Source organism: Streptomyces sp. RK62 (assembly GCF_018070255.1).
Lineage (GTDB): Bacteria > Actinomycetota > Actinomycetes > Streptomycetales > Streptomycetaceae > Streptomyces > Streptomyces nigra.
Window position 1 is genome coordinate 391422 of the sequence record NZ_JAGPYD010000003.1, and the last position, 57671, is coordinate 449092.

Annotated in this window: 44 protein-coding genes (2 of these 44 cut by a window edge); 12 read left to right on the forward strand and 32 right to left on the reverse strand. The window is 72.7% G+C overall.

The annotated features are described in order from the left end of the window. Positions 1-63 carry the 5' end (the start) of a hypothetical protein gene (locus KBY32_RS08155; protein WP_210979414.1) on the reverse strand. It extends 636 nt beyond the left edge of the window, so 63 of the gene's 699 nt are visible here — the first part of the coding sequence; it begins with the start codon at positions 61-63; its stop codon lies off the left edge, out of view. A gap of 315 nt (positions 64-378) precedes the next feature. Between KBY32_RS08155 and KBY32_RS08160 the strand changes: the two genes are divergently transcribed. Then, positions 379-1437, forward strand: a complete 1059-nt coding sequence (locus KBY32_RS08160; protein WP_308293672.1) for an acyltransferase family protein — start codon at positions 379-381, stop codon at positions 1435-1437. Here KBY32_RS08160 and KBY32_RS08165 read toward each other — a convergent pair. The 3 genes from KBY32_RS08165 to KBY32_RS08175 form a co-directional block, all read right to left on the reverse strand. Further along, the gene (locus KBY32_RS08165) at positions 1434-2030 is read right to left on the reverse strand and encodes a TetR/AcrR family transcriptional regulator (RefSeq protein WP_210979416.1); all 597 of its coding nucleotides are present in this window, start codon (positions 2028-2030) and stop codon (positions 1434-1436) included. The genes KBY32_RS08160 and KBY32_RS08165 overlap by 4 nt on opposite strands. 19 nt (positions 2031-2049) lie before the next feature. Continuing rightward, positions 2050-4113: a discoidin domain-containing protein gene (locus tag KBY32_RS08170; protein ID WP_308293673.1), complete on the reverse strand. Its 2064-nt coding sequence runs from the start codon at positions 4111-4113 to the stop codon at positions 2050-2052. A 135-nt stretch (positions 4114-4248) separates the two neighbouring features. After that, positions 4249-5025 (reverse strand): class I SAM-dependent methyltransferase, encoded by a 777-nt coding sequence (locus tag KBY32_RS08175; protein WP_210979418.1) that lies wholly within the window; start codon positions 5023-5025, stop codon positions 4249-4251. 267 nt (positions 5026-5292) lie between these two features. Between KBY32_RS08175 and KBY32_RS08180 the strand changes: the two genes are divergently transcribed. After that, on the forward strand, positions 5293-7167 hold the full coding sequence (locus KBY32_RS08180) for a glycoside hydrolase family 5 protein (protein ID WP_210979529.1): 1875 nt from the start codon (positions 5293-5295) through the stop codon (positions 7165-7167). On the opposite strand, the gene lpdA is transcribed toward KBY32_RS08180, so the two are convergent. The 4 genes from lpdA to KBY32_RS08200 all read right to left on the reverse strand — a co-directional run bounded on the left by lpdA (position 7164) and on the right by KBY32_RS08200 (position 11588). Next, entirely contained in the window at positions 7164-8576 is a 1413-nt protein-coding gene (gene lpdA, locus KBY32_RS08185; protein WP_210979419.1) for a dihydrolipoyl dehydrogenase, read from the reverse strand. The genes KBY32_RS08180 and lpdA overlap by 4 nt on opposite strands. A 150-nt stretch (positions 8577-8726) precedes the next feature. Beyond that, the gene (locus tag KBY32_RS08190) at positions 8727-9581 is read right to left on the reverse strand and encodes a hypothetical protein (RefSeq protein WP_210979420.1); all 855 of its coding nucleotides are present in this window, start codon (positions 9579-9581) and stop codon (positions 8727-8729) included. A gap of 184 nt (positions 9582-9765) precedes the next feature. After that, a complete protein-coding gene (locus tag KBY32_RS08195) occupies positions 9766-11244 on the reverse strand; it encodes a glutamate-cysteine ligase family protein (protein WP_210979421.1) in 1479 nt (492 codons plus the stop codon). Positions 11245-11378: 134 nt separating this feature from the next. Continuing rightward, the gene (locus tag KBY32_RS08200) at positions 11379-11588 is read right to left on the reverse strand and encodes an MbtH family protein (protein WP_210979422.1); all 210 of its coding nucleotides are present in this window, start codon (positions 11586-11588) and stop codon (positions 11379-11381) included. Positions 11589-11714: 126 nt separating this feature from the next. Between KBY32_RS08200 and KBY32_RS08205 the strand changes: the two genes are divergently transcribed. Further along, positions 11715-12815 (forward strand): alpha/beta hydrolase-fold protein, encoded by a 1101-nt coding sequence (locus KBY32_RS08205; RefSeq protein WP_210979423.1) that lies wholly within the window; start codon positions 11715-11717, stop codon positions 12813-12815. Between the two features lie 16 nt (positions 12816-12831). Here the strand turns inward: KBY32_RS08205 and KBY32_RS08210 are convergent, their stop codons facing one another. The 8 genes from KBY32_RS08210 to KBY32_RS08245 form a co-directional block, all read right to left on the reverse strand. Beyond that, positions 12832-14529, reverse strand: a complete 1698-nt coding sequence (locus KBY32_RS08210) for an ABC transporter ATP-binding protein (RefSeq protein ID WP_210979424.1) — start codon at positions 14527-14529, stop codon at positions 12832-12834. Next, a complete protein-coding gene (locus KBY32_RS08215; RefSeq protein WP_210979425.1) occupies positions 14516-25420 on the reverse strand; it encodes a non-ribosomal peptide synthetase in 10905 nt (3634 codons plus the stop codon). The genes KBY32_RS08210 and KBY32_RS08215 overlap by 14 nt, the downstream gene beginning before the upstream one ends. A 7-nt stretch (positions 25421-25427) precedes the next feature. Further along, on the reverse strand, positions 25428-27260 hold the full coding sequence (locus KBY32_RS08220) for an ABC transporter ATP-binding protein (RefSeq protein WP_210979426.1): 1833 nt from the start codon (positions 27258-27260) through the stop codon (positions 25428-25430). A gap of 43 nt (positions 27261-27303) precedes the next feature. Next, the gene (locus tag KBY32_RS08225; protein ID WP_210979427.1) at positions 27304-28362 is read right to left on the reverse strand and encodes an iron-siderophore ABC transporter substrate-binding protein; all 1059 of its coding nucleotides are present in this window, start codon (positions 28360-28362) and stop codon (positions 27304-27306) included. A 108-nt stretch (positions 28363-28470) separates the two neighbouring features. After that, positions 28471-29307, reverse strand: coding sequence for an ABC transporter ATP-binding protein (locus KBY32_RS08230; RefSeq protein ID WP_115505944.1), 837 nt, complete (start codon positions 29305-29307; stop codon positions 28471-28473). A gap of 23 nt (positions 29308-29330) precedes the next feature. After that, the gene (locus KBY32_RS08235; RefSeq protein ID WP_308293674.1) at positions 29331-30434 is read right to left on the reverse strand and encodes an iron chelate uptake ABC transporter family permease subunit; all 1104 of its coding nucleotides are present in this window, start codon (positions 30432-30434) and stop codon (positions 29331-29333) included. Beyond that, positions 30431-31486, reverse strand: a complete 1056-nt coding sequence (locus tag KBY32_RS08240; RefSeq protein WP_374224915.1) for a FecCD family ABC transporter permease — start codon at positions 31484-31486, stop codon at positions 30431-30433. The genes KBY32_RS08235 and KBY32_RS08240 overlap by 4 nt, the downstream gene beginning before the upstream one ends. A gap of 47 nt (positions 31487-31533) precedes the next feature. Further along, positions 31534-32889, reverse strand: a complete 1356-nt coding sequence (locus tag KBY32_RS08245) for a lysine N(6)-hydroxylase/L-ornithine N(5)-oxygenase family protein (RefSeq protein WP_210979430.1) — start codon at positions 32887-32889, stop codon at positions 31534-31536. A 253-nt stretch (positions 32890-33142) separates the two neighbouring features. Between KBY32_RS08245 and KBY32_RS08250 the strand changes: the two genes are divergently transcribed. From KBY32_RS08250 to KBY32_RS08260, 3 genes are all read left to right on the forward strand, one after another. Then, complete coding sequence (locus KBY32_RS08250; RefSeq protein WP_210979431.1) at positions 33143-34090, forward strand: methionyl-tRNA formyltransferase; 948 nt, start codon at positions 33143-33145, stop codon at positions 34088-34090. A 107-nt stretch (positions 34091-34197) separates the two neighbouring features. Then, positions 34198-35379, forward strand: a complete 1182-nt coding sequence (locus KBY32_RS08255) for an MFS transporter (protein WP_308293680.1) — start codon at positions 34198-34200, stop codon at positions 35377-35379. Between the two features lie 48 nt (positions 35380-35427). Then, complete coding sequence (locus KBY32_RS08260; protein ID WP_210979433.1) at positions 35428-35712, forward strand: DUF6332 family protein; 285 nt, start codon at positions 35428-35430, stop codon at positions 35710-35712. On the opposite strand, the gene KBY32_RS08265 is transcribed toward KBY32_RS08260, so the two are convergent. The 3 genes from KBY32_RS08265 to KBY32_RS08275 form a co-directional block, all read right to left on the reverse strand. Beyond that, entirely contained in the window at positions 35673-36338 is a 666-nt protein-coding gene (locus KBY32_RS08265; protein WP_210979434.1) for a response regulator transcription factor, read from the reverse strand. The genes KBY32_RS08260 and KBY32_RS08265 overlap by 40 nt on opposite strands. Then, positions 36335-37600 (reverse strand): sensor histidine kinase, encoded by a 1266-nt coding sequence (locus KBY32_RS08270; RefSeq protein WP_210979435.1) that lies wholly within the window; start codon positions 37598-37600, stop codon positions 36335-36337. Before KBY32_RS08270 ends, KBY32_RS08265 begins: the two co-directional genes overlap by 4 nt. Positions 37601-37760: 160 nt before the next feature. After that, entirely contained in the window at positions 37761-38453 is a 693-nt protein-coding gene (locus KBY32_RS08275; protein WP_210979436.1) for a TetR/AcrR family transcriptional regulator, read from the reverse strand. A 155-nt stretch (positions 38454-38608) separates the two neighbouring features. Between KBY32_RS08275 and KBY32_RS08280 the strand changes: the two genes are divergently transcribed. After that, positions 38609-39061, forward strand: a complete 453-nt coding sequence (locus tag KBY32_RS08280) for a nitroreductase/quinone reductase family protein (RefSeq protein ID WP_210979437.1) — start codon at positions 38609-38611, stop codon at positions 39059-39061. Positions 39062-39092: 31 nt separating this feature from the next. Here the strand turns inward: KBY32_RS08280 and KBY32_RS08285 are convergent, their stop codons facing one another. Beyond that, positions 39093-40331, reverse strand: coding sequence for a geranylgeranyl reductase family protein (locus tag KBY32_RS08285; protein ID WP_210979438.1), 1239 nt, complete (start codon positions 40329-40331; stop codon positions 39093-39095). Positions 40332-40464: 133 nt separating this feature from the next. On the opposite strand from KBY32_RS08285, the gene KBY32_RS08290 reads away from it, so the two are divergent. Then, positions 40465-41820 carry a dipeptidase gene (locus KBY32_RS08290; protein ID WP_210979439.1) on the forward strand — a complete coding sequence of 452 codons (1356 nt, stop codon included), beginning with the start codon at positions 40465-40467 and terminating at the stop codon, positions 41818-41820. Positions 41821-41856: 36 nt separating this feature from the next. Here KBY32_RS08290 and KBY32_RS08295 read toward each other — a convergent pair whose 3' ends face one another. The 4 genes from KBY32_RS08295 to KBY32_RS08310 all read right to left on the reverse strand — a co-directional run bounded on the left by KBY32_RS08295 (position 41857) and on the right by KBY32_RS08310 (position 45972). Further along, positions 41857-42900 carry an NUDIX domain-containing protein gene (locus tag KBY32_RS08295; protein ID WP_210979440.1) on the reverse strand — a complete coding sequence of 348 codons (1044 nt, stop codon included), beginning with the start codon at positions 42898-42900 and terminating at the stop codon, positions 41857-41859. Positions 42901-43046: 146 nt separating this feature from the next. Further along, the gene (locus KBY32_RS08300) at positions 43047-43382 is read right to left on the reverse strand and encodes a hypothetical protein (protein WP_210979441.1); all 336 of its coding nucleotides are present in this window, start codon (positions 43380-43382) and stop codon (positions 43047-43049) included. 539 nt (positions 43383-43921) lie between these two features. Further along, positions 43922-44914, reverse strand: coding sequence for a TIGR01777 family oxidoreductase (locus tag KBY32_RS08305; protein WP_210979442.1), 993 nt, complete (start codon positions 44912-44914; stop codon positions 43922-43924). Between the two features lie 104 nt (positions 44915-45018). Next, a complete protein-coding gene (locus tag KBY32_RS08310) occupies positions 45019-45972 on the reverse strand; it encodes an ROK family protein (RefSeq protein ID WP_055622214.1) in 954 nt (317 codons plus the stop codon). A 216-nt stretch (positions 45973-46188) separates the two neighbouring features. On the opposite strand from KBY32_RS08310, the gene KBY32_RS08315 reads away from it, so the two are divergent. Together KBY32_RS08315 and KBY32_RS08320 are read left to right on the forward strand one after the other, a co-directional pair. Then, complete coding sequence (locus KBY32_RS08315) at positions 46189-47238, forward strand: LacI family DNA-binding transcriptional regulator (protein WP_055622467.1); 1050 nt, start codon at positions 46189-46191, stop codon at positions 47236-47238. Positions 47239-47244: 6 nt separating this feature from the next. After that, a complete protein-coding gene (locus tag KBY32_RS08320) occupies positions 47245-48027 on the forward strand; it encodes a hypothetical protein (protein WP_210979443.1) in 783 nt (260 codons plus the stop codon). A 34-nt stretch (positions 48028-48061) separates the two neighbouring features. On the opposite strand, the gene KBY32_RS08325 is transcribed toward KBY32_RS08320, so the two are convergent. The 6 genes from KBY32_RS08325 to KBY32_RS08350 form a co-directional block, all read right to left on the reverse strand. After that, the gene (locus KBY32_RS08325) at positions 48062-49888 is read right to left on the reverse strand and encodes a serine/threonine-protein kinase (RefSeq protein WP_210979444.1); all 1827 of its coding nucleotides are present in this window, start codon (positions 49886-49888) and stop codon (positions 48062-48064) included. A 558-nt stretch (positions 49889-50446) separates the two neighbouring features. Further along, positions 50447-51745, reverse strand: coding sequence for an aldolase/citrate lyase family protein (locus tag KBY32_RS08330; protein WP_210979445.1), 1299 nt, complete (start codon positions 51743-51745; stop codon positions 50447-50449). A 189-nt stretch (positions 51746-51934) separates the two neighbouring features. Further along, a complete protein-coding gene (locus KBY32_RS08335; RefSeq protein ID WP_055622218.1) occupies positions 51935-52897 on the reverse strand; it encodes an electron transfer flavoprotein subunit alpha/FixB family protein in 963 nt (320 codons plus the stop codon). A 51-nt stretch (positions 52898-52948) separates the two neighbouring features. Beyond that, positions 52949-53737, reverse strand: a complete 789-nt coding sequence (locus tag KBY32_RS08340; RefSeq protein WP_055622219.1) for an electron transfer flavoprotein subunit beta/FixA family protein — start codon at positions 53735-53737, stop codon at positions 52949-52951. 242 nt (positions 53738-53979) lie between these two features. After that, a complete protein-coding gene (locus tag KBY32_RS08345; RefSeq protein ID WP_210979446.1) occupies positions 53980-54489 on the reverse strand; it encodes a flavin reductase family protein in 510 nt (169 codons plus the stop codon). Between the two features lie 209 nt (positions 54490-54698). After that, positions 54699-55112, reverse strand: coding sequence for a thioredoxin family protein (locus KBY32_RS08350; protein WP_055622221.1), 414 nt, complete (start codon positions 55110-55112; stop codon positions 54699-54701). 76 nt (positions 55113-55188) lie between these two features. Here KBY32_RS08350 and KBY32_RS08355 point away from each other — a divergent pair, with 76 nt between their 5' ends. Both KBY32_RS08355 and KBY32_RS08360 read left to right on the forward strand, forming a co-directional pair. Next, entirely contained in the window at positions 55189-55605 is a 417-nt protein-coding gene (locus KBY32_RS08355; protein ID WP_210979447.1) for a DUF4395 domain-containing protein, read from the forward strand. A gap of 187 nt (positions 55606-55792) precedes the next feature. Next, positions 55793-56527 (forward strand): 1-acyl-sn-glycerol-3-phosphate acyltransferase, encoded by a 735-nt coding sequence (locus KBY32_RS08360; protein ID WP_055622223.1) that lies wholly within the window; start codon positions 55793-55795, stop codon positions 56525-56527. Between the two features lie 95 nt (positions 56528-56622). Here KBY32_RS08360 and KBY32_RS08365 read toward each other — a convergent pair whose 3' ends face one another. Both KBY32_RS08365 and KBY32_RS08370 read right to left on the reverse strand, forming a co-directional pair. Beyond that, the gene (locus tag KBY32_RS08365; RefSeq protein ID WP_247689134.1) at positions 56623-57006 is read right to left on the reverse strand and encodes a VOC family protein; all 384 of its coding nucleotides are present in this window, start codon (positions 57004-57006) and stop codon (positions 56623-56625) included. A 105-nt stretch (positions 57007-57111) separates the two neighbouring features. Further along, positions 57112-57671, reverse strand: partial view of a low specificity L-threonine aldolase gene (locus KBY32_RS08370; RefSeq protein ID WP_055622225.1) — the 3' portion only. The gene runs 511 nt beyond the window's last position; 560 of the gene's 1071 nt are visible here — the last part of the coding sequence; its start codon lies off the right edge, out of view; its stop codon occupies positions 57112-57114.

Consider the following 57671-nt stretch of genomic DNA (forward strand, 5'->3'; position numbering starts at 1 on the left):
GGGTGCGATCGCCAGCGCGGCCGTGGCCGTCGCGGTGGCGAGCAGCATGCGAACAGAGCGCATAGGTGAGTCCTCCCGTCACGGCCTGGGCGGCTGACGCTTCATCACCACTGGAGCCAGGCCTTGACGTGATCCACCGTCAGCCATGTCCACCGGGGGCACCATTCGAAGCGATCACATGGGTTACGCGCACACCCTGACGGCCGTATGAACGGGTGTCCCTACCCCTATGACCAGCGGCATCCCCTCCCCCGGGTTTGGATCACCCGTAAGTGGTGAGACGCGGGGGATGCCGAAGCCCAGACTCCGTCCCGCCCTGCCCCCGAGAGCCGCCGGCCCCTGCCCTGGGCTCGTGCGCGGTGCCCGGGAGGCGGTGTGGTGAGTCCGGCCGCACAGACCGCTCCGGAGCGTGCCGCACCGCCGCGACCTGCGGCTTCCGGTCAGCGGGACGCGTTCTTCGACAATGCCAAGTACGCGGCGATCGTGCTCGTCGCGGTGGGGCACGCGTGGGAGCCGCTGCGGGACGGCAGCCGGGCCGTCAGCGCGCTGTACATGCTCGTGTACGCCTTCCACATGCCGGCCTTCATCATCATTTCGGGCTACTTCTCGCGAAGCTTCGAGGCACGTCCGGAGCAGCTGAAACGGCTGGTCACCGGGCTGCTCGTGCCGTATGTGATCTTCGAGACGGCCTACACGTTCTTCACCCGGTGGACGGACGGGGAACCAGGCCGGCCGATCAGCCTTCTGGACCCCCTGTATCTGACGTGGTTCCTGGCGGCGCTGTTCGTGTGGCGGCTCACGGCTCCGCTGTGGCGGCGGCTGCGCTACGCCGTCGGGGTGGCGCTGGCCGTGGCGATGCTGGCCACGCTGTCGCCGATCGGCAACGACCTGGATCTGCAGCGTGTCCTGCAGTTCCTGCCGTACTTCGTGGTGGGGCTGATGCTGCGGCCCGAGCACTTCCGGTGGGTGCGGCGCCGTGCGGTGCGGATCGCCGCGGTGCCCGTGTTCGCGGGCGCGCTCGCGGTGGCGTACTGGGCGCAGCCGCGGATGACGGGCGGCTGGTTCTACCACCGGGACAGCGCCGGGGAGCTGGGGGCGCCGCCGTGGGCGGGGCTGGTGATGACACCGGTGCTGTTCGTCTGCTCCCTGGTGCTGGTGGCCTGTTTCCTGTCCTGGGTGCCGGGGCGGCGGATGTGGTGCACGGTGCTGGGCACGGGCACGCTGTTCGGCTATCTGCTGCACGGGTTCGTGACGCAGGCGGCCGGGCGTTTCGACTGGTACGACCGGGCGTGGGTCCACACGCCGGGTGGCGCGCTGGTCGTGACCGCCGTCGCCGCGACCGTCGTGACACTGCTGTGCACCCCGCCCGTCCGGCACGCCCTGCGCTGGGTGGTCGAGCCCCGGATGCCGTGGCTGTTCCGGCGGGAGCCGGTCTAGGACTCGCGCACGAGCGAGGCCACGTGGGCGGTGACCGTTTCGAGGATGCCGGTCCAGGCGGCGTCGTCGCCGAGGACGAGGTAGTTGAGGGTGAGGCCGTCGGTCATGGCGGCCAGGTAGCGGGCGAGGACCGGGACGGGGACCCGTAGGCGCAGGCCCATCGTGGCGCTGAGCTGGTCGATCAGCTCGGTGTAGACGGCGGCGTACAGCTCGTACTGGTGCCGGGCCAGATGGTCGAAGCCGGGCTGGCGCAGGGCGTACTGGGTCAGCTCGTAGGTGAGCATGTGCTCGTCCGGGTGGGCGCGGACGTGGTCCCAGTACGCCTGGAAGCCCGCGCGGACGGTGTCCTCGAGGGTCGTCCGGGGGCGCAGGGCCTCCTTCACCACGCCCGCGTAGTGGTCGGTGATGGTGGTGATGACGGACTCGATCAGCTCCTGCTTGGAGTCGAAGCAGTAGTGGAACACGCTCAGCGAGACACCCGCCTCGGCGGCGATGGACCGGGTCGTCGTCCGTGGGACGCCGTCCCGGGCCATCGCTCTGATCGCCGCCTCGGTGAGCTGTCGCCGCCGCTCGGCGGACGGCAGTCGTGCCATGGAGCCCCTCTCGTGGGTGTCAGCTGCTGTGGACGCCCAGCTCGTGGAGGGAGTAGCCCCAGTCGGTGCCCCGGTCCAGACCCTGGACGCGCACATAGCGGGCCGGGGTGCCGGTGAATCTGGCCGTGTCCAGGCCGCCGTCGCCCGCCGAGGTGGACCAGGCGGTCCGCCAGGTGGTGCCGTCGGTGGACAGGTCGATCCGGTACGCCTTGCCGTAGGCGCGCTCCCAGTCGAGGGTGACCCTGCCGACCAGGTGGGTGGCGCCGAGGTCGACCGTGAGCCACTGGTCGTCGTTCCAGTCGCTGGCCCAGCGGGTGCTCTGGTCGCCGTCGACGGCCCGGCCGGGCTGGTAGCTGGTGAACAGGCTCCACTCGGAGGAACTGGCCGTCGCGGCGGCGCCGCGCGCGAGGTTGGTGCCGGCCGCGTGGCGCTCGGAGGCGGCCCAGGTGTCGAGGTAGGACTCGGCGCCCCGGAACAGGTCGTCCACGGTGTCCTGGCCGCCGACGCGGCGGATGTCCTCGATCCAGTCGGGGACGAGGCCGTAGTGGGAGGCGCCGTCGGTGTTGATGTCCCAGGTGCGTTCGCCGGTGGTCTGGCGGTCGAGCACGGAGCCGCCGTCGACGCTGCGGAAGGGGTAGGTGACCTTGTTCGGGGCGTCGGCGCCGCGTGGGGCCGGCCAGCCGCCGACGCCGTTCATGTCGGTGCCGTAGCCGTAGCCGACGCCGTACTTGTCGCGCAGCGCCTCGGTGCGCTTCGCCTCGGCGACGAAGTGCTCCGAGCCGTTCATGTACTGGGCGGTGAAGCCGCCGAGGCCGTAGACGCGCTCGGTCCACTCGCGGTCCATCCAGCTGTGCGAGGACAGGACACCGGCGTAGGACGCGGACTCGAAGATGTCGAGGACGCGGCCGGTTGCCTTGACGCTCATATGGTCGACCTCGAGCATCATCTTGCGTTTCATCATGCCCCGGACGGCGTATTCGCCGAGCGAGGTGAGCCCGCGGACGTTGCACTGGGCTTCGGCGCTGTACGAGGGCACGTCGGTGCCGGCCGGGAGCTTCTTCTCGGCCTCGGCGGCCGTGGCGTTGCCGATCGGGTTGTCGGCTTGCGGGCCGGTGCACTTCTCGGTCTTCCAGAAGGTGCCGGTGGACAGGAACTGGCCGACGTTGATGGCGGTGCCGAGGGTGCCGGAGTCGAAGCGGACGCCGCACAGGGCGTTGTCGAACTTGTGGCACAGGAACATGCTGCGCACGCCCAGCGCGCGGAGTTCGTCGAGGCCCTTGTCGATGTCCTCCTTGCTGCACTGCGCGATGTCGAGGATCTGCTTGCAGCCGAAGGGCTCGGAGGTCTCGACGCCGAGGACGACCGCCAGCTTGCCCTGCTGGATGACCTGGCGGGCCTGCGCGCTGTCGGTGACGATCCGGAACCAGCCCTTTCCGGGGCCGCCGTACATCCGGTCGATGTACGCCTGGAGGTCGTACGTCAGCTTGGCCTGGAGCCGGATGGACGTCATCTCGTCGCAGGAGCGGTCCTTGAAGAAGTACACGGAGCAGATCACGCCGTTGGTGACGAGGTCGTTGACCAGGACGCGCTGGCCGCCACGCCAGGCCCGCTCGATCCAGGCGTAGTAGTTCTGCTGGTGGGTCAGCGAGTCGTGGGCCGGCCAGTCCTTGAAGGTGGGCCAGCCGACGGGGTCGTGCCGGCCGTCGCCGCCCTTGGTGATGAAGTCGAAGACGGCGAGCGAACCGTCGGGGTAGTGCTCGGGGCAGTCCTTCAGAGCGTCCGCCACACCCTTGTCGGAGAAGGGCTTGCCGCAGATCAGGCGCCCGCCGAAGGCCTCGTTGGCGAAGATGTGGTCGTGGGCGTCGACGAAGCCGCGCACCTCGCCGCGGGCGTCGGTGCCGGTGAAGGGCTCGCCGGTCACCCCGATGCCGGAGTCCGGTGCGGGCCGGGCCGTGGGCGTCCACCAGTCGGATCCGGCCGAGGCGCTCGGGGCGGGGCCGAGCGCCAGGGACAGCACGAGCAGGAGGAGCGACACCACGGTCACGTTCTTGCGTCTGCGGTACGGGCGTCCGGCACTGGTCACGGCCCACGTCCCTCGGTCGGCGACGGTGCGAGGCCGTGTTGTCATGACCTCGCTCAATGTGCGACGAGGATCGCGAGTACCGCCGAACGAGTCAATAGTCCGGGACGGATGACCTACTGACGGGATGTGGGGTGCTCACGCAGGATGGCTGACCCGGATCTTGGACTGCCCGTGCGGGAGCCGTTCCCAGTCCGCCATGAAGCGGGCCCGCAGCCCGTGCTTCTGGGCCAGTGCCAGCAGCGTCTCGGTGCGGTAGTAGAAGTCCTCCCGCAGGACCTGGTGCTCCTCGCCTTCCGTGCGGTCGAACGTGAAGTCGAACCAGCCTCCGGGTGTCAGCACCCGCCCCACATGGGCCAGGCACTGGTCGATGACGGGCAGCGGCGAGTGCGAGAAGACGCTGTGGGCGTGCACGACGTCGAAGTGGGCGTCGGGCAGGAACGCCAGGCTGAGGTCGCGCACGGGGGTGAGGGTGGGCAGCCGGTTCTGCAGGCCCATCTCCACGACGGTGTCCTGGGCGGCGAACAGGATGTCGGGCGAGATGTCGATGCCGTAGTAGTGGCCGGGCTCCAAATGGCGGATGAACCGCCAGCCGGCGCGCAGATTGCCGCAGCCGATCTCCAGCATCCGGTGTTCGGGGCGCAGACCGTGCCCGATCAGGTAGTCGAACTGCATCGCGCCGAGCGCCAGCCACCGCTCGCGGTTCGCGCTGCCGACGGCCGCGTCCGGGTCGGCGCGGGTGTCGGAGCGCATCACGGCGCGGTAGTAGGAGACGTGGTCCCGGTGGCGGCGGCGCAGCCACAGGTCCCGGGCCGTGCGGGCCAGGTGGCGGGGGACGCGCTCGGGGTGGTGCAGGGCGTAGCGCAGGCGGTGGCCGAGGGCGGCGCGGTTGGCGGTGAGGTTCTTGGCCGGCATGGGGTTCGTGCCTTCCTGGGGACGCGTTACCACCGAGGATGCGCACAGCGGCGGCCACGCGCCACACGGGCGATGTCGGAGGCCGACGGGGAAAGCCCTCCGAGGAGTGTGCTCACGGCGCGAACTCCTCGGTGCTGTACGGCCGTTGGTGCATTACCGTGGTGGGCGTCGGCCGTCGTGACACAGTCATGACAATAGGGCGGGAGGGTGGCCGTGCGCGGTTCCTTGGTGAGGGCGGCCCTGGCCGCCGCGCTCCTCGTGGCTCCGATGACCTCGCTCCCCCAGGCCCAGGCGGCCCCGGCGCCCGCCGCCGGGGTGTCCGCGTCCTCCCCGGCGCCCGTGGCGGAGGACTGGACGCCGCCGCTGAGCACCCGGGGCCGCTGGATCGTCGACGCGGACGGCGACCGGTTCAAGCTGCGCTCCGGCAACTGGCACGGCGCCAGCGGCACATGGAACGGCTCCGGCGACATGAAGGACGACGCGAACCACCACGCCGGTGAGAACTCCGGCCGGATCCCGCTCGGCCTCGACCGCGCGCCGATGGCCGAGATCATCGCGGGCTTCCAGGAGATCGGCATCAACAGCGTCCGGCTGCCCTTCTCCAACGAGATGGTCCACGACACCCGCCCCGTGACGGACGACGCCGTCGCCGCCAACCCGGCCCTGCGGGGCAGGACCCCCCTCCAGGTGTACGACGCGGTGGTGCGCGCCCTCACCGGCGCGGGGCTCGCGGTCATCCTCAACAACCACACCAATACGACCCGGTGGTGCTGCGGCGTCGACGGCAACGAGCGCTGGAACGCGAGCCGTTCGACCGCCGAGTGGGAGGAGGACTGGCTGTTCATGGCCCGCCGGTACCAGGACAACCCCCGGGTGGTCGGCGCCGACCTCTACAACGAGGTGCGCCGCTCGGTGTGGGACGACCCCAACTGGGGCCTCGGTGACGACCACGACTGGTTCGCCGCCTCCCAGCGGGTCGGCGACCGCATCCTCCTGGAGGCCAACCCGGACCTGCTCATCGTGGTCGAGGGCATCAACTGGACCGGCATCCCCGTCGACGGCCTGCCGCACGAACGCCCCACCCTGGAGCCCGCCCGCCGGCTCTCGCACACCCTCGTCGACTCCGGCAAGCTCGTGTACTCGGCCCACTTCTACGACTACACGGGCCCCCGGCACAGCGGCGCCACCGGCATCGGCGAGACCAGCGACCCCCGCTACCGCGATCTGAGCCCGGACGAACTCGTCGCCGTGCTGAACCGGCAGGCGTTCTTCGTCGCCGCCGAGCAGGACCGGCACTTCACCGCACCCGTCTGGATCAGCGAGTTCGGCGTCGGGGGCCGCGCCGAGACCGCGGCGAAGCCGCGCGCCTGGTTCGAGAACTTCGTGGACCATCTCGTGCGCACCGACGCCGACTTCGCCTTCTGGCCGCTCGTCGGCTGGCACGAGAACCGCGGCGGCAACGGCTGGGCGCTGCTGCACTGGGACGCCGCCGGGCACCGGATGGGCGTGTACGACGGCGACGACTGGCGCGCCCCGGCGTGGCGGCGGCTCGTCGAGGCCCCCGGACGCACCGGACCGGTGCCCAAGGCCGCCGAGTGGTCCCAGCTCAGCCCCGACCACGGCGACTTCGTGGCGTCACGCCGGATGCGGGCGCTGCCCGACTTCGATTCCGGCGCCCGCAAGGCCGTCTGCCCCGACGGTCAGCGGCTGCTCGGGCTCGCGCACACCGGGAACCGCGGGCTGTGCTCGGACGTGACCGCCGCGAACCTGGGCGGCCCGGCCCTCGGGCACGAGGTGGTCCGCGACGAGCGGCACGTCCGCCCCGGCGGCGACTGGGCGTCCGGGTACACCAAACTCCAGTGCGCCGACGGGCAGTTCCTCGCCGGGTACAGCGTGCGCGGGGCGGCGGTCTCGGCCGCCCTGTGCGTCACCGCGCGGCCCGGCGCGCTCGGCACCGGCGGCCGTACGGTCTGGTTCGACCGGGGGGACGCGCGCGGGACGGCGCCCAAGGGCGGCGACTTCGCGTACGGCCGGTACAAGGGGCAGTGCGGCGACGGCGAGTACGCGGCCGGGATCGCCTACACCGGCCGGATCGGCTCGGCCCGGACCCCGGACGCGCTGTACTGCCGTCCGCTCGCCTAGAGGTTGATCATGTGGCCGGAGAGGCCGTGGATCGCTTCCTGGAGGGCCTCGCCGAGGGTCGGGTGGGCGTGGACGTTGCGGGCGACCTCGTGGACGGTGAGGTCCCACTGCTGGGCCAGCGTCAGCTCGGGCAGCAGCTCGGTGACGTCCGGGCCGATGAGGTGGCCGCCGAGGAGTTCGCCGTACTTGGCGTCGCTGATCAGCTTGACGAAGCCGGTCGCGTCGCCGAGGCCGTGCGCCTTGGCGTTGGCGGTGAACGGGAACTTCGCCACCTTCACGTCGTAGCCCTGCTCGCGGGCCTGGGCCTCGGTCCAGCCGAAGCTGGCGATCTGCGGCTGGCAGTAGGTGGCGCGCGCGATCATCGTATAGTCGAGCTCCATCGTCTCCGCGTCCGCGATGGTCTCGGCGGCGATGACGCCCATGGCCTCGGCGGCGTGCGCGAGCATCAGCTTCGCCGTCACGTCCCCGATGGCGAACAGGTGCGGGACGGACGTACGGCAGCGGCCGTCGACGTCGATGGCGCCGCGCTCGGTGACCCGTACACCGGTGTTCTCCAGGCCGTAGCCGCCGATGTTGGGGGCGAAGCCGATGGCCTGGAGCACCTTGCCGGCCTCCAGGACCTGCTGGGCGCCGTCCTTCCCGGTGACGGTCACGCGCACCTGCTCGCCGGACTCGTCGACGGAGTCCACCCGGGTCGAGGTCAGCACGTCGATGCCCAGCCGGCGGTACTGCTTGGCGAGTTCGGCGGAGACCTCGGCGTCCTCCAGCGGGGCCATCCGGTCGAGGAACTCGACGATGGTGACCTTCACACCGTAGTTGTGCAGCACATAGGCGAACTCCACACCGATCGCGCCGGCGCCGGCGATGACGATCGACCGGGGCAGCTCGTCGGTGAGGATCTGCTCCTCGTAGGTCACGACGCGGTCGGTGCGCCGGGTGCCGGGCAGCAGCTTGGGCGTGGCACCCGTGGCGATGACGCAGTGGTCGAAGCGGACGGTGCGGGTGGTGCCGTCGGAGCCGGCCACCTGGAGGGTGTGCGGGTCGAGGAAGGTGCCGCGGCCGTCGATCTCCGTGATCTTGTTCTTCTTCATCAGGTAGTGGACGCCCTTGACCCGGCCGTCGGCGACCTTGCGGCTGCGCCGGAACGCCTCGCCGTAGTCGAAGGTGATCGGCCCCTCCGCCTGGATGCCGAACGTCTTCGCCTCACGGGTGACGATGTGGGCGAGTTCGGCGTTGCGCAGCAGCGCCTTGGTGGGGATGCACCCCACGTTCAGGCAGACGCCGCCCCAGTACTTCTCCTCCACGACCGCGACGCGCTTGCCCAGCTGCGCGGCGCGGACGGCGGCCACATAGCCGCCCGGTCCGGCGCCGAGGACCACGACGTCGAAGCGCTCGTCCTGCTCGACCATGGGGAGTTCCCTCCTGAGTGCCACATCCTGCTTCTGCGGTGCCGGGCGCGCCGGGGCGGCGGCCGGCTCCTTCCAGCATGGACGCAGACGCAGGGTTTCGCGGCGTCACCGGAGCGTGACGGTGATCTCAGGAGGGGCGTGGGGCGGGGGTCAGCCGAGGCAGAGCAGGTTGAGCACGCAGAGTTGTGCGGGCGAGGTGTCCTGCGGTGCCTGGGGGTTGTCGGGTGCTGGGGTGGCGCCACTGCCCGTGTCGTCCGAGGGGGCCGGCTCCGCCGTCTGCTGCTGTCCGCCGGTCTGGGCGCCGCCACCGGTGCCCGGTGTCGTGGCGGCGGACGGCGGGGAGGACGGCTGGGTCCGGGGCGCCTGCGGAGCGGCCGTAGTGGGGCTGGAGGGGGCGTCCGGGCGGGTGACCCGGCGGGTGGTGTGCGAGGAGGACACGGGCTCGCGCGCCACATCGGTGGCCGACGGCTTCGGGGACGAGGTGTCGCCGCGCCGGGCCTCGGAGCCGTCGGGGGCGCTCTCCGCCGGGCCGCCGGGCTCGATGTGCCGCTGCCGGGACAGCTCGGTGTGCGGCTGTTCGGGGGCGGTTGCGGCCTGGGCGCGGTCGCCGGACTGGCGGTCCAGGGAGGTGAGGGTGAGGCCGCCGCCGACGAGGGCGACGGCGGTGGCGACGACGGCTCGGCGCTGGTTCTTCTTCCAGCGGGCCCGCTGGCGTCGCCGGGCCGCCCGGCCCTGGGACGCGCCGGTCACGCCCTCGGCGCCCTCCACGTCCTCGGGCAGAGCGGAGAAGTCATCGTCCGGGGCGGCGGCGTGCGCGGTGCCGTCGTGGAAGGAGGCCTCGAACCACGGGCCGTGGTCCGGCTGCCTCCCGGTCGCGGCCGGGCCCGGCGTCGCGGACCGGGCGGGACCCGCCACGGAGGGAGCGATGTCCGGGGCGTAGGCGCCGCACCCGGGGCACACGAGCGCCCCGTTGAGGTGCCGGCGGCACGAGGAGCAGTAGTCCATCGGTGGTCTTCCTGGGTTGACTGCGCCATCGGGCCTGCTCGGCCGCGGCCTGGTCGTGTCCGTGCCGGAGGCCGGACGGCCAGAACGGTAACGAGACCATGGACGGGCTGTGTGCAGCCTGAGTGATACTCCTGCGCAGATCCGGCGGGAAGTGTGGGGGCACCGGGGTCCGGCCCGGGGCCCGTCAGTCCACGGGCCAGGTGTGCGCGGCCGCGTTGAGATGCATGTAGTCCATGTACGACCTGGTCATCCGGCGCAGGGCCTCCCGCCGGTCGGTGGACGAGCCCTTCTCCAGCTGGTGCACGGTCTCCGCCTGCCACAGGGCGCCGTTGCGCCCCGTGACGCACCGCTGCTCGATGATGCCCAGCAGCGGCTCCCGCCACGCCGTGTCCATCCCGGCCAGCTCCAGGCCCCGGTGGGCCAGCGGCAGCAGTCGCCGCAGGACGAGTTCGGTGACGGGGACCTCGCCCACGCCCGGCCAGTACAGACGGGCGTCGATGCCGTCGCGGGCGGCGGTGTGCAGGTTCTCCTCGGCCGCCGCGAACGACATCCGCGACCAGACGGGCCGGTCCTCGTCGACCAGGGCGCGGGTGAGGCCGTAGTAGAAGGCGCCGTTGGCGAGGGTGTCGGAGACGGTGGGGCCCGCGGGCAGGACGCGGTTCTCGATGCGCAGATGCGGTCCGCTGTCGGTGACGGCGTAGACGGGCCGGTTCCAGCGGTAGATGGTGCCGTTGTGCAGGGTCAGCTCACCCAGTTCGGGGACCCGGCCGTCTTCGTGCAGCAGGCGCGGGTTCTCGTCGTCGCACAGCGGCAGCAGCGCCGGGAAGTAGCGCACGTTCTCCTCGAACAGGTCGAAGACGCTGGTGATCCAGCGTTCGCCGAACCACACCCGCGGCCGTACGCCCTGTGCCTTGATCTCCACCGGGCGGGTGTCCGTGGCCTGCTCGAACAGCGGGATACGGGTCTCCCGCCACAGTTCACGGCCGAAGAGGTACGGGGAGTTCGCGGCCAGGGCGATCTGCACTCCGGCGATGGCCTGGGCGGCGTTCCAGTAGTCCGCGAACTCCTTCGGCGAGACCTGGAGGTGGAACTGCGTGCTGGTGCAGGCGGCCTCGGGGGTGATCGTGTCCGCGTACGTGGACAGGCGCTCCTCCCCATCCACGGCGATCCGCAGGTCCTCGCCGCGGGCCGCGAAGATCTGCTCGTTGAGCAGCCGGTAGCGCGGGTCGCCGGACAGCGCGGCCTCGCCGACGTCGTCCTCGCCGAGGGTCGGCAGGATGCCGATCATGATCAGATGGGCGCCGACGGCCGAGGCGCGGTCCTCGGCGTGGTTGAGGGCGTCGCGGATCGCCTGCTCCCAGGCGCCGGGGCCACCGGTCGTCAGCTCCCGGGGCGGGATGTTGATCTCCAGGTTGAAGCGGCCCAGCTCGCTGTCCCAGGCGGGGTCGGCGATGGCCTGGAGCACCTCGGTGTTCCGCATCGCCGGCAGTCCGTCGTCGTCGACGAGATTGAGTTCGATCTCGAGCCCGACGCGCGGGCGCTCGCTCTCGAACGTCGACTCGCGCAGCATCTGCGCCAGCACGTCGAGACAGGTGTGCATCTTCTCCCGGTAGCGGCGGCGGTCCTCCCGCGTGAACACCAGGGCCGGCACATCGCGTCCCATGGGGCCCTCCCGAGTTCCCTCGGCGGTCACCTTTCCGGTCCCAGAGTCCCACCTCGGAGGCGACCCGGACAGCCGACGGCGTGGAAGCCGCCCCGCAGAGGACCCGGAGCCCTTTTGTGCCGCCGAGGAACAAACTAATCCTGGGTCCGCGCGAGGGACCGGGGCCGCAGATCGGTCCAGTGCGCGTCGACGTAGTCCAGGCACGCCTGCCGGGAGTCCTCCCCGAACGCGACCGCCCATCCTCCGGGCACCTCGGCGAAGGACGGCCACAGCGAGTGCTGGCCCTCGTCGTTCACCAGGACCAGGAAGCGGCCCTCGTCGTCGTCGAAGGGGTTGGTGCTCATGCTCGGCGCCTCCTCGGGTCCCGACCGGACCACTGACAGACCGTCAACCTTAGGTTAGCCTTGCCTAATTGGCAGGCTAGTGTGTCCCTCCCCGTCCCACAAGGTCCCCTGGATCGAAGGAGACGTATGCGCCGCGCGCCCGACGCCGAGCACCCCTTAGCCCCGTACGGTCTGCCGGACGTGCCCGGCACCGACGCCTTCTGGTCCCGCGCGGGGGCGCCCGCCTCGGTCCCCGACGGCGAGGGCTGGCGGACCCTCTTCCTGTGGCGGGGCTCGCCGGCGAGCGTGCTCTTCGAGAGCCGTCCGGAGCGGGTGCCGTTGCGCCGCTGGGCGGACACGGACTGCTGGTACGCCGAGGTCGCCCTGCCCACGCGCCTGCGCGCGACGTACTGGTTCCTCTCCGGCGGCCAGGCGTACGCGGACCCCCTGAACCCCGCCGGGGTGGGCGGGGACCGGTCCGTCGCCGCCACGCCGGACTGCCCGCCGCAGCCGTACTGGCCGCCGGTGGGTCCCGACGACGTCCTGCCGCTGCCGCGCACCCGGATCCGCTGGACGGGCGGCCGGCTCGGCGGGCGGCGCACCGTGCGGGTGCAGCCGGTCGGGGGCGGCGGGCCGGTCGTCCTGCTGCTCGACGGCGACGACTGGCTCCATCTGCATCCGGCGACGACCGCGTTCGAGGCGGCCTTCGCCGCCGGAGCGATGCCACCGGTCACGCTCGTGTTCCTGCCCGCCGGGGACCGGGAGGCGGAGTTCGCCTGCCGTCCCGAGCTGTGGGAGGCGGTCCGCGACGAGTTGCTGCCGCTGGTGAAGGAGGCGGGCGTGCCGGCGGACCCGGACCGGCTCGTGGTCGCCGGGCAGAGCCTCGGCGGGTTGAGCGCCCTGTACGCCGCGCTGCGCTTTCCCGAGCTGGTCACACGGGTCGCCTGCCAGTCGGGGTCCTTCTGGTGGGTGCCCGGCGCCGCGGATGGGCCGGACCCGCTGGGCGGTGAGGTGGGCGGGACCGTCGCCGCGCTGCTGCGGGAGGGCGCCGATCTGTCCGGGCTGCGGATCGCGTTCGACGTCGGCGAGCACGAGCGCCGGATGCTCCCCCACTGCGCCCTGGTGGAGGAGCTGTGCGGAAAGGCAGGCGCGGCCGTACGGGTGTCCCGGTCGCCCTCCGGCCATGACCGGGCGGGGTGGCGGCACGCCCTGCTCCGGGACGTGGCCTGGGCGCTGGAGGCCACCTGAGCGTCCACCGCGCCCCTCACCGGGCGACCGCCCTGCCGTAGTCCGCGTCGCGGGCCAGGAGGTTGCGGTGGGTGTCCTCGGCCGTGACGACGCCGTCGTCGAGGACGAGGACCCGGTCGGCGGCGTCCAGCAGGGCCGGACTCGCGGTGATGACGAGGGTGGTGCGGCCCCGGCGCACCTGGGCGATGTTGCGGGCGATCAACTGCTCGGTGACGGCGTCTACGGCGGTCGTCGGGTCGTGCAGGACCAGGATGTCGGTGCCGGCGAACAGGGCGCGGGCCAGGGACAGCCGTTGCCGCTGGCCGCCGGAGAGGTTGGCGCCCCGGTCGCGGACGGCGTGGTCGAGTCCGTCACGGTGCAGGGCCACGACATCGGTGAGCAGGGACGCCTCGACGGCCTCGCGGACCGGGCGGCCGGTGCCCGACGGGTCGATGTTGGAGCGCAGGGTGCCCGCGAAGATCTCCCCGTCGTACGGGTTCACCAGCAGATGCTCGCGGACCGCCGCCACGGACAGCTCCGCCAGCGGCCGCCCGCCGACCCGGACCTCGCCCTCGTAGGCGTCCGGCGGGACGTTCACGGCCAGCACCGCCGCCAGGTCGGCCGCCGCGCGCGGCTGGTAGGCGGCGATCGCGACGAACTCCCCCGCCTCGACCTGGAACTTCAGTCCGCGCAGCGCCCCGTGACGGACGCCGTCCACCTCCAGGCCACGAGCCGGCGCGGGGCGCCCGTCGCCGGGTGTCATGACCGGCGGGGCGCTCAGGACGAGGGCCATGCGGTCGGCCGAGGCCCGCGCGATCATCACGTACTTCGGCATCTCGGAGAACATCTTCAGCGGTTCGATGATGAACTGCGCGAGCCCCACCGCCATGACGAGTTCCCCGACGCCGATCCGGCCCTCGAACGCCAGCCAGCCCGCCAGCACGGTGACGGCGGCGGCGAGGACGGCGTTCAGGGCCAGTGCGGTGCCCGCGTACACGCCGTTCACCTTGGCGACGGTGACCGCCTGGCGTCTGGCCTCCGTGCTCACCGTCCGGTACGAGCGGAACGCGGCGTGGTTCCCGCCGAAGCCGTGCAGCGGGCGCAGTCCGGTGATGAGGTCGGCGACCTTCGCGCCCGCCCGCGCCACCCTCGCCTGCTGCTCGCGCGTGCTCGCCCCGATCCGCCGGGACAGCACGCTGAGCACCGTCAGGATCGCCACGGTGCCCACGATGACCAGCAGCCCGAGCCGGAGGTCGGCGAGGCCGAGCGCGACCGCCGCGACCAGCACCGCCACCAGGGAGCTGATGAGCAGCGGCACCACCTCGATGATGTCGGCCGTCTGGTCGGCGTCCTCGGTGGCGATGGTGAGGATCTCGCCGGACTTCAGATCGACGTCCCGGGCCACCGGCCGCAGCCCGTGGGAGGCGACCCGCACCCGCCAGCGATGCGCCTCCGTCGTGTTGGCCTTCTGCAGGACGCGCATCCCGAACCGCCACGACAGGGACACCGTCGTGATGATCACCGCCAGCGCGGCGACGGACAGCGCGAGGGCCTGGGGGGCGCGGTCGCGCAGCGCGTGCTCCACGATCAGGCCGAGCGCGATCGGGAAGGCGGTCTCCCCCGCCTGGTACAGGCCCATGAGGAGGGTGCCGCTCGCCATGGCGCCGACGTTGCGCCGCAGGGCGGTGCGCAGGATCTCGGCCCCGGTGCGGGGCCCGTGGTCAGGCGCGCTCATCGAGGTGCCGGGCGATCGCTTCGGGCGTGCGGAGCGTGAACAGGTCGCGCAGGGTGAGCACGGGACCGAACTCGCGGCGGAGCAGTCCGACCAGCCGTACCGCCAGCATGGAGTGGCCTCCCAGGGCCACGAAGTCGCCCACCGCGCTCACCTCGTCGTCGTCCAGGTCCAGTGCCTCGGCGAAGGCCTCGCACACCGCGGTCTCCGTCGTGGTCTTCGGCCCCCGCTCCCCCGCCGTGGTGAGCGCGCCGAGCGGGCGTGCCTCCGGCAGCGCCTCGGTGTCGGCCTTCCCGTTCACCGTCAGTGGGACGGCGTCGACGGCGGCGTAGTGCGTGGGCCGCAGGAAGTCGGGCAGCGCGGCGCCCGCCTCGCTGGCGACGGCGGCCAGGTCGGCGCCGTCCGCCAGGACCAGATAGGCGGCGAGCCGGTACGCGCCGTCGACCTGGGGGTCGGGCTGGGCGACGGCGGCGGCCTGCCGTACCGCCGGGTGGGCCGCGAACGCGGCCTCCACCTCGCCCGGTTCGACGCGGTGGCCGCGGATCTTGACCTGCCGGTCGATGCGGCCGAGATACGTCAGATGCCCGTCGGGCCGCCGTGCCACCAGGTCCCCGGTGCGGTACATACGCTCGCCGGGCGTGCCGAACGGGCAGGCCACGAAACGGTGCGCGGTCCCGGCGGGCTGCCCGAGATAGCCGCGGGCGATCCCGACGCCCGACACGTACAGCTCGCCGGGGACGCCGTCCGGGACGGGCCGCAGCCAGGGGTCGAGGACGTACACGTCGGTGTTGTCGATGGGGACGCCCACCACCGGGTCGGCGCAGTCGAACGTGCCGGCGCCGAGGGTGTTGATCGTGTACTCGGTCGGCCCGTACAGGTTGTAGCCGACCGTCCCCTCGGTGTCGGCGAGCCGCCGCCACAGGGCCGGGGTGACGGCCTCGCCGCCCAGCAGCACCAGCGGGGGCCGCCGGCTCGGGTCGTCGAGCAGGCCCTCGGCGAGCAACTGCCCGGCGTAGGTGGGGGTCACGTTGACGACGTCGACGGCGTGCTCCAGGCAGTACGCGACGAGACGGGGTGCGTCCCGGCGCAACTCCTCGTCGCAGATGTGCACTTCGTGGCCGTCGGCGAGCCAGAGCAGCTCCTCCCACGACATGTCGAAGGCGAACGACACGGTGTGCGCGACGCGGAAGACACGGTGGCCGTGCTCGGCCAGGACGGGGTCGAAGACGCGGCGCCGGTGGTTGACGAGCATGTTGGTGAGTCCGGCGTACTCGGTCACCACACCCTTGGGCCGTCCCGTCGACCCGGACGTGTAGATCGTGTACGCCGGGTGCCGCAGCCGGTCGGGGTCGTCCGGCGCGAACGTCGTGAACGGCTCCGCGTCCGGCAGGGGCGCGTCCAGCTCGATCAGCTCGCCGGTGAGCCGGGGTGCGACGGACCGCACGGTGAGGATCACCTCGGGCCGGGCGTCCGCGAGGATCGCGGCGATGCGCTCGTCGGGGTGGTCCAGCTCCAGCGGCACATAGGCCGCGCCCACACGCAGTACGGCGAACAGGGCCACGATCGAGTCCAGGGAGCGCGGGATCGCGAGGCCGACGGTGGTCTCGGGGCCGATGCCGCGCCGGGCGAGCACACCCGCGACCTCCCGGCTACGGTCGCGCAGTTGGGCGAAGGTCAGGGTCGCTCCGGCGGCGACCAGGGCGGTCCGCCCGGGGTGCCGGTCCGCCGCCCGGTCGAACCGGTCCACGACGGTGTCCGTGCCGATCGGCGTGCGCTCGCCCGGGACGGGCCGGGCAGCAAGGCCGGGCAGGGCGCCCAGCGGGCCGGCCGTCCGGGCCAGTCCGTCGAGCGTCCGCAGATAGTCGTCGAGCAGACGCCGGGCGCTCGCGGTGTCGCCGTGCCGGTGCTCCAGCTTGACCGTCAGCCGGTCGCCGGGGGTGACGACCCAGGTGAACGGGTAGTGCGTGGAGTCGTCGGCCCGGACGGCGGTGATGCCGTGCCGGGTGTTCATCGCGGCGAAGGCGTCCAGGTCCAGGAAGTTCTGCAGCACGTACAGGTTGTCGAAGAGCGTGTCGTGACCGGCCGCCCGCTGGATCTCGCCGAGCCCCAGATGCTCGTGCTCCATCGCCCCGACCCGCGCCTCCTGCACGGCCGTCAGATAGGCGCGCACGGTGTCGTGGGGCCGTGGCCGCGTCCACAGGGGGACGGTGTTGAGCAGGACGCCGACCATGTCCGCCAGGCCGTCGCCGTCCCGCCCTGACACGGTCACCCCGAACACGGCGTCGCCCCGTCCGGTGCGCGCCCCGAGAAACAGGCCGAACGCAGCGGTCAGCAGGGTGTTCAGGGTGACGCCGTGGGCCTTGGCGGCGTCCTTCAGCAGGTCGGAGGACTCGGCGGACAGCGTGTGTACGAGGGTGCCGGGCAGGTCGTCGGAGAGGTCCGGCGCGGGTCCTGCGAGCAGGGTCGGGCCGGGCAGCCCGGCCAGATGCCCGGCCCAGAACCGTTCGGCGTCGGCGGGGTCCCGGGCGTCGAGGGCCCTCGCGTGCTCCTCGAACGAGGGGACGGCCGGGGTGGGATCGAGGGTCTCGCCCGCGAGGAGGCCACGGTAGGCCCCGAACAGCTCGCGCAGCACGATCTCCCGGGACCAGCCGTCCCACAGCAGCAAGTGGTAGCTGAACAGCAGCCCGTCGTGCCCGCCGGGGAGACGGACCACGGTCAGCCGGATCAGCGGGGGCGCGTCGAGGTCGAAGCCGGTGGCCCGGTCCCGTGCGCGCAGTGCGTCGACCTCGGTGTCCGAGACTTCGAGTATGCGGACTTCGGCCCGGCGGCCCGGCGCGAGCGTCTGGACGGGATTGCCGTCGGCGTCGGTGGTGAACCCGGCGCCGACACCCGGGTGCCGGGCGATCACATGCGCCATGGCGTCCGCCAGCACGTCCGGGTCGAGACGCCGGTCGAAGGTGAACCAGCTCTGCGCCACGTAATGCCCGGCCGCCGCTCCGGCCAGTTGGGCCTGGAAGTACAGGCCGCGCTGGAGCGGGGTCACCGGTGCGGTGCGCTCGGCGGTGGCCAGGGCGTCCGCGAGACGCTCCACGTCGGCGCGCCAGTGCCGGACGAGGTGGTCGGGGACGCCGTCGGCGAGCGTGAACTCGGCGTGCAGGGTTGATTGTTCGGCGTCTCCTTCGAGCCATGCGTCGACCTCGACCGCGTACGGGCTCGGCTGGTCCCCGGTTTCGAGGTGGATCGCCTGCGACTCGCTTGCCCGGCCCAGATAGTTGAAGAGCACCTGGGGGCGGGCGGTGAGCAGCGGGGCGGTCTGCGGGTCGAGGTGGCGCAGTTGCCCGTAGCCGACGTGGGCGTCCTCGTCGGGCCGGCGCGCGGCGACCTCGCGGGCGGCGGTGAGCGGGTCGGTGTGGGCGGTCAGCCGGACCGGGGCGATCGCGGTGAACCAGCCGACGGTACGGCTGTAGTCGTGGTGGTCCAGCGCGGGCACCCGGCCGTGGTGCTCCAGATCCACGGCGAGGTCGGTGGGCGTGTCCTGGATGCGGGTGAGCGCGGTGCGCAGGGCGCCGCACAGCAGTTCGGTGGTGCCGACGCCGAGTGCGGTGCGCGTGAGGCGCGCGGTGACGTTGGCGGGCACGACGACCCGGGTGCGGCGCCGGCCTTGGACGGCGGCGAGCAGGGGCGGCGCCTGGAGGGTGGTGAGCCAGTGCCCGAGGTGACCGGCCGTGCGGGCCGAGGTGAGCACGAGGGCTTCGGCGTACTCGGCGTACGAGGTGGTGGGGGCCGGCAGCGGGTCGCCGCGCAGGACGGCGGTGAGGTCGTCGAGGAGGACGAGCCAGGACACGGCGTCGACGGCGAGGTGGTGGACGGTGACGACGAGGGTACGGCTCGCCTCGAGCCAGGCGAAGGCGATGACGTCACCGGAGACGGGGTCGAGACGGTCGGCGGCTTCGTCGGCGGCTTCGTCGGCGGCGTGGGTGGGGTCGGGCCGGTCGGGTCGTACGACGGTGACCTCGCGGGTCGGTTCCGTGGCGAGGGTCCACACGCCGTGCTCGACGCGCAGCCTCAGCCTCAGCGCGGGGTGAGCGGCCACGACGGCGCGCGCGGCCCGCTCGACGTCGGCGAGCGTGGTGCCCTCGGGGGCCACCACGGTCCGGGCCTGGACGAACCGGGCGAGGGAGCCGCCCAGTTCGCGTTGCCGCAGCATGATGGGGGTGGGCGGGAAGGGGCCGTCGGTACGGCGAGGAGTGGAGGTGGGCGCGGCGGGCTGCGGTGCGGTCGTCGCCAGGTGTCCGGCGAGGGCGCGCGGGGTGCGCAGCAGGAACACGTCCCGGGGTGTGAGGGGCAGGCCGCGCGTCCTGGCCCGGTTGACGACGGTGAGGGCGACGATGCTGTCGCCTCCGGCCCGGAAGAAGTCGGTGTCGGCGTCCACGGGGACGCCGGGGAGCGTCTCGGTGAACAGGTCGACGAGCGCGGCCAGCGTGTCCGCCCCGGGCGCCTCCGGCATCTGGCCGTCGGTGGCGTGCTCGGTCAGGGCCGCGCGGTCCAGCTTGCCGTTGACGGTGAGCGGCAGCGCGTCGACCCGTACGGCACGGGCCGGGACCATGTGCGCGGGTAGCTTCGCGGACAGCAGGGCGGTGAGGTCGGCGGGCACCCGGCCCACGAGGTGGGCGATCAGGTGGTCGCCGCTCGCGGCCACGGTGACGGCGACGTCGATCACGCCGTCCAGGCCCCGGACCGCGGCCTCGACCTCGCCCAACTCGATGCGGTAGCCCTTCAGTTGCACCTGGTCGTCGGCCCGGCCGACGAACTCCAGCTCGCCGTCGAGGGTGCGCCGGGCGAGGTCGCCCGTGTGGTACATGCGGGAGCCGTCCGCCGCGAACGGGTCGGCCACGAAACGGGCAGCGGTGAGTGCGGGCCTGCCCAGATACCCGAGGGACACCTGGTCGCCGGACACGTAGACGGCACCGACCCGGCCGGGCGGAACGGGCCTGAGCCGATCGTCCAGCAGATGCGTGACGAGGCCGGGGATCGGGCCGCCGATGGGGCTGACGCCGGTTTCGCGTGCGAAGTCCTCGTCGGTGAGGGCGCGGTGGGTGACGTGGACCGTGGTCTCGGTGATGCCGTACATGTTGACGAGCTCGGGTGTCCGGGTGCCGTGCCGGTCGACCCAGCCACGCAGCCGGCCGAGGTCCAGGGCCTCGCCGCCGAAGACGACCCGGCGCAGGGCGGGCAGCGGGGCGCCGGCCGCCCGGTCGGCCTCGGCGAACTGGTAGAAGGCCGACGGCGTCTGGTTGAGCACGGTCACCCCGCGCTCCCGCACCAGCCGTTGGAAGTCGACCGGGGAGCGGGTCAACGCATGGTCGGGGACGAGGAGTTCGGCGCCGCGCGTCAGCGCGCCCCACAGCTCCCAGACGGCGAAGTCGAAGGACGCGGAGTGGAACTGCACCCAGACGTCGTCCGGACCGGTGTCCAGGAGCGGCCGGGTCCGGTCGAGCAGGGCGGTCACGGCGGAGTGCGGGACGACGACACCCTTCGGGGCGCCGGTGGACCCGGACGTGTAGATCACGTAGGCGGGGTCGTGCGGTGCGGGGCGGGGGCCGTCGAAGGCAGTCGGCACCTCGTCGTCGCCCGGGACCAGAAGGCGCGCCTCCGAGCCCGCCCGGGCCAGCAGCCCGGCGAAGCGCTCACGCAGCTCAGGGGCCACGAGGACGACCTGCGGGGCCGCGTCGGACAGGACGTATCGCAGGCGCTCGTCGGGGTACGCCGGGTCCAGCGGGACGTAGGCACCGCCCGCGCTGACGACGGCGATCAGGGCGACGACCTGCGCGGCGGAGCGTGGGACAGCTACGGCGACCCTGCGACCCGGTCGCACGACGGCCGCCCGCAGGACGGCCGCCAACTCGTCTTTAGTGGAGGCCAGTTCGCCGTACGTCATCGACCGCCCGGCCCCGTCCAGGGAGCACTCGGTGACGGCCGTGGCGTCGGGGTCTCGGTGGGCGGCGGCGTCGAAGCGGTCGGCCAGGGTCGTGGGGGCCGTCTCCCATGGAACGTACGGTGTCCGCAGGTCGCGTACCGCCGTGTCCGCGCGCTCGAGGAGAGCGGCCAGGGTCGACGTGAACGTGTCGAGGATCGACAGGGCCCCGGTCTCGCGGAGCAGAGCCGCGTCATGGATGAGCCGGAAGCGGGGGCGGCCGTCGGAGGCGCGCTCCACCACCAGGGTCAGCGGGTAGTGCGGGGCGCCCTCGTTCACGATGTCCGTGACGACCAGGGTGTCACCGGGGCGCCGCAGCCCGGCCACGTCGGGGGCGACGTCGAACACGACCAGCGTGTCGAAGAGCGTGCCGGTCCCCGCCTGGCGGGCGATCCTGGCGAGCGAGACATGCTGGTGCGCCAGGACGGCACTCTGGTGGGCGCGCACCTCGGCCAGCAGGTCCCGGGCCGTGGTGGTGCCGGTCCAGCGGGCCCGCACGGGCACGGTGTTGATGAACAGGCCGACCATGTCCTCGATGCCGGGCACGTCCGCGTCCCGGCCGGAGACGGTGGACCCGAACACCACGTCGTCGCGGTGCAGGATGCCGCCCAGGGTCAGCGCCCAGGCACTGTGCACGGCCACGCTCAGCGGCACGCCGGCCCTGCGCGCGTCCGCGTCAGCGTCGGCGCCGGGCTCCACGCAGACGTCGGCGAACCGGTCGGAGGGGGCGTGCCCCTCGGCGACCAGCGAGGGGCCGGGCAGTGCGGCCAGCCGCTCGCGCCAGACGCGGTCGCTCGCCTCGTCGTCGAGGGCGGCGAGCCGGCGTACATGGTCGGCGAAGCCGTCGGCCGGGTACCGGCTGCCGGGCGCGTGGTACTCGTCCAGCAAGGCCCGCAGCATCGGCGGCACGGACCAGCCGTCGGCGATGACGTGGTGCACGGTCTGCACGAGGACGCTGTGGCCCGGTCCGCGCCGGACCAGCGTGTACCGCATCAGCGGGCCCGTGGCCAGGTCGAACCCGGCGCGGCGGTCCCGCTCGGCGAGTTCACGCAGCTCGTCGTCGCTGATGCCGGGCCGGTCCAGGGGGGTGAAGGGGGCCCGAACGCCGCGCTCCAGGACGGAGACGACCCGGCCGTCGGCGAGGGTGACGAACCGCGCGGCGAGGTTGGGGAACAGGGCGAGCAGCCGGGTGGCGGCGTCCGCGAGGCGTTCGGCGTCCACGTCGCCGTCCAGAGTGAGCAGTTGCTGCTCGACATAGGCGCCGGCCGCGTCGTCGTCGTCGTAGACGGAGTGGAAGTACAGGCCCTCCTGCAGCGGGGTGAGCGGCAGGATGTCCCTCAGGGCCGGGCCGTCCAGGGCGTCGACATCGGCCTGGGTGAGCGGCACCAGCGGGAAGTCGCTGGGTGAGTGGCCGCCCGCCGGGTCCAGTGCGGCCAGCCCTTCCAGGGCCGTACGGAAGTAGCCGCCGAGCACGGCGATGTCCTCGTCGGTGAACATGCCGTCCGGCCAGGACAGGGTCGTGACGAGTTCGTGGGCGCCGCTCGGCCCGGGCTCGGCGACCGCGTTGAACTCCAGTGCGCGCGGCAGGCGCATCCGCGGATCGCGCCGCTCCCCCAACTGACCTGCTGCAACGGCGAGTTGCCAGTTGTCATCGGATCCGCCTGCGAAGCGGCCCAGGTAGTTGAACAGCACCTGAGGTGCCGGGTTGTCGAACGTCGTATGCGTCAGGTGGCGCAGGGCGCCGTACGCGATGCCGTGGTACGGCACCTGGGCCAGATCCTCCTTGACGGCTTTGAGGGCCGAGGTGAGATAGGCCGGGTCGGTGAGGTCGGAGTCCGTACCGGGGTCCACGGTCACCGGGCACAGGGTCGTGAACCAGCCGATCGTGCGCGACAGTTCGGGTTCGAAGCCGGCCGCCCGGGTGACGAAGCCGCTCTCGCGGCCGTGTCCCTCCAGTTCGATGTGTGCGAAGGTCTGGCGCTGCCCCAGGTCCCGGCGCCGGCGGGCGAGGGCGACGGCGAGCGCGGTGAGCAGGACGTCGTCCACGCCCGCGTGGAACTTCGCGGGGATCTCGCCGAGCAGCGCGGCCGTCGTATCGGCGTCGACGGTGACGGTGGCCGTCCGTTCCGTGGCGACGGTGTCGGCGGGGGTGAGGGGCCGCCGGCCCAGCGGCTGGTCCTCGGCGGGCAGGGGGCGCCGGTGGACGGAGCTGTCCGCGTCGAACGCGGCGAGTTCGAGGAGCTGGGTCCAGCGGCGGAACGACGTACCGGTCGGGGGCAGTTCGATGGGCGTCCCCGCGGACATGTGGCGCCACGCCATGGCGAGGTCGTCCATCAGGATGCGCCAGGACACCCCGTCGACCACCACATGGTGGGCCACGAGGACGAGTTGACGTGTGGTGCGGCGCCATATGGCGCGCAGCATCACGCCGGCCGCCGGGTCGAGCCCCGCCGTGGCGAGCGCGGCGCAGGCGTCGAGGGGGAGGTCGCTCTCCTGCCAGTCGGCGGTGGTGTCCCCGGCCTCGGGGATGTCGAAGCTCCAGCGTTCGCCGCGTACGAGCCGGGCGCGGAGCATGGGGTGGTGGCGGACCACGGCCGTCAGGATCGCGTCGAGTGCCCCGGCGGTCAGCTCGGGCGGGGTGTTGAGGACGACGGACTGGACGAAGCCGTCGACGGCGTCGGTCGTCTCGCCGAGCCACTGCACGATGGGCGAGCCGACGACGGGGCCGGTCGGGATGTCGCGGTGGTCGCGGGGGGCGGTGTCCTCGCGGCTCGCGACGGCCGCGAGCGCACCGACGGTGCTGTGGGCGAAGATCTGCCGTGCGGTGACATGGAGTCCGGCGTCGCGCAGCGCGCTCAGCAGGGAGATGGCGAGGATGCTGTCGCCGCCCAGCCGGAAGAAGTCCTGGTCGACGCCGACCTCCTCGCGTCCCAGGACGGCGGCGACGGCCGCGCAGACCGTGCGTTCGGCGTCGGTGGCGGGGCGGGCGACCGTGCCCGTGGCCGCGCCGAGGTCGGGGTCCGGGAGGGCGTCGCGGTCGAGCTTGCCGTTGGCGGTGAGCGGGAAGCGCGACAGGACGACTATGTGGGCGGGCACCATGTGGTCGACCATGTGGGTGGTGGCCCACGCCCTGACGTCGTCCGGCGTCAGGTCCTCGTTCCCGGTGGTGGGGATGACATAGCCGATGAGATAGGTGCCGCCCGCCGTGTTCTTGCGGGCGACGACGCAGGTGTGCCGGACGCGGGGGTGCTCGGCGAGGCCGGTCTCGACGTCCTCGATCTCCAGGCGCATCCCGCGGATCTTGACCTGATTGTCGGCGCGGCCCAGGAAGTCCAGGGAGCCGTCGGGGGCGTACCGGGCGAGGTCGCCGGTGCGGTAGAGGCGGGAGCCGTCGTCGGCGAACGGGTTGGCCACGAAGCGGGAGGCGGTGAGGCCGGGCGCGCCGGCGTAGCCGCGGCCCAGCAGCAGTCCGCCGACGTAGAGTTCGCCGCCGACGCCGACCGGGACGGGCCGCAGTTCGCGGTCGAGGACGTACAGCTGGGTGTTGGGGTTGGCCTTGCCGATGGATGTCGACAGGCGTTCGGCGGCGCCCCGGTAGATGACATGGGAGACGCCGATGGTCGTCTCGGCGGGCCCGTAGCCGTGGTAGAGGGGGATGTCGAGCCGGGCGCGGAACCGTTCGTACAGCTCGGGGGTCAGGACCTCACCGCCGCACCAGACGTGCCGCAGGCTGTCCAGGCCGCCGGAGTCCCCGGCGATCTCCAGGAGAACGTCCAGCATGGACGACACCAGGTAGGTGAAGGTGACCCGCTGCTCGGCGATCACGCTCAGCACCTGCTGCGGGTCGCGTTCGCCGCCCGGGCGCAGGACCACCAGACGGCCCCCGCTCACCAGCGGCAGGAAGATCTCGTTGATGGAGATGTCGAAGGACAGGGGCGCCTTGAACAGGGAGGCGTCGCCGGGGCCGAAGCGCAGGATCTCGCCGCTCTGCCACAGCAGACGCTCGCTGATCGCCTCGTGCCGGATCATGGCGCCCTTGGGGCGGCCGGTGGACCCCGAGGTGAAGATGACGTAGGCGAGCCGGTCGCCGTGGACGGAGAGACCGGGGTCCGTGGCCGGGTGGGTGCCGTGGCTCCAGTCGTCCAGGTCGACCGCCACGGCCGGGGGTTCGGCGCGGTCGTGGGTGCCGGTGGCGTTGAGCTGGAGGACGGCGTCGGCGTCCTGGACGACGACGGCCCGGCGTGCGGCGGGCCACTGGGGGTCGAGCGGGACGAAGGCGCCGCCGGCACGCAGCACGCCGAGCAGTCCGACCACCAGCTCGGCGGAGCGGGCGAGGGAGATGCCGACGACCTGTTCTGCGGTGAGTCCGCGCGCGATCAGGTGGTTGGCCAACTGCGCTGATGAATCGGCAACTTGCCTATACGTGAGGGCTCGGCGTTCGTCGACTACGGCGATCGCGTCCGGCCTGCGGCGGGCCTGCTCCAGGAACAGCTCCATGAGGGTGGGGCGTACCCGGTCGGCGTGGGTGTCGTTCCAGCGGGCCAGCGCCGCGAGCCGGTCGGCGGCGGTGGACGGGCCGACGGTGCCGAGGGGGCGGTCCGGGAAGTCCGCGAGGTCGTCGAGGGCGCGCTGTGCCTCGGCCGGGTCGACGCCCTCGGGGACGTGGATGCCGCGGCCGTCGGCGTCGATCGGCCAGTCGGTGGGGCCGTGTCCGTCGTGTTCGGCCCAGCCGAGGACGTCGGCGAACAGAGTGCCGGGGGTGAGGTCGAGGCCGTCGCAGCCGTGGCCGGTGGCCCAGTAGGACAGGGCGATGGCGCACGCCCGGGTGATGGTGGTGTCGGAGTGGTCGCCGGTCCGCCCGCGCACCTCGGTCAGGCGTGCGGGAGAGAGCCGTACGAGCCGTGCGTTCGGTTCGCTCATCGAAGACTCAGCACCCTTTCCGGAAGTCCTGTGGGAGCCCGTCCGGGCCCGCCCGGCCGCCTTCGCGCCACGCCTGCCAGAGACGGGCGTACCGGCCGCCCAGGGCGACCAGTTCGTCGTGCGTGCCCTGTTCGACGACCCGTCCCGCGTCCAGGACGGCGATCCGGTCGGCCGCCATCGCCTGGGTGAGCCGGTGGGCCACGAACAGGGTGGTGCGGCCCGCGCAGGCGGCGAGCACCGCGCGTTCCAGTTCGGCGGCCCCCTCGCTGCCGGCCTCCGCGGTGGACTCGTCGAGCACGACGACGGGTGACCGGGCCAGGACCAGGCGGGCCAGGGCTACTTGGGCGACCTTGGTGACGTCCAGGCGTTCGCCGCCCTCGCCGACGGGTGTCTCCAGGCCGTCGGGGAGCAGCCGGACCCAGCTGTCGGCGCCGACCGTGCGCAGCGCCTCCCACAGCTGGGCGTCGGTCGCCCCGGGCGCGGACAGCCTCAGGTCGTCGGCGAGCGGCCCGGAGAAGACGTGGGTCTCCTGCGTCAGGATGCTCACCAGGGCGCGGGCCCCCGCCTCGTCCAGCGTGGCGAGGTCGGCCGGTCCGATCCGCACGGACCCGGACTGGGGCGTGCCGATGCCGGCGACCAGGGCGGCGAGTGTCGACTTGCCCGCGCCGGTCGCGCCGACGAGCGCGAGGGAGCCGCCCGCCGGGATGGTCAGGTCGATGTCCCTGAGGACGGGGTCCTGGCCGCCGGGGTAGCGGAACGTCAGGCCGCGGACCACCACCGGGTGCGGGACCTGGCCCGGCGGTGCGACGGCGGGGTCGCCGACGAGGCGTTCCCCGGCCTCCTCTCCCAGGACGCCGACCAGCCGGGTCAGGCTCGCGCCCGACTTCTGCGCCTCGTCGAAGGTGAACATGATCAGTCCCAGCGGGGTGAACAGCCGGTGGAACAGCAGGGGGGCCGCCGCGACCTCGCCGAGGCTCGCGGCACCCGCCTCCAGCAGGGCGTAGCCGACGCAGATGATCAGGACGAGCCCGATGAACTCGGCGCGGTTCTCCCGGCCGACGAACCGGCCGAAGAGGCGGAACACGTCGATGCCGAGCTCGCGCACCCGCCAGGACGCGGCGGTGACCTTCTCCCGGAAGGGCTGCTCCAGCCGGTAGGCGCGGACCGTGTCGATCCCGTCGAGGGCGCTGATCAGGGCCTGCGCCCGGTCCGCCTGCGCCAGCCGCTGCCGCCGGTACAGCGGGGCGGACCGGGGCAGATACCAGCGCAGCGCCAGCGCGTAGGCGGGGAGGGCGCCGGCGCCCGCAAGGCCGAGCCGCCAGTCCAGGCCGAACATGCCGGCGGTGGCGATGGCGACCAGCACGCCCGCCGAGAACACGGTCGGGACGGCCGTACGGATGCCCTTGGAGACGACGGCCACGTCGTCGCCGACGCGGGAGAGGACGTCTCCCCTGCCGACCTGCTCGACGCGGTCGCTGGGCATGGCGAGCACCGCGCGCACGGCCCCTTCGCGCAGCCGCGCCAGCAGATCGGCGCCCAGGCGGCCGATGAGGTAGGCCGACGCGGCGGTGGCGGCGGCGCCGAGCAGCGCGGCGGCCACCGTCAGCGCCCCGACGGTGACCAGCACCGAGCGCGGCCCGCCGTCGGCGACCGCGTCGACGATCCGGCCGAGCAGGAGCACGGGCAGCACCTGGAGGGCGGCGCCCGCCACCGTGGTGAGCACGGTGGCGGTGGTCAGCCAGGGCCGCTCGCGGCAGTGCGCGGCGACCCAGCGACCGGCCTCGCGCGCGCCGGCGGTGCGCAGGACGGCCGGGGCTCGGCGGGAGTCGACGGTGGTCATACGGCGGCCTCGGCGGGCCGGGGGCGGGGGGTGCCGGCCGGCATCACCGGCCGGCCGCGGACTTCACGAGTTCGTCCACGGCGTACGGCATGGACAGCAGGGTGCCCTGGGAGATGGCGGCGCCGACCGCGGGGCCCTCGCTGTCGAGCAGGTAGGAGACGTTGCCCTGTTTGACGGCGTCGAGGTTGGTGAACAGCTCGAACTTCTTCAGGGCCTCGGTGTCGGCCTTGTCGTTGATGACGAAGATGTGGTCGACGTCGACGAGGTCGAGGCGTTCGGGCGACAGCTTGGTGTAGAAGCTGCCGTCGGCGATGTCGTCGATCTTCTTCTGGTACGTGAAGCCGATACCGGAGACGAGCCGGCCGCGGACGTCGGTGGAGGTGAACGGGGCCACGGAGTTCTCGTACCAGGACAGCGCGACGGCGGTGCGGCCCGCGAACTCGGGGTGGTCCTTCTCGGCCCGGTCGAGTTGGGCCTGGATGTCCTTGACCCTGCGTTCGCCCTCCTCGGCCCGGCCGAGCGCCTTGGCGATGTGCAGGGCATTGTCCTGCCAGGGGGCGCTGAAGAGTTCCTTCTCGGCCTTGGTGCGGGCCACGGTGGGAGCGATCCGGGAGAGCTTGTCGTAGCCGGCCCGGTCGATCTCGGAGTAGACCGCGATGATCAGGTCGGGGCGCAGGGCGGCGATCTTCTCGTAGTTGGGGCCGGAGTCGCCGTTCTTCATCACGACCTCGGGTTTCGTGTCGCCCCACTTGTCCTTCACCCACGGCCACTGGGTGTTGATGTCGGGGCTGCGGCCGGCGGGGTTGGGGTACTGGTCGGTCATGCCGACGGGCTTGATGCCGAACGCGAGGACGGTCTGGTCGTCGGTGTAGCCGACGGTGACGACGCGTTCGGGGGCCTCGGTGATCTCGGTGGTGCCGAAGGCGTGTTCCACGGTCACCGGGAAGGCGCCGGCCGCCGCCTTGGTCGTACCTCGGTCGTCGCCGGGCGTGTCGTCGTCGGATCCGCAGCCGGCGAGCAGACCGGCGCCGAGGACCGCGGCGGACAGCAGCGCCGCCGGCCGCCGCCGGGGCCTCTTCCGGAAAGTGGTGTGCAGGAGCATCGGAAATCCCCTTGCCTGTCGCGCTGTCGAGCCCCGTACGAGGCAGCGAAACCGTACCCTCATGGAGGTAAGGTAAACCTAGCCTAAGTACGTCAACCTGCCTACCGACTAAGGCAGTTGGACGTGTGTACGACCGATCGGGATGATGAGCGGCCGGCCGCCCACCGGGTCCTCGATCACCTGGGCGCGCAGCCCGAACGCCTCCCGCATCAGCTCGGCCGTGACGATGTCCCGCGGCGCACCCTGCGCGAGGACCGCCCCGTCCCGCATCACCACGAGGTGGTCGCTGTAGCGCGCGGCCAGATTGAGGTCGTGCAGCACCATCACGACGGTGCGGCCCGACTCGTGCAGATCGTCCACGAGGTCCAGCACCTCGACGGCGTGTGCCAGATCGAGGTAGGTGGTCGGCTCGTCCAGGAGCAGCAGACCGGTCCCCTGGGCCAGCGTCATCGAGATCCACACCCGCTGGCGCTGACCGCCGGACAGGGTGTCGACGGGGCGGTCCGCGAGGTCGGACACCCCGGTCATGGCCAGGGCGCGCGCCACCACCTCGGCGTCGTCGGAGGACCACTGCCGCAGCCAGCTCTGGTGCGGGTGGCGGCCCCGGGCCACGAGGTCGGCGACGGTCAGCCCGTCCGGCGCGACGGGCGCCTGCGGCAGCAGACCGAGCCTGCGGGCCACGTCCCGGGTGCGCAGCCGGGCGATGTCCTCGCCGTCCAGGACGACGGCCCCCGCGGCCGGCTTGAGCAGCCGCGCCAGGGTCCGCAAGAGGGTGGACTTCCCACAGCCGTTGGGGCCGATGATCGTGGTGATCACTCCGGGCGGGATCTCGACGTCGAGTCCCTCGATGACCGGCCGGGCGCCGTACCCGACCGTGACGGACCGGGCCGCGAGCCGCGCCCCGGCGACCTCGGCCGGGCTCCCGGTGATGGAGTGGATGGCCACGACTCCCCTCTTTCTCCGCCTGTTCACGCCGTACCGTCCTTGCGTAGATTGGCCCGCACCAGCAGATGGACGAGGAAGGGGCCGCCGATCGCCGCCGTGACCACGCCGACCGGCAGGCCGACGGGCAGGGCCGTCCGGGCGACCAGGTCCGAGCCGAGCAGCAGCAGCGCACCCGTCACGGCGGACGCCGTCGGCGGCGGGGTGGGACAGCGCGTCAGGCGCATCGCGACCTGGGGGGCGACCAGGGCCACGAACGGCACCGGTCCCGCCGCGCTCACCGCGACACCGGCCAGCAGGACCGCGCACAGCAGCACGACCGCGCGTACCGCCGCGAAGCGCACGCCCAGTCCGGCCGCCACGTCGTCGCCCAGGTGCAGGGGGCGGAACGGGAAGGCGGTGGCCGCCACGACGGCGAGCAGGACGACGGTGCCCCACAGGGCGAGCCGCACCTCGTCCCAGGACCGGTTGTCCAGCGAGCCGATCAGCCAGGCCTGGGCCTGGGCCACGTCCCGGATGTCGGCGGTGGTGAGCAGCCAGGTGGTGACCGCCTCCATCACGGCGCTCACCGACAGGCCGATGAGGATGAGCCGCAGTCCCTCGATACCGCGCCGCCAGGCGAGGAAGTAGACCAGCAGACCGGTGCCGAGACCCCCGGCGAGGGCCGCCGCGGACAGCCCGACCGTGTTCATGACGGCTGCGGAGGCACCGCCCGAGACCGTCACCAGGAACACGGCGGTGGCACCGGCGCCGCCGGTGATGCCGAGGATGTCCGGACTGGCCAGCGGATTACGGGCGACGGACTGGGTGATGGCCCCGGACACCCCGAGCGCCACGCCGACGACCAGGCCGGCCAGGGCGCGCGGCAGCCGCAGGTCCATGATCACGAATTCGTCGATCCGCTCGCCCCGGCCGAGGAGGGTGGCGACGACCCGGGGCAGGGCGATCGGGAAGTCCCCCACCCCGATCGACACACAGAACAGCAGGAAGGTCACCGCGGTGAGCAGCAGGGTCACCAGGACCTGCCAGGGCCGCCACACGAACGACACCGGGCCGAGCCGGACGCCGGGCAGCACCGGCGCCGTCGCCGCGCCCGGCGGCCCCGATGGCAGCGCCTTCGCCCCGCTCACGTGTTCCTGACCTTTCCGAGCCACACCAGCGCCGCGAAGAACGGGGCGCCGGCCAGCGCGACGAGCACCCCTGCGTCCAGTTCCCCGGGCCGCACCACGAGCCGGCCCACTATGTCGCAGAGCAGCAGCACGATCGCGCCGAGCAGCCCGGCGTACGGGACCAGCCAGCGGTAGTCGGGCCCGGTCAGCGAGCGGGCGAGATGCGCCACCATCAGCCCGAGGAACGCGATCGACCCGCAGGCCGCCGTCGCCGCGCCCGCGAGCAGGGTGATGGCGGCGATGCCGAGGGTCCGGCTCAGCGCGACGTTCACACCGAGGCCGCGCGCCACGTCCTCGCCCAGGTTGAGCAGGTTCACGGCGGGCAGGGTGACGAACGCGAGCAGCAGACCGGCCGCGACGAACGCGCTCACCGGTCCGATGACGTCGAAGCCGACGCCGGCCACGGAGCCGGCGTTCCAGAACCGCAGCGCGTTCAGCGACTTCTGGTCCGACAGCGCGACGGCGGTGGTCATCGCCGCGAGGAAGACGGCGACGCCCTGCCCGGCGAGGGCCAGGGTCAGCGGATGGCCCGCGCCCCGGCCGAGGCTCGCCAGCCCGAAGACGACGACTCCGGCGAGCGCGGCGCCCAGGAAGGCGAACCAGAGGTACTGGAACGGGCCGGACAGCCCGAACACGGCGGTCACCGTGACCACGGCGAAGGACGCTCCGGCGTTCACCCCGAGCAGACCGGTGTCGGCGATCGGGTTGCGGGTGTGGCCCTGGATCAGGGCGCCGCCGACCCCGAGGGCGACGCCCGCCACGATCGCGAGCACGGTGCGCGGCACCCGGACCGTCCGCACGATCAGCCGGATCTCGGTGAGCCGCTGGTCGGGGTCCGGCGCCGCGAACAGCCCGTGCCACACCTCGGCCGGGCTGAGCGCCCGCGCCCCGACCGCCAGGGACACCGCGGCGGCCGTCACCAGGACCGCGCCGAGCACGGCGAGTCCGCCCACCCGCCTGCCGCGGATCGGGTTCATGCGCTGGGACGCCGTGCGTTCGGCTGTGGCGCTCATCTGGACGTGGGTCATCCCTCCGCTCCGTGGGCCGGGCCGGCGTGTGTCTACCGGGCGGGCCTGCCGGTGCCGTCGACGACCGCGCGGGTCCCTTCGGGTGCCGGGCCGGGGTCCCGGTCGAGGAGCGAGTCGAGGATCTCGCCGACGCGGACCGCCGTGTTGGAGAGCAGCGAGGAGGTGATGCCGTGGGTGTGTTCCGTGCCGCCCTGGAGGTAGATGCCGCAGCGCAGGGAGTCGTCGGTCGCGACGCGGTAGTCGCGTTCGACGCGGACGCGGCCCTCGTCGTCGCGCAGACAGCGGTCCGCCACCTCGCCGAGCAGCCCGACCGGGTCGGCCGGACCGTAACCGGTGGCGAACACGACGACGTCCGCGTCCAGCCGGGTCTCCTCGCCGGTGACGAGGGAGGTGACCGTGGCACTGACCCGGTCGTCCTCGGTCTCCTTGACGTCGGTGAGCCGGGAGACGTTGAGGAAGCGCAGGCGCTCGGTGCCGAGCACCTTCTCCCGGTACATCTGCCGGTACAGGTCGTCGATCAGGTCGATGTCCACCACGGAGTAGTTGGTGTTGCCGTGGTAGTCCATCAGCCGGCGCTTGACGCTCTCCGGCGCGGTGTAGAAGGCGTCCACGGCCTCCGGGTCGAAGATCCGGTTGGCGAAGCCGCTGTCGTCGGCGGGGCTGTAGCCGTAGCGCGAGAAGACCGCGCAGATCTCGGCCTCCGGGAAGCGGCGGTGCAGGTAGGCGACGTTCTCGGCGGCGCTCTGCCCGGCGCCGACCACGACGACCCGCTCTGGCGGCGGTCCCTCCCACGCGGCGACCCGGCCGAGGAGTTCGGAGGTGTGCCAGAGCCGGTCGGAGCGTTCGACGCCGTCCGGCATGAGGGGGCGCAGGCCGGTGCCGAGGACGAGGTTGCGCGCGCGGTGCACGGCGAGCCCCTGCGCCGACCGGACGGTGACGTCCAGGTGCTCCACGACGCCGTCGCGCAGGACGGGCATGACACCGACGACCTCATGGCCGTAGGAGACGAGGTCGTCGACGCGCGCGGCGGCCCATTCGAAGTAGTCGTGGAACTCGATCCGCAGCGGGAAGAGGCTCTTGTGGTTGATGAAGTCGATCAGCCGGCCCCTGCTCTTGAGGTAGCAGAGGAAGCTGTAGTCGCTGGCGGGGTTGCGCAGCGTCACGAGGTCCTTGAGGAACGAGACCTGCATGGTGGCGTCGTCGATGAGCATGCCCCGGTGCCATCCGAAGCGCGGCTGCTGTTCGAAGAACTGGGCGCGGAGCGGCTGCGCGCCGGGGCCGGCGTTGTGCTCGCTGAGCGCGATCGCCATGGCCACGTTGGACGGTCCGAAGCCGATGCCGATGACGTCGTGGATCGTTGGGGTGCCGCCGGGACGAGCCTGTGCCATGTCACTCCCATCGTGCGGGGGCGGCGGCCCTGCGGGGGCAGGCCGCCGTTGACGTGCAGCGGGGAAGTACGACAGCTCGGGCACGCCGGGGCCGCCCGGAACTTAGGTAAGGCTAAGCTGACGTCAGGCGGACTGTCCAGAGGGGGACTTGTGTGCGAAAGGGTTCAACAGGCCGCAGAAAAGGCCCCGTTGACGAGTTAGGTAAGCCTCGCTTTACTGACGACGACCAGCCCCTGCTCCGAGGAGGAACTCCATGCGGGTCGTCATGTTCGGGTACCAGACGTGGGGGCACCGGACCCTGCGGGCCCTCCTCGACTCCGAGCACGACGTGGTCCTGGTCGTCACGCACCCGAAGAGCGAGCACGCCTACGAGAAGATCTGGGACGACTCCGTCGCCGACCTCGCCGAGGAGCACGGCGTCCCGGTCCTGATCCGCGACCGCCCGGACGACGACGACCTCCTGGCCCGTCTGAAGGAGGCCGACCCGGACATCATCGTGGCGAACAACTGGCGTACCTGGATCCCGCCGAGGGTCTTCGGACTCCCGCGCCACGGCACCCTGAACGTGCACGACTCGCTGCTGCCGAAGTACGCCGGCTTCTCCCCGTTGATCTGGGCGCTGATCAACGGCGAGTCCGAGGTGGGCGTCACCGCGCACCTCATGGACGAGGAGCTGGACGCCGGCGACATCGTGCGCCAGGAGGCGGTCCCGGTCGGCCCACGGGACACCGCGACCGACCTGTTCCACCGGACCGTCGACCTCATCGCCCCGGTCACCCTCGGTGCCCTCGACCTCATCGCCTCGGGGCGGACGCGGTTCACCCCGCAGGACCGGTCGCAGGCCAGCTTCTTCCACAAGCGGTCCGTCGACGACAGCCGGATGGACTGGACCTGGCCCGCCGAGGACCTGGAACGCCTGGTGCGCGCCCAGTCCGAGCCGTATCCCAGCGCCTTCACCTTCCACCGGGGCAGGCGGCTCGAGGTCCTGTCCGCCGTCGTCTCCGAGGGGCGCTACGGCGGCACCCCCGGGCGCGTCTTCTACCGCGAGGGCGACGGCGTGGTGATCGTCACCGGCGCCGACGCCCGCCGCGGCCGCAACCACGGCCTGGCGATCACCCGCGTCCGCACCGAGGACGGCCGTGAACTGCCCGCGACCGAGTACTTCACCTCCATGGGCGGCTATCTCACCACCACCCCCTGAGGTGTGTGATCCGGCGAACGCACAGGTGAGCAGCCCTTGCCGCATCCCAGGACCGCGCCTAGCCTGCTTTTGTGCCGCAAATAAACAAATCGCGGGCGCACAGCGTCGTGCCCCGCCCCCTCAGCCCGCTCGGCCGTCTCCGGGTCACCATCACCGTCTTCTTCGCCCTCGACGGCTTCCTCTTCGCGGGCTGGGTGGTCCGCATCCCCGCCATCAAGGAGCAGACGGGCGCCTCCGCCAGCGCGCTCGGTCTTGCCCTCCTCGGGGTGTCGGCCGGGGCCGTCGTCACCATGGTGTTCACCGGCCGCCTGTGCCGCCGCTACGGCAGCCACCAGGTGACCGTCGTCTGCGCGGTCCTGCTCTGCCTCAGTGTCGCCCTGCCCCCGCTGACCCACTCCGCGCTCGCCCTCGGCCTGGTGCTCCTGCTCTTCGGCGCCGCCTACGGCAGTATCAACGTGGCCTTCAACAGCGCGGCCGTCGACCTGGTCACCGCCCTGGGGCGGCCCGTCATGCCCAGCTTCCACGCGGCGTTCAGCCTCGGCGGCATGGCCGGCGCCGGACTCGGCGGACTGGTCGCCGGCTCCCTCTCCCCCACCCGGCATCTGCTGAGCCTCACCGTCATCGGGCTGGTGGTCACCGCCGTCGCGGGCCGCACCCTGCTGCGGTACGACCCGCCGGTCACCGCCGCCCCCGGCCGTCCGAGCGCCACGCCCGGCCGCAAGGACCCCCGCACCCGCCGCCTCGTGATCGTCTTCGGCCTCATCGCCGGCTGCACGGCGTACGGCGAAGGGGCGATGGCCGACTGGGGAGCGCTGCACCTGGAGGACGACCTCGGTGCCGCGCCCGGCGTCGCCGCCCTCGGCTACACCCTCTTCGCGCTGTCCATGACGGTCGGCCGGATCACCGGCACGACCCTGCTCGAACGGCTCGGCCACACCCGGACCGTCGTCGCGGGCGGTGCGACGGCCGCCCTCGGGATGCTGCTCGGCTCGCTCGCCCCCTCCCTCTGGGCGGCCCTCCTGGGTTTCGCGGTCACCGGGCTGGGCCTCGCCAACCTCTTCCCCGTGGCCGTCGAACGCGCCGGTACGGTCGCCGGGCCGAGCGGCGTGGCCCTGGCCTCCACGTTCGGCTACAGCGGCATGCTGCTCGGGCCGCCCGCCATCGGGTTCATGGCGGACTGGTTCTCGCTGCCCGTCGCGCTCACCAGCGTCGCCCTGCTGGCGGCGATCGCCACGCTCATCGGGGCCGGGGCGGGGCGCGCGGTACCGGAGCGGCCGGGCACGGCGTGAGCCGCCGGCCCGCTTGTTCCGCCCCGGCTCCGGTGTGAGACTCACCCCATGAGTGACCACGGGGGACGGCGCGGTCAGGCCGAGCGGGACGCGATCACCGTCGAGATCGGGTACGCGCTGTGCAGCGCGTTGTTCGCGGCGGCCGTGGTGTTCGGCGCGCTCGTGGGACCGGTGTTCGTCTTCGACCTGCCGGACGGGGTGCGCCGCGCCCTCGTGGGTGTGGGCGCCACCGTCGCGGCGGTGCTGTTCGTCGTCCGGGTCGTGAGCGTGCTGATGCGGTTCCGGCCAGGTGCTCAGCCCAGCCAGCCGGGCCGGACCAGCCCTGACTCGTAGGCCAGCACCACCAGTTGGGCGCGGTCGCGGGCGCCCAGCTTCACCATCGTGCGGCTGACGTGGGTCTTCGCGGTGAGCGGGCTGACCACCAGGCGGCGGGCGATCTCCTCGTTGGACAGGCCGATGCCGACCAGCGCCATCACCTCGCGTTCCCGTTCGGTCAGCCGGGCGAGCGCGTCGGCGGCCGCGGGCTCCTTGGAGCGGGCCGCGAACTCGGCGATCAGCCGCCGGGTCACCCCCGGCGACAGCAGCGCGTCCCCGTCGACCACCGCCCTGACCGCGCGCAGGAGTTCGTCCGGCTCGGTGTCCTTCACCAGGAAGCCGGAGGCGCCGGAGCGGATCGCCTCGAAGACGTACTCGTCCAGTTCGAAGGTGGTGAGCATGACCACCTTCACCTCCTCCAGCGCGCTCTCCCCGGTGATCCGGCGGGTCGCGGCGAGCCCGTCGAGCACCGGCATCCGGATGTCCATCAGCACGACGTCCGGCCGCAGTTCGCGCACCGAGCGGACGGCCTCCTCGCCGTCGGCGGCCTCCCCGGCGACCTCGATGTCGGGCTGCGCGTCGAGCAGGGCCCGGAAACCGGCCCGCACGAGCGACTGGTCGTCGGCGAGCAGTACGCGGATCACCGGTCCTCCTCCTGAGGGGTCGTGTTCTTCACGCGTTCGGACGTCGTGACCGGCAGGACGGCCAGCACCCGGAAGCCGCCGTCCGCCCGCGGACCCGCCTCGATCGTGCCACCGAGCGCGGCGGCACGCTCCCGCATTCCGGCCAGCCCGTTGCCGCTGCCGCCCGCGTCGGCGCCGGTCGCGGGCCCGTCGTCGTCCACGCACAGCCGGAGCGTCGCCCCGTCCGGCTGCTCGAAGCGCACCCGCGCGCGCCGCGACCCCGAGTGGCGTACGACGTTGGTGAGGGCCTCTTGGACGATCCGGAAGGCCGCCAGGTCCGTGCCCGGGGGAAGCCGTGGCGGCTCGCCCTCGACCTCGACGGTGAGCCCGGCACCCGCCGCCTGGGACACGAGTTCGGGCAGACGGGCGAGACCGGGGGCCGGCGCGCGCGGGGCGTCGCCGGGCGCGCGGAGGGTGTCGAGGACCTGGCGGACCTCGCCGAGCGCCTCCTTGCTCTGCGCCTTGATGGTGGTGAGCGCGGTGCGCGCCTGTTCGGGGTCGGTGTCGAGAAGGGCGAGGCCGACCCCGGCCTGGACGTTGATGACGGAGATGCTGTGGGCGAGGACGTCGTGCAGCTCGCGGGCGATCCGCAGCCGCTCCTCGTCGGCGCGCCGCCGGGCCGCCTGGGCCCGTTCCGCCCGCTCCTTCGCCCACTGCTCCCGGCGGATCCTCGCCAGTTCCGACACCGCCACGACCGCCACGACCCAGGCGGCGACCACGCCCTCCTGTTCCCAGGGCCCGGCCCCGTCCCCGGACGGCGGCAGCCACCGGTACAGCCAGTGCCCCACGAGGACGTGCCCGGCCCACACCGCCCCGATCGCCGTCCAGCCGGCCCACCGGTGCCCGGTGACGACGGCGTTGAAGCAGGCCACGGCCACGGTGAGGAAGACCGGGCCGTACGGATAGCCGGCGGCCAGATAGACCGTGACGGCCGCCGCGGTGCCGAAGGCCACGGGCACCGGGTACCGCTTGCGCCACAGCAGCAGGGCCGAGGCCACGACGAGCAGCACCCGTGCGAAGGGGTCGAGGTCCAGGCGGTCCTCGTGCCGGCCGCGGGCCGCGAAGGAGGAACCGACCAGCACGAACGCCGTCACCAGGACGGTGGAGCGCCAGGGCCGGCGCGGGCCGCGCTCTGCATCGTCGCCCCAGCGGTTCCACGGCGGCGTCCCGTGCCGCCACCCCGTCGGTGGACCGCCGGGCCGGTGTGCCTGCTGCTCGTCCATGGTGGCCACGCTAGACGCGCGGACCTGGGGGCGGCGTCACCCGCGCGTGGCGATCACGCGTACTCCCCGGGAAGTACGGGCGGGCCCGCGGGTCAGCGCAGGTCGACCTGATGGGCCCGATCACGCGTACTACCCGAGGAGTACCGCCCGGGCCCGCGGGTCAGCGCAGGCCGACCGCGTGGGCGATACGCATCGCCCCGTGCCGGAAGAACGGGCGCCGGTCCTCGACGACCCTGTTGAACTGGCCGAACAGCTCGAAGCCGACCAGCCCGAAAAGCTCGGCCCAGGCGGCGATGAGGGCCACGACCGTCGCCGGGGGCAGGTCGGGGGCGAGGTCGGCGGCCATGCGCCCAGCCTCGGCGGTCAGCTCGTCCGGCAGTTCGGGGGCGTCGGCCAGGACGCCCTCGTGGTGGGCGTCGCGGACGATGCCGATGAAGAGCAGACCGACGCGGGAGGCCGGTGGGACCGTGGTGACGGGTGCGGTATAGCCGGGCACCGGCGATCCGTAGATCAACGCGTACTCGTGCGGGTGCTCCAGCGCCCAGAGGCGGACGGCCTCCGCGACCGCCGTCCAGCGCTCGAGCGGCTCGGCGTCCGCGACCCGTTCGTTCGCCCCCTCGGCTGCCTCGCCGAGGGAGTCGTAGGCGTCGATGATGAGTGCGGTCAGCAGGTCGTCGCGGCTCGGGAAGTAGCGGTAGAGCGCCGAGGAGACCATGCCGAGGGAACGGGCTACGGCACGCAGCGAGAGCCGTGCGGCGCCCTCCGCCGCGAGCTGTCTGCGCGCCTCCTCCTTGATGGCGGCGGTGACTTCCATCCTGGCGCGGGCGCGGGCGCCCTGTGCGGTGCTGCTCATGCCGTGCAGTCTCCCACGAGAACAGAGCGGTGCACACATTCGAGAGCATTGCTCTTGCTTTGGATCGCCGTTCTCGTGCACACTGCTCTCAAGCGAGAGCAGTGCTCTCGAAGTTACGGAGCCAGATGCTTCTCCATCCGATTCAAGGGGTCACCATGTCGTCGTCGCCGTACTACCTCAAGGGCAGCCCGCTCGCCGTCCGCTTCAACAACATCGTCGGCTGGCTCGCCCGGCACGGCCTGAGTATCGCGGGCACGGCGGAGATGTCCGTGCGCGGCCGCAAGAGCGGCAAGATGCAGCGCATCCCGGTCAACCCGCACCAGTACGAGGGCGCGCAGTACCTCGTCTCGGCGCGCGGGCACTCCCAGTGGGTGCGCAACATGCGCGTCGCCGGCGGTGGCGAGCTGCGGGTCGGGCGCAAGCTGCGGACGTTCACCGCGGTGGAGCTCCCCGACGAGGAGAAGCTCCCGATCCTGCGCACCTACTTGGAGAAGTGGGGCTGGGAGGTCAACCAGTACTTCCAGGGCGTGACCGCGAAGTCCACCGACGAGGAGATCGTGGCCTGCGCCCCCGACCACCCCGTCTTCCGGATCACGGTCGACGGGTGACGCGGATGACGGAGGTGACGCCCCGGTGCCGTCAGGAGGTCGGTTGCTCGCCCGCGGGCGCCTGGCGGCGGTCCAGCGCGCTCAGGGCGCGGTGGGCCATCGGATGGGTACGGACGATCTCCGCGAGGGTGGTCGTCCCCCGGGTGATGTCCATGAACGCCTTCCAGGCCGGCCGGAACCCGGTCAGCACCGCGTGGAAGAGGCCGGGGCGGCGCTCGAACGCCGTCAGCAGCCGCTTGCCGACGCTCATCTCCACGCCGAGGCCCGCCTTGACGGCGAACGCGTAGTTCAGCGCCTGGCGCCGGGTGTCGACGGCGTCGTGCGCCTCGGCGATCCGCACCGCCCACTCCCCCGCGAGCCGGCCCGACCGCAGCGCGAAGGAGATGCCCTCGCGGGTCCACGGCTCCAGCAGGCCCGCCGCGTCCCCGCAGACCAGGACCCGTCCGCGCGAGAGCGGCGAGTCGTCCGCGCGGCAGCGCGTCAGATGGCCGGAGGAGATGCTCGGTTCGAACCCGGCGAGCCCGAGCCGCCCGATGAACTCCTCCAAGTACCGCTTGGTCGCGGCGCCTTCGCCGCGGGCCGAGATGACCCCGACCGTGAGGGTGTCGCCCTTGGGGAAGACCCAGCCGTAACTCCCGGGCATCGGGCCCCAGTCGATGAGCACCCGCCCCTTCCAGTCCTCGGCGACGGTCTCCGGCACCGGGATCTCCGCCTCCAGACCGAGGTCGACCTGGCCGAGCTTCACCCCGACATGCGCCCCTATACGACTGGCGCTGCCGTCCGCGCCCACCACGGCACGGGCCAGCACGGTCTCCCCGCCCTGCAGGACGAGGGCGACACAGCGGCGGTCCGGCACGGCCGAGCCGTGCTGCTCGACGCGCTGCACGGTGACGCCGGTACGCAGCTCGGCGCCGGCCTTCTGCGCGTGCTCGACCAGCGCCTGGTCGAACTCGGGGCGGTTGACGAGCCCGAACAGCGTGTGCCGGGAACGGCGGGTGCGGGCGAAGCGGCCGTTGTGCGTGAAGGTCACCGCGTGCACGCGGTCGCGCAGCGGGAGATCGAAACCGGGCGGGAGGGAGTCGCGCGAGGGGCCGATGATGCCTCCGCCGCACGTCTTGTACCGGGGCAGCTCCGCCTTCTCCAGCAGCAGGACGCGCCTTCCGGCGACCGCCGCCGCGTAGGCGGCCGAGGCCCCCGCCGGACCCGCTCCCACCACGACGACGTCCCACACCTGCCGCACGTCGTCCGCCGAAGAGTTCTCGCTGCTCACGATGGCCTACTGCTCCGCTCTGTTCGCCGCCCGATGCTGTCCCCCCGCATCCTACGGCGGGCGTCGTCGCAGGCCACTGTGGGAGGATCACAGCACTCACGCGTACAACGTCGCACCCACAAGGAGCGTGCCCATGTCGTCGATTCCGGTCGCCGAGACCGTCGCCTCGCTGATGCCGAGGGCGAAGGCGGAGCTCACCGAACTGGTGGCCTTCAAGTCGGTGGCGGACTTCGACCAGTTCCCGCGGAGCGAGAGCGAGGGAGCGGCCCGCTGGGTGGCCGACGCGCTGCGCGCCGAGGGCTTCGAGGACGTCGCCCTGCTGGACACCCCCGACGGCACGCAGTCGGTGTACGGGTATCTGCCGGGCCCCGAGGGCGCGAAGACCGTGCTGCTGTACGCCCACTACGACGTGCAGCCCCCGCTGGACGAGGCCGGGTGGAGCACCCCGCCCTTCGAGCTGACCGAGCGCGACGGCCGCTGGTACGGGCGCGGTGCCGCCGACTGCAAGGGCGGCGTGATCATGCACCTGCTGGCGCTGCGCGCGCTGAAGGCGAACGGCGGCGTCCCGGTCAACGTGAAGGTGATCGCCGAGGGTTCCGAGGAGATGGGCACCGGCGGCCTGGAGCGGTACGCCGAGGCGCACCCGGAGCTGCTGAAGGCCGACACCATCGTGATCGGCGACTCGGGCAATTTCCGGGTCGGCCTGCCTACGGTCACGACGACCCTGCGCGGTATGACGATGGTCCGCGTGCAGATCGACACCCTCGCCGGAAACCTGCACTCCGGCCAGTTCGGCGGGGCCGCGCCCGACGCGCTGGGCGCGCTGATCCGCGTACTGGACTCGCTGCGCGCCGAGGACGGCTCGACGACGGTCGACGGGCTGACCGGCGAGTCGTCCTGGGAGGGACTGCAGTACGACGAGGCGCAGTTCCGCGCCGACGCCAAGGTGCTGGACGGTGTGGAGCTGATCGGCTCCGGTACGGTCGCCGACCGGATCTGGGCCCGCCCGGCCGTGACGGTCCTCGGCATCGACTGCCCGCCGGTGGTCGGCGCCACCCCGTCGGTGCAGGCGAGCGCCCGCGCGCTGGTGAGCCTGCGGGTGCCGCCGGGCGTGGACGCGGCCCAGGCGACCAAGCTGCTCCAGGCCCATCTGGAGGCGCACACCCCGTGGGGTGCGCGGGTGAGCACCGAGCAGATCGGGCAGGGCCAGGCGTTCCGCGCCGACACGACCAGCCCGGCGTACCAGGCGATGGCGGACGCGATGGCGGTGGCGTACCCGGGCGAGGAGATGCAGTACGCCGGGCAGGGCGGCTCGATCCCGCTGTGCAACACGCTCGCCGGGCTCTACCCGGAGGCGGAGATCCTGCTGATCGGGCTGAGCGAGCCCGAGGCGCAGATCCACGCCGTGAACGAGAGCGTGTCCCCGCAGGAGCTGGAGCGCCTGTCGGTGACGGAGGCCCTGTTCCTGCGGAACTACGCGGGGAGTTGAGCCGGTGCGGGGGGCACGTGTCGTGCCCCCGCCGATTCAGGAGGGTGCCGGGGTGCCCGCCTCCAGGTACAGGGCCGTCCCTCGCTCGCGGGCCCGTAGCGCCCAGCGCAGCCGCTCATAGCGCACCGGTGGCAGCAGGTCGGCGGCCTCGGTCTCGGTGACGAAGCGCCACTCCCGTAGCTCCGGGCCGGGCAGCACCAGGCGTTCGGCGTCGGTGGAGTCCAGCCGGCCGCCGTCGAACAGCAGCCGCAGACCGCCGTAGCGGGGCGGTTCGGGCCGCTCCCAGTCGACCACCAGGAGCCGTGGCACGTCCTTGAGCCGTATCCCGGTCTCCTCGGTGACCTCGCGCATACCGCCGCGCGCGGGCGCCTCACCGGGTTCGACGACACCGCCGGGAAACTCCCAGCCGGCCTTGTACGTGGGGTCGACCAGCAGGACGCGGTCCCGTTCGTCGAAGAGGAGCACCCCGGCGGCGAGGGTCTCGGCGGTGGGCTCGGGCGTCTGCACGATGGCGCAGACGGGCACCTCGCCGCTGCCGACCGCCCCGGCGATCCGCACGGCGGTCTCGTACGGCGTCAGGTAGCTGTTGTCGATGGGGTGGGCGTCCGCCACGAGCCACGCGGCGAGCGCGGCACGGTAGGGCTCGATGTGGTCGTACGACCACTGCCTCACGCGCATCTCGCCGTCGGACGCGTCGGGCGGGATGTCGCGGCCCGCTATCCGGGCGCGCAGGATCGTTTCCGCCGGGGCGAGGAGAACATGCTGGACGGTGATCCGGCGGGCGGCGAGACCGCCGAAGATCTCGTCGCGGTACTCCTGGCGGAGCAGGGTCATGGGGACCACGAGCGTCCCGCCGAGCTCGGCGTGCAGCGCCGCCGCGGTGTCGATCACCAGGCGCCGCCAGATCGGCAGGTCCTGGAAGTCGCCGACCTCGGCCAGGTGTTTGGGTGGCAGGAGACGGCTGAGCGCCGCGCCGATGACCTCGGGGTCGAAGAGCGTGCTGTTCGGGATCAGCTCGATCAGCTCCCGTGCGGTGGTGGTCTTCCCCGCACCGAACGCGCCGTTGATCCAGACGATCACGTTTCCCCCTCTTCTGTTGGCCCCCTGTGGCTTGCCCGCTCCACACTGCCACGGAAACCACTCCCAGGAGAGGGCGCATGACGACGGCGCCGCCCTCCGCTCGGGTGCGGGGGTACGGCGCCGTGCGGGCGGGTCGGCGGGGCTCGTCAGCCCTTCTTCCCCGAGGTGCCGTGCGGGGCGTCGTTCACGGCCCGGTCCGCTTCGCGGTTCACGGCCTTGCCGAAGGTGTCCAGGGCCTGATCGACGTTGACCCCGGCCAGCCTGGTCGCACCGGTCGTGCCGAGCCCGTCGATCTTCTTGCCGCTCATGTCCAGCCCGGCGGCCTTGATCTGCCCGCCGGTGAGACCGGGCAGCCCGGTGTCGGGGGCGCCATTGCCGGTGCCGGGAGGGCCCGCCGGCTCCGCCGAGTGCGACGGGGTGACGGCGGCGACGACGAATCCGGTGGCCAGGGAGGCGATGGCGAGCATGCTGCGCTTCTTCATGCCCGGTCCAACTGCCAAAACACCCCACCGGTCACGCCCAGGACCGGGACGTATCGCACGACGGCCGGACCCCGGCCCACCCCCGAGGCCCCCGCGTCCATGCCCGACGGTCTCGACGGCCTCGCCCCACGTCCGGCCTCACGGCACCCCCGCACGAACTCCTCAGTGCCCCCCGCCCAGATCAGATGTCGCCCGGCGGTCACGCCCCAGCCCGGCACGGATCGGACGAGAGCCAGGCCCTGGCCTCACATAGGACGTCACCGCACCGCCGCCACGAGCCCCTCAGGCCGTCCCCGGCCAGCTCGGGCGAGGCCCGACGTTCACGCCCCACCGCCCGGGACGGATCGGCCGACAGCCGGACCCCCCGTCCCCATACCGGGCCACGGCACCGCCGCACAAGCTCCCCGGCCACCCCCGACCAACTCATGAAGGGCCCAGCAGCCACGCCGCGACGACCGGGCCGCAGCCGCACACCCGGCCTCATGGCGCCGCCGTACGAACGCCTCGGCGCCCCCTACCAGCTCGCTGGGGCCCAGCAGTCACGCCCCCGCCCGGGACCGATCGGACGACGGCCCGATCCCCGCACCGCGCCGCACCGAAGCGCGCCGCGCCAGCAGTTCCCTCGCCGCTTCCGGCCAGGTCGGGTGGGTGAAGGCGAAGCCGGTGTCGAGGAGTCGGCCGGGGATCACCCGGCGGCTCTTGAGCAGCAGTTCGGTGTCGGAGCGCAGCGCGAAGGCGCCGATCTCGGCCATCGCCTTCGTGGCGGGCAGGCCGACGGGGACGTGCGCGGCGGAGCGCAGGGCGCTCATGAAGGCGCGCTGAGGAAGCGGCTCCGGGGCTGCGAGGTTGACCGGCCCGGACAGGTCGTCCCGGGCGATCAGGTACTCCACGGCACGGACGAAGTCGTGCTCGTGGATCCAGGAGACGTACTGCCGACCGCCCGCGACGGGACCACCGAGCCCCAGGCGCACCAGCCGCAGCAGGACGTCGAAGACCCCGCCCCGGTCCGGGCTCATCACCATCGCGGCGCGCAGGGCCACCTTGCGGGTGTCCGGGGTGTCCGCCTCGTCCAGCGCCCGCTCCCACGCCTTCGCGATGTCGACGCTGTAGGACCAGTAGCCGGGCACGTCGGGCTCCTGGCCGCCGATGACGCCGGTCGCCTCGTCGTTGGGCGCGTCGAAGCGGTGGGCGTACACGGTGGCCGTGCTCATCTGCAGCCAGACGCGCGGCGGCGGGGCGGCGCCCGCGATCGCCTCGCCGACGACCTCGGTCGAGCGCACCCGCGAGTCCATCATCCCCTTGAGGTTGGGCGCGGTGTAGCGGCAGCTGACGCTGCGCCCGGCCAGGTTGACGACGACGTCGCTGCCGTCGATCTCCGCGGCCCAGGGCCCCAGCGTCGTACCGTCCCAGCCGACCTCGCCGGCCCGGCCCGGACGCCTGGTCAGGACGACCACCTCGTGACCGGCCGCGCTCAGCGCACGGTTCAGCATGGTGCCGACCTGCCCGGTCCCACCGGGAATCACGATCTTCATGGGGCCCCCTCTTCTCTCCCGAGGTCGACCCTAGCCCATTCTTGAACGTGTTCAAAATAGTGGCGACCAGCCTCCACCGCCGACGGCTCCCCCGGGCAGTCGGCTCAGACTCCCGCCGCCGCCACGCCCGTCCGGCCGGCCAGCGCGGCCGCGGCGGCGCCGACCAGCCCCGCGTCGGTGCCCATCCGGGCCGGCGCGACGGTCAGGCGCTGGACGAAGGAGAGCGTGGCGTAGTCGGCGAGCGCCTTGCGCAGCGGTGTGAACAGGACGTCGCCCGCCTTGCCGACGCCCCCGCCGATCACCGCGATGTCGATCTCGACGAGGGTCGCGGTGGCCGCGATCCCGGCGGCCAGGGCTCGCGCGGCCCGCTCGAAGGAGGCCACGGCGACGGGGTCGCCCTCCCGTGCGGCGGCGGCGACCGCGGCGGCGGAGGTGTCGCCGTCCGGCCCCGGCCGCCAGCCGGCGTCGAGGGCCCGGCGGGCGATGTTCGGGCCGCTCGCGATGCGCTCTACGCAGCCGCGCGCACCGCACGGGCACAGGTCGCCGTCGAGATCCACGCTGATGTGGCCGATGTGACCGGCGTTGCCGGTGGGTCCGGGGTGCAGCCGCCCGCCCAGCACAAGACCGCCGCCGACACCCGTGGAGACCACCATGCACAGCGCGTTGTCATGCCCCTGGGCGGCGCCCAGCCAGTGCTCGGCGGCGGTGATGGCCACGCCGTCGCCGATCAGCTCGACGGGCAGCCCGCCGGTCGCCTCCCTGACCCGGCGCACCAGCGGGTAGCCGCGCCAGCCGGGGACGTTCACCGGGCTCACCGTGCCCGCCGAGGCGTCCACCGGCCCCGCGCTGCCGATCCCGAGCGCCGTGACCTGCCCCCACAGCGGGGAGGCGGCGAGTTCCTGGACGACCTCCTCGACGGCCCGCATGACGGTCTCGCCGTCCTCCTGCGCCGGGGTCGGGCGCTGCGCCCGGACGGCGATGGTGCCGTGACCGTCCACCAGCGCTCCGGCGATCTTGGTGCCGCCGATGTCGAGCGCAGCCACGAGGTCGTTGTGCATCTGATTCAGTTCTCCCCGTCAACCATTCGGAACTCCCGCCCACGACGGGAATCGGACGCGCCGGTCTGGCGGTGGGGGCGCAGGCCGGAGATTGCGGTGGACAGTGTCTCCCGGATCTGACAACGTTGTCCAGGCTCTATGCTCGACGCCACATCCTCATACAAGCCCATGGACCGCCGCAGCTCCGTGGACGAGAACAGGACAGGACACCGCATCGTGCCCGAGACCATCCGCCGATCCGACCGACTTCCCGAGAGCCGCTACGGCAACCGTCCGACCATGAAGGACGTCGCCGCGCGTGCCGGAGTCGGTCTGAAGACCGTCTCGCGCGTGGTCAACGGGGAGCCCGGAGTCACACCGGAGACGGAGCGCCGCGTCCAGGAGGCCATCGACGCCCTCGGCTTCCGCCGCAACGACAGCGCCCGGGTGCTGCGCAAGGGCCGTACGGCGAGTATCGGACTGGTCCTGGAGGATCTCGCGGACCCCTTCTACGGTCCGCTGAGCCGGGCGGTGGAGGAGGTGGCCCGGGCGCACGGCGCCCTGCTCATCAACGGCTCCAGCGCCGAGGACCCGGACCGTGAGCAGGAGCTGGCGCTCGCGCTGTGCGCACGGCGCGTGGACGGGCTGGTGGTCATCCCGGCCGGTGACGACCACCGCTACCTGGAGCCCGAGCTGAAGGCCGGCGTCGCGACCGTGTTCGTGGACCGTCCGGCGGGGCAGATCGACGCCGACTGCGTCCTGTCCGACAACTTCGGCGGCGCCCGAGACGGCGTGGCCCACCTGATCGCGCACGGGCACCGCCGGATCGGGTTCATCGGCGACATGCCCCGCATCCACACGGCCGCCGAGCGGCTGCGCGGCTACCGGGCCGCCATGGAGGACGCGGGGATACCGGTCGAGGACGCCTGGATGTCGCTCGGGGTCACGGACCCGGAGCGGGTGCGCCGGGCCGCGGAGGACATGCTCACCGGGCCCTCCCCCGTCACCGCGATCTTCACCGGCAACAACCGGGTGACCGTCACCGTCATCCGGGTCCTGGCCGCGCAGAGCCGCCGGGTCGCCCTCGTGGGCTTCGACGACATCGAGCTCGCCGATCTGCTGCAGCCCGGTGTCACCGTGGTCGCGCAGGACGCCGCCGCCCTCGGCCGCACCGCCGCCGAGCGGCTGTTCAGCCAGCTGGACGGCACGCTGGTCGCCCCCGAGCGCATCGAGCTGCCGACCCGCCTCGTCACCCGCGGCTCCGGCGAGCTGCCGCCCGAGAGCTGAGCGGAGATGGACGGTGTGCCCGGGCGGGCGGAGGCGACGGCGAGGGCCGGGGACGGCGGCCGCACGCTGGAGGCGCTGGGCCTGGCCGAGTCGCCCCACGACCATCCGCTGACCTACCCGGGCGCCTGGCCGGACGACTCCGCGCTTCTCGACGGTGATCTGCTGCTGCCGCTGGACCGCCTGGTGCACGACGGGCGGACACCGGTCCTCGCGGTGGGCTCAAACGCCTGCCCCGCCCAACTGCGCCGGAAGATGCAGGCGTTCGGGATCGACTCGCCGGTGCCCCTGGTGAAGACGCGGGTGACGGGCCTCGCGGTGGGCGTCTCCGCCCATGTGAGCCGCCTCGGCTATCTGGCCGCCGCGCCGTTCCTCGCGCCCGGCCGGGTCACCGAACTGTTCCTGACCTGGCTGGACGACGAACAGCTCGCCGTGATCGACGCCAGCGAGGGCGTGCCCCGCCCCGACGGCAACTACGCCCGCGCCTGGCTGCCCGCGCCGGACGTACGGATGGACCTGGCCGACGGCACGTCACTCCCCGGCGCCTACGTCTACGTCAACCGCCACGGCGTCCTGCACGACGGCACCGGCGCCCCGCGCACCCACCCCGGCCAGCGGCCGCTCCTCACCGAACTGCTGTCGGGCTCGGCCCGGTTGAGGGAGCTGTTCGGCGTCACCCCGGAGGAGTTCAGCGCCCGGGTGCGCGCGGACGTCCGCCTGTGCGCGCTGGGCACCGAGGTGTTCGCGCGCGAGAAGCTGGTGACGGCGTCGGGGCTCGAGCCGTACGTCTGAGCCGGGCCGTACGTCCGTCCGTCCGGGGCCGAGGTCAGCAGACCGGGAGGCCCGGCACCGGCTCGTCGTTGTCGCCGCCCTTGATGTAGACGTCGCTGACGAAGACACCGGTGTTGCCGCTGTCGTCGTCGGTCTTCGCCCACCAGACGTTCGTCCAGCGGCCGGACGTCTCACGGCGGCCGAGGTTCTGCTGGCAGTAGAAGTAGTTGGTGCCCGCGTTGAGGATGCCCGCCTTGGCGCCGCTGGCGGTGTAGGAGTCCGCCGTCTTCCAGACCTGGCAGTTGTACTTGCCGCCGCCGATGGGGTGGCAGGCCGCGGCGGGCGTGGAGGGGTCGTCGCCCCCGCCCGTCGGCCCGCCGTCGCCCTCGTTCTTGCCGTCCTCGCCCGTGCCGGGGGCACCGCCCGCCGTCCTGCTGGGGGAAGCGTCGTCGGGCCGCTCGGAGGGCTTCCGGTCGGCTGACCGGCTCTCGTCGCCGGTGGGGTCGGACGAGGCCGCTTCGTCCCGCTCGGTCAGCCCGGCGTCGCCCGCACGGCCGGTCTCCTGGCTGCCGTTGGCCCGTACGGACGGACCGGTGGTCGTAGGGGACGCGGTCCCCGCCGATTCGGTCCCGGACTTGCCGTCGCGGTTGCTGAGCAGGGCGACGGTCGTCCCGCTCGCGGCGAGGACAAGGGCGACGGCAGCGGCGGCGAGCAGCACGCGACGCCGTGAGCGCGAGCCGGAGGTGGGGGCGAGGGGGCTGCTGACGCCAGGGTGGTGCGGCTGCTGCCCTGGGCCGACCGGCCCATAACCCGGTGCCGCAGGCGTCCCCGGAGCCGTAGGACCGTCCTGCGCGGCGGCGGCGCCGAAGCCCTGCGGTGCCGTGGGCCCGTCGGCCCCCTGCCCGCCGACTCCGAAGCGAGGAGCGCCCGGCAGCCCGGAAGCAGGCACCCCGTCACCGGCCGAAGCGCCGGAGGTGGCCGCCACCACCGACGGCCCCCGCAACGCCGTCGTCGGGGTGTCCGTGCCGGCGTCCGCCACCGCCTGGAGGAGGTCGCGGGCCTCCTCGGCCTCGGGGCGGGAGTCGGGGCGCTTGTCCAGCAGGCGTTCCAGGACCGGGGCGAGGGGCCCGGCCCGGCGCGGCGCGGGCAGGGGCTCGCCGACGATGGCGGTGAGCGTGGAGAAGGTCGAGGTGCGCCGGAAGGGCGCGGAGCCCTCGACGGCGGCGTACAGGGTGGCGCCGAGCGCCCATACGTCCGAGGACGGTCCCGGCTCGGCGCCCTGGGCCCGCTCGGGCGCCAGGTAGTCGAGGGAGCCCACGAGTTGTCCGGTGCGGGTCAGCTGGGTCGCGGAGCCGTCGCCCGGGTCGTCCATCGTCGCGATGCCGAAGTCGGTGAGGACGACGCGGCCGGACGTCTCCAGCAGGATGTTGCCGGGTTTGACGTCCCGGTGCAGGACGCCGGCCCGGTGGGCGGCGGCCAGCGCGTCCATGACCTTCGCGCCGATGCGGGCCGCCTCGTACGGGTCGAGGGTGCCGCGTTCGCGCAGCACCGCCTCCAGGGAGGGGCCGTCGACCAGTTCCATGACGATGAGCGGACGTCCGTCGACCTCGGCGATGTCGTGCACGGCGACGACGCCGGGGTGCCGGATCCGGGCCGCCGCCCGGGCCTCGCGCCGCATCCGCAGCCGCAGATCGGCGAGTTCGGGACCGCCGGCGTCGGAGAAGGTACGGAGTTCCTTGACGGCCACCTCGCGGCCGAGGACCTCGTCGACCGCCCGCCGGACGACCCCCATGCCGCCGCGTCCGAGCTGTTCCACCACCCGGTAACGTCCGGCCAGCAGCCCGCCGGGCTCCTCCACCTGTCCGTTCTCCCCCGAAGACACCCGCAACCCCGTCCTGTGGCCCGTACTTGCGTGCCGTACAGCCTACGGGGCGCGTGTGACGGCGTGGGCGACCGAGGGCCAGGCGCCCGGGGGCGCGAACAACGGCGTACGCGCGCCGACGCGACCCGCCCGAACGGCGGCGCCTTCACCTACCGGAAGCCGTCAGGCCGCCGCGCCGAGGCGATGCGTACCCCTCCCCCGTCTCGCACGAGTCAGCCCGAGGAGCCGAGCGACCTCGCCCATGCCGAGGCGTGCTGCGGCCGACGCCCTCCGCCCAGCCGGCGGTGCCTTCACCTACCGCAAGCCGCCAGGTCGCCGCCCCGGGGCGACGCGTACCTCCCGGCTCGCGCGGGTCGGCCCCGAGAGCCGAGCCACCTCGCCGATGCCCGGCCCCCGCAGTACAGGCCGCGCAGCGGCCGACGCAACCCGCCCGAGCAGCGGCTTCAGCTTCCACAAGCCGTCAGGTCACCGCAGGGCCGGGCGACGCATACCCCTCCAGATCGGCCGCGCAGCGGCCACGCGACCCCGCCAGCCGGCAGCCGCCAGCCGGCACCCGCTTCAGCTCCCCGAAGCCGTCAAGTCACCGCGCCGAGGCGACGCGTACCCCTCCAGATCGGCGCGCGTCAGCCCGGTCAGGCGGGCCACCTCCCCCATGTCCAGAGCGCCGCAGTCCAGCCCGCGCAGCAGATAGCCGCTGAGGGCCTTGGCGGTGGCGGGCTCGTCCATGACGTCGCCGCCGGCCCGGTTGGCGTACCGGGCGAGGCGGGCGGCGGCCTGTTCGAAGCCCTCGCGGTAGAAGGCGAAGACGGCCGCGTACCGGGTGGGGAGGTGGCCGGGGTGCATGTCCCAGCCCTGGTAGTAGGCGCGGGCGAGCGCGCGGCGGGTGAGGCCGTAGTGGAGCCGCCAGGCCGCGTGGACCTGCTCGGCCGGGCCGACGGGCAGGACATTCGTCGAGCCGTCGCAGACGCGGACGCCGGTGCCGGCCGCCGCGACCTGCATGACGGCCTTGGCGTGGTCGGCGGCCGGGTGGTCGCTGGCCTGGTGGGCGGCGGAGACACCGAGGCAGGCGCTGTAGTCGAAGGTGCCGTAGTGCAGACCGGTGGCACGGCCCTCGGCGGCCTGGATCATACGGGCGACGGTCGCGGTGCCGTCGGCGGCGAGGATGGCCTGGCTGGTCTCGATCTGGATCTCGAAGCCGATCCGGCCGGCGTCCAGGCCGTGGGCCTTCTCGAACGCCTCCAACAGGCGCACCATGGCGGTGACCTGCTCGGGATAGGTGACCTTGGGCAGGGTGAGAAGCAGTCCGCCGGGCAGCCCGCCGGCCTCGATCAGGCCGGTGAGGAAGATGTCGAGGGTGCGGATGCCCCGGGCACGAACGGGCGCCTCCATGCACTTCATGCGGATGCCCATGTACGGGGCGGCCGTCCCGTCCCGGTACGCCTCGGCGATCAGCCGGGCCGCGCGGGCGGCGGTCTCGTCCTCCTCGGCGTCGGGGCGGGGCCCGTAGCCGTCCTCGAAGTCGACCCGCAGGTCCTCCACGGGCTCGCGTTCCAGCTTGGCGCGGACCCGGTTGTACACCGGCTCGGCGAGGTCGTCGGAGAGGCCGAGCGCGGCCGCGAACGATCCGGCGTCCGGGGCGTGTTCGTCGAGGGCCGCGAGCGCCCGGTCGCCCCAGGTGCGTACGGTGTCGGCGGCGAAGACGTCGCCGGGGACGTAGACGGTGTGGACGGGCTGACGGGTGCCGGGGTCACCGGGGTAGCGGCGCTCCAGCTCGGCGTCGACCGGGGCGAGGGAGGCGTCGATCTCCTCGCTGACGGCACCCGCGAGGCTCGTCGTCACCTTCTCCTGCTGGCCCATTCCCACACCCTCCGCTTCCGCGATACGGAATCAACAATCCGTTGAATGACGGTATCCGGAGTCCTTCCGGCTGGTCAACACCGTGTCCACGGGCGGCGGTCCGCCCGCCGCCCTCCCATCATCCGACGCACGAGGCCCCCGTGACCGTCGGAAACGGTCACGGGGGCCTCGGGTGCAGCCGGTGGGAGATCAGCCCTTGCGGCCGTTGATCTCCTCGGTCAGGGCCGGCACGACGTCGAACAGGTCGCCGACGACGCCGTAGTCGACCAGCTCGAAGATCGGGGCCTCGGCGTCCTTGTTGATCGCCACGATCGTCTTCGAGGTCTGCATGCCCGCGCGGTGCTGGATCGCGCCGGAGATGCCGGAGGCGATGTACAGCTGCGGCGAGACCGACTTGCCGGTCTGGCCGACCTGGTTGGTGTGCGGGTACCAGCCGGCGTCCACCGCGGCACGCGAGGCGCCGACGGCCGCGCCGAGCGAGTCGGCGAGCGCCTCGATGATCGCGAAGTTCTCGGCGCCGTTGACGCCGCGGCCGCCGGAGACGACGATCGCGGCCTCGGTCAGCTCCGGACGGCCGGTCGACTCACGCGGCGTGCGCGCGGTGACCTTGGTGCCGGTCGCGGCGGCGGAGAAGGTCACGGAGAGGGCCTCGACCGCGCCGGCGGCCGGGGCGGCCTCCACGGCGGCCGAGTTCGGCTTGACCGTGATGACCGGGGTGCCCTTGGAGACACGGGACTTGGTGGTGAAGGAGGCGGCGAACACCGACTGGGTCGCCACCGGGCCCTCGTCGCCGGCCTCGAGGTCGACGGCGTCGGTGATGATGCCGGAGCCGATGCGCAGCGCCAGACGGGCGGCGATCTCCTTGCCCTCCGCGGAGGACGGCACGAGGACGGCGGCCGGGGAGACGGCCTCGACGGCGGCCTGGAGGGCGTCGACCTTCGGCACGACCAGGTAGTCGGCGTACTCGGCGGCCTCGTGGGTGAGGACCTTGACGGCGCCGTGCTCGGCGAGGGTGGCGGCGGTGTCACCGGCGCCGTTGCCCAGCGCGACGGCGACGGGCTCGCCGACGCGGCGGGCCAGCGTCAGCAGCTCCAGGGTGGGCTTGCGGACGGCGCCGTCCACGTGGTCGACGTAGACGAGAACTTCAGCCATGGGATTGCTCTCCTGCGAAACGAAGTTGAGGGGCGGTCGGCGTGTCGAGCCTTAGATGAACTTCTGGCTCGCGAGGTACTCGGCGAGCTGCTTGCCGCCCTCGCCCTCGTCCTTGACGATCGTGCCGGCGGTACGGGCCGGACGCTCGGCCGCGCCGTCGACGACGGTGTAGGCGCCCTCGAGACCGACCTCCTCGGCCTCGATGTCGAGGTCCGACAGGTCCCAGGACTCCACCGGCTTCTTCTTGGCGGCCATGATGCCCTTGAAGGACGGGTAGCGCGCCTCGCCCGACTGGTCCGTGACGGACACGACGGCCGGCAGGGAGGCCTCCAGCTGCTCGGAGGCGGCGTCGCCGTCACGGCGGCCCTTGACGGTGCCGTCCTCGACGGTGACCTCGGACAGCAGGGTGACCTGCGGGACGCCCAGGCGCTCGGCCAGCAGGGCCGGGACGACGCCCATGGTGCCGTCGGTGGAGGCCATGCCGGAGACGACCAGGTCGTAGCCGGCCTTCTCGATCGCCTTGGCCAGCACCAGGGAGGTGCCGATGGCGTCGGTGCCGTGCAGGTCGTCGTCCTCGACGTGGATGGCCTTGTCGGCACCCATGGACAGCGCCTTGCGCAGGGCGTCCTTGGCGTCCTCGGGGCCGACCGTCAGGACGGTGACCTCGACGTCGTCGTCGGAGTTCTCGGAGATCTGCAGCGCCTGTTCGACGGCGTACTCGTCGAGCTCGGAGAGCAGACCGTCCACGTCGTCCCGGTCGACGGTCAGGTCATCGGCGAAGTGCCGGTCGCCAGTGGCGTCGGGCACGTACTTCACGGTGACAACGATCCTCAAGCTCACGCCGGCTCTCCTACTGCGTCGACATTTCTCTGCTGCCTCTTGCAGGCAGCATAGGCGCCCCAAGTGGCCGATCCCGATCGGGGCGACCCGCGCTCCGAGCGAGATATTACTCGTCAGTACACCCAGTTCGTTCCCGCTAAGCAAGCGCTTTGAACTGTGACCTTTGCAACGCAGCGTAATCGGAATCCGACGGCTTCGCAGAACGCCCGCGGCGCCTGTTCGGTCACACGCTCCCGGTGACCTCAGTCACGCAGGCCGTTGAACCGGCCCTGGTGGTACAGCAGCGGACGGCCCTGCCCGGAGGGGTCGCCGAGGACGACCTCGGCCAGCACGATGCGGTGATCGCCCGCGGGCACGCGCGCCACCACCCGGCACACCATCCACGCGAGCACTCCGGCCAGCACCGGGACCCCCTCGGGACCCTCCCGCCAGACCGTCGGCGGCCCGAAGCGGTCGGCGCCGCTGCGGGCGAAGGTCGCGGCCAGGTCCTGCTGGTGCTCGCCGAGTATGTGGACGCCGACATGGTCCGTCCCGGCGATGGCCGGCCAGCTGGAGGCGCCCGCGCCGACGCCGAAGGACAGCATCGGGGGCTCGGCGGAGACGGAGCTGAGGGAGGTCGCCGTGAAGCCGACGGGGCCCTGCTCACCGCGGGCGGTGATCACCGCCACACCGGCGGCATGGCGCCGGAAGACGGAGCGGAGCAGATCGGGAGAGGCGAGCTGAGCGGTGTCCAGGCCGGGAGAGGCCGTCATGGAGTTGTCCTTCTGCGAGGGGATGCGGGGCGGTCCGGGGCGGTTCAACAGCCCGGACAGCGCGCGCCCACGGTGCGGGCCGGTTCGGCGGGGGCCCGGCCGAAAAGAAGGAGTTCCTCACACATACGGTCAGGCTGACGATAGGTGGTCCGCACAGTCAAGTGCGTCCCGGCATGTGGGAGATGACTCACCCTCGGCCGCACGGCCCCTCAGACCGCCTCGCCCAGAGCCGCGATGACGTCGGCCTTCCGGGGCTGCCCGGTGGCCCGCCGCACCACGGCCCCGTCGGCGTCCAGGACCAGCACGGTCGGCGTCTTGAGGATGTCGAGCCGCCGTACGAGGTCGAGGTGCGCCTCGGCGTCGATCTCGATGTGACGCACGCCCGGGACGATGCCGGCGACCTCGCCCAGCACGCGCCGGGTGGCCCGGCAGGGGGCGCAGAAGGCGCTGGAGAACTGCACGAGCGTGGCGCGCTCGCCGAGCTCGCCGCCCAACTCGCCCGCGCCGAGCCGCTTTCCGTCGTCGCGCCCGCGCACCCGTACCCTCCCGCTCCGCCGCCGCTGCAGCACTCCGTAGGCGCTCGCCACCGCCAGCACCGCCACGCACACCATGAGTCCGGTCATCACCCTGCTCAAGCATTCACAGGACTGCAAAGATTCCCGCCTCCCCGAAGTCCGTCCGTTGCGGAATGCTTGATTCATGGACATCGATGTGAGGGGGCCGCGCTTCGGGGCGGCCGTGACGACCGTGGTGCTCGCGGTCGTCCTGGTCACCGGGAGCGCCTGGCTGCTGGCCTGGCAGACGCTGGCGTTCGCGCTGGGCGCCGCGGGCGGGGTGGGGCGCTCGCCCTACGGGGTGCTGTTCCGCCGGGTGGTGCGGCCGCGGCTCGGCCCGCCGACCGCCTTCGAGGCGCCGGAGCCGCCGCGCTTCGCGCAGGCCGTGGGGCTCGTCTTCGCGGTCGTCGGACTCGTCGGCTACGCACTGGGACCGCAGTGGCTGGGCCTGGCCGCCACCGGCGCCGCCCTGGCCGCCGCGTTCCTCAACGCCGTTTTCGGGTACTGCCTGGGGTGTGAGATGTACCTGCTCGTACGACGGCTGACGGTGCGCGCCGGGTAAAGGGCGATCCAAAGCACGAGGTGGATCAAGGTGAGGACGTGACGAGGATCTCGCGGCATCCGGGCACTTGGGCTTGGCCCTCGGCCGTTCTTCGGGCACGATCGGCGACAAGCCGTAAACCTACGGCTGCGTAACTTACCTCTGGGAGCTTCCTTCCCAGGCACTGAAGGAAGGGTCCACCCCGTCCATGGCAGAGCTTGTCTACCGTCCTGTCGTCGGTTTCGCCCAGACACTGTTCAAGGTGTGGGACCTCAAGATCGACTGCAAGGGATCGGAGAACATTCCGCGCTCGGGCGGCGCCGTGCTGGTGAGCAACCACATCAGCTACCTGGACTTCGTCTTCAACGGCCTGGCGGCGCTCCCCCAGAAGCGGCTCGTGCGCTTCATGGCCAAGGAGTCGGTGTTCCGCCACCGCGTCTCCGGCCCGCTGATGCGGGGCATGAAGCACATCCCCGTGGACCGCGAGCAGGGTGAGGCGGCGTACGCCCACGCGCTGGACTCACTGCGCTCCGGGGAGATCGTCGGGGTCTTCCCCGAGGCGACCATCTCGCAGTCCTTCACGCTGAAGAGCTTCAAGTCGGGTGCCGCCCGCCTCGCCCAGGAGGCCGGCGTGCCCCTGATCCCGATGGCCGTGTGGGGCACCCAGCGGCTGTGGACCAAGGGCCACCCGCGCAACTTCAAGCGCAGCCACATCCCGATCACCATCCGCGTCGGCGAGGCCATCGAGGCGTCCCGGGAGAAGTACGCCGGGGCCATCACCCGCCAGCTGCGCGAGCGCGTCCAGGAGCTGCTGGAGGCCGCCCAGCGCGCCTACCCGGTCCGCCCCAAGGACGCGAACGACACCTGGTGGATGCCGGCCCACCTCGGCGGCACCGCGCCCACCCCGGAGCAGGTGCGCGCCGCGGAGAGCGCTGCCGGCTAGTACCGCGCCGGGCAGCGTTCGCCCTGCCATGATCTGCCGTCCGGTCGCTGCCGCCGGCAGTGCCGGGCGGCAGCAATGATCACGTGCTGTCTGATCTAGTCGTCGTCGCGGCACAGGCAGAAAGGGTGGCCGGCCGGGTCGAAGAGCACCCGGACGTTTTCCCGCGGCTGGAACTCCGCCACGGTGGCACCCAGGGCGATCGCCTCGGTGACCGCTGAGTCCAGGTCGCCGACCTGGAAGTCGAAGTGCATCATCGGGCGCTGGTCGCCGTCGGCCGGTGGCCACACGGGAGCCCGATAGCCGTCAGCCTGCTGGAACACGAGGAACGGTCCTTGCGGGGAGGCGGCCACAACGGCTGTTCCCGGCTCTTCGTGCCCCATGCGCCAATCGAGGAGTTCGGCATAGAACTTCGCCAAACCGCTGGGATCCGGCGCTTCGATCGTCGTCCCCCACCACATGCCGCCTGTTCGAGATCGCATGCTTGAGCGTATCCGAGGCCCACATACGCACCAGGGGGCGGACGCCCACGGTACGCGAGCGGGCCGGCGCCACAGCGCCGGCCCGCTTTCCTGGCGGAATGAGCCCTAGCGGGCCATCTCCTCCTTGAGCGCGGCCACGAAGGTGTCCACGTCGTCCTCACGGGTGTCGAAGGAGCACATCCAGCGCACGACGCCGGCCGCCTCGTCCCAGAAGTAGAAGCGGAACTTCTTCTGCAGCCGCTCGGCCACATCGTGCGGGAGCTGCGCGAAGACGGCGTTGGCCTGCACCGGGTAGAGGATCTCCACCCCGTGGACGGCGCGTACGCCCTCGGCGAGCCGCTGGGCCATCTCGTTGGAGTGGCGGGCGTTGCGCAGCCACAGGTCCTTGGCGAGCAGCGCCTCCAGCTGCACCGACACGAACCGCATCTTGGACGCGAGCTGCATGGACAGCTTGCGCAGATGCTTCATGTGCCGCACGGCGTCGGGGTTGATCACGACCACGGCCTCACCGAAGACGGCGCCGTTCTTGGTGCCGCCGAGGGAGAGGAGGTCGACGCCGGCCGCGTTGGTGAACGTCCGCATGGGGACGTCCAGCGAGGCGGCGGCGTTGGCTATCCGCGAGCCGTCCAGGTGCACCGTCATACCGTGCGCGTGGGCGTGCTCGC

Excerpts from the sequence above, each read along its gene's own strand:
- KBY32_RS08335 (WP_055622218.1), bottom strand. The coding sequence starts at position 52,897 with ATGGCTGAAGTTCTCGTCTACGTCGACCACGTGGACGGCGCCGTCCGC.
- KBY32_RS08200 (WP_210979422.1), bottom strand. The coding sequence starts at position 11,588 with ATGAGCACCAACCCCTTCGACGACGACGAGGGCCGCTTCCTGGTCCTG.
- KBY32_RS08270 (WP_210979435.1), bottom strand. The coding sequence starts at position 37,600 with ATGGACGAGCAGCAGGCACACCGGCCCGGCGGTCCACCGACGGGGTGG.
- lpdA (WP_210979419.1), bottom strand. The coding sequence starts at position 8,576 with ATGGTCGAGCAGGACGAGCGCTTCGACGTCGTGGTCCTCGGCGCCGGA.
- KBY32_RS08300 (WP_210979441.1), bottom strand. The coding sequence starts at position 43,382 with ATGAAGAAGCGCAGCATGCTCGCCATCGCCTCCCTGGCCACCGGATTC.
- KBY32_RS08205 (WP_210979423.1), top strand. The coding sequence starts at position 11,715 with ATGCGCCGCGCGCCCGACGCCGAGCACCCCTTAGCCCCGTACGGTCTG.
- KBY32_RS08345 (WP_210979446.1), bottom strand. The coding sequence starts at position 54,489 with ATGACGGCCTCTCCCGGCCTGGACACCGCTCAGCTCGCCTCTCCCGAT.
- KBY32_RS08245 (WP_210979430.1), bottom strand. The coding sequence starts at position 32,889 with ATGGCACAGGCTCGTCCCGGCGGCACCCCAACGATCCACGACGTCATC.
- KBY32_RS08190 (WP_210979420.1), bottom strand. The coding sequence starts at position 9,581 with ATGGACTACTGCTCCTCGTGCCGCCGGCACCTCAACGGGGCGCTCGTG.
- KBY32_RS08320 (WP_210979443.1), top strand. The coding sequence starts at position 47,245 with ATGGACGGTGTGCCCGGGCGGGCGGAGGCGACGGCGAGGGCCGGGGAC.
- KBY32_RS08360 (WP_055622223.1), top strand. The coding sequence starts at position 55,793 with ATGGCAGAGCTTGTCTACCGTCCTGTCGTCGGTTTCGCCCAGACACTG.
- KBY32_RS08215 (WP_210979425.1), bottom strand. The coding sequence starts at position 25,420 with ATGAGCGAACCGAACGCACGGCTCGTACGGCTCTCTCCCGCACGCCTG.
- KBY32_RS08365 (WP_247689134.1), bottom strand. The coding sequence starts at position 57,006 with ATGCGATCTCGAACAGGCGGCATGTGGTGGGGGACGACGATCGAAGCG.
- KBY32_RS08280 (WP_210979437.1), top strand. The coding sequence starts at position 38,609 with ATGTCGTCGTCGCCGTACTACCTCAAGGGCAGCCCGCTCGCCGTCCGC.
- KBY32_RS08330 (WP_210979445.1), bottom strand. The coding sequence starts at position 51,745 with ATGGGCCAGCAGGAGAAGGTGACGACGAGCCTCGCGGGTGCCGTCAGC.
- KBY32_RS08165 (WP_210979416.1), bottom strand. The coding sequence starts at position 2,030 with ATGGCACGACTGCCGTCCGCCGAGCGGCGGCGACAGCTCACCGAGGCG.
- KBY32_RS08175 (WP_210979418.1), bottom strand. The coding sequence starts at position 5,025 with ATGCCGGCCAAGAACCTCACCGCCAACCGCGCCGCCCTCGGCCACCGC.
- KBY32_RS08355 (WP_210979447.1), top strand. The coding sequence starts at position 55,189 with ATGGACATCGATGTGAGGGGGCCGCGCTTCGGGGCGGCCGTGACGACC.
- KBY32_RS08310 (WP_055622214.1), bottom strand. The coding sequence starts at position 45,972 with ATGCACAACGACCTCGTGGCTGCGCTCGACATCGGCGGCACCAAGATC.
- KBY32_RS08275 (WP_210979436.1), bottom strand. The coding sequence starts at position 38,453 with ATGAGCAGCACCGCACAGGGCGCCCGCGCCCGCGCCAGGATGGAAGTC.
- KBY32_RS08305 (WP_210979442.1), bottom strand. The coding sequence starts at position 44,914 with ATGAAGATCGTGATTCCCGGTGGGACCGGGCAGGTCGGCACCATGCTG.
- KBY32_RS08260 (WP_210979433.1), top strand. The coding sequence starts at position 35,428 with ATGAGTGACCACGGGGGACGGCGCGGTCAGGCCGAGCGGGACGCGATC.
- KBY32_RS08225 (WP_210979427.1), bottom strand. The coding sequence starts at position 28,362 with ATGCTCCTGCACACCACTTTCCGGAAGAGGCCCCGGCGGCGGCCGGCG.
- KBY32_RS08290 (WP_210979439.1), top strand. The coding sequence starts at position 40,465 with ATGTCGTCGATTCCGGTCGCCGAGACCGTCGCCTCGCTGATGCCGAGG.
- KBY32_RS08180 (WP_210979529.1), top strand. The coding sequence starts at position 5,293 with ATGACCTCGCTCCCCCAGGCCCAGGCGGCCCCGGCGCCCGCCGCCGGG.
- KBY32_RS08240 (WP_374224915.1), bottom strand. The coding sequence starts at position 31,486 with ATGAGCGCCACAGCCGAACGCACGGCGTCCCAGCGCATGAACCCGATC.
- KBY32_RS08250 (WP_210979431.1), top strand. The coding sequence starts at position 33,143 with ATGCGGGTCGTCATGTTCGGGTACCAGACGTGGGGGCACCGGACCCTG.
- KBY32_RS08195 (WP_210979421.1), bottom strand. The coding sequence starts at position 11,244 with ATGGGACGCGATGTGCCGGCCCTGGTGTTCACGCGGGAGGACCGCCGC.
- KBY32_RS08220 (WP_210979426.1), bottom strand. The coding sequence starts at position 27,260 with ATGACCACCGTCGACTCCCGCCGAGCCCCGGCCGTCCTGCGCACCGCC.
- KBY32_RS08210 (WP_210979424.1), bottom strand. The coding sequence starts at position 14,529 with ATGAGCGCGCCTGACCACGGGCCCCGCACCGGGGCCGAGATCCTGCGC.
- KBY32_RS08350 (WP_055622221.1), bottom strand. The coding sequence starts at position 55,112 with ATGACCGGACTCATGGTGTGCGTGGCGGTGCTGGCGGTGGCGAGCGCC.